Annotated in this window: 53 protein-coding genes, 3 pseudogenes and 1 riboswitch (2 of these 57 cut by a window edge); of the genes and pseudogenes, 44 read left to right on the top strand and 12 right to left on the bottom strand. The window is 38.6% G+C overall.

What is annotated here, in order from left to right; translation table 11 throughout:
- Positions 1–812, top strand: the 3' portion of a protein-coding gene (locus P20495_RS14200; RefSeq protein WP_008134928.1) for a glycosyltransferase. 274 nt of this gene lie to the left of the window's left edge; only the last 812 of its 1,086 coding nucleotides appear in the window; its start codon lies off the left edge, out of view; the stop codon is at positions 810–812.
- Between the two features lie 11 nt (positions 813–823).
- Here the strand turns inward: P20495_RS14200 and P20495_RS14205 are convergent, their stop codons facing one another.
- Positions 824–1,552 (bottom strand): 3-deoxy-D-manno-octulosonic acid kinase, encoded by a 729-nt coding sequence (locus P20495_RS14205; RefSeq protein WP_008134925.1) that lies wholly within the window; start codon positions 1,550–1,552, stop codon positions 824–826.
- 122 nt (positions 1,553–1,674) lie between these two features.
- Between P20495_RS14205 and P20495_RS14210 the strand changes: the two genes are divergently transcribed.
- The 6 genes from P20495_RS14210 (at position 1,675) to glpG (ending at position 7,192) form a co-directional block, all read left to right on the top strand.
- On the top strand, positions 1,675–2,733 hold the full coding sequence (locus P20495_RS14210; RefSeq protein WP_008134923.1) for a glycosyltransferase family 9 protein: 1,059 nt from the start codon (positions 1,675–1,677) through the stop codon (positions 2,731–2,733).
- Complete coding sequence (gene gmhB, locus P20495_RS14215) at positions 2,733–3,296, top strand: D-glycero-beta-D-manno-heptose 1,7-bisphosphate 7-phosphatase (RefSeq protein WP_008134921.1); 564 nt, start codon at positions 2,733–2,735, stop codon at positions 3,294–3,296. The genes P20495_RS14210 and gmhB overlap by 1 nt, the downstream gene beginning before the upstream one ends.
- A gap of 159 nt (positions 3,297–3,455) precedes the next feature.
- Positions 3,456–4,649, top strand: coding sequence for a glycine C-acetyltransferase (locus tag P20495_RS14220; protein ID WP_007378943.1), 1,194 nt, complete (start codon positions 3,456–3,458; stop codon positions 4,647–4,649).
- A gap of 50 nt (positions 4,650–4,699) precedes the next feature.
- Complete coding sequence (gene tdh / locus P20495_RS14225) at positions 4,700–5,725, top strand: L-threonine 3-dehydrogenase (protein WP_007378944.1); 1,026 nt, start codon at positions 4,700–4,702, stop codon at positions 5,723–5,725.
- Between the two features lie 334 nt (positions 5,726–6,059).
- Positions 6,060–6,377 carry a thiosulfate sulfurtransferase GlpE gene (glpE, locus tag P20495_RS14230; RefSeq protein ID WP_007378945.1) on the top strand — a complete coding sequence of 106 codons (318 nt, stop codon included), beginning with the start codon at positions 6,060–6,062 and terminating at the stop codon, positions 6,375–6,377.
- The gene (gene glpG / locus P20495_RS14235; RefSeq protein ID WP_007378946.1) at positions 6,374–7,192 is read left to right on the top strand and encodes a rhomboid family intramembrane serine protease GlpG; all 819 of its coding nucleotides are present in this window, start codon (positions 6,374–6,376) and stop codon (positions 7,190–7,192) included. Before glpE ends, glpG begins: the two co-directional genes overlap by 4 nt.
- A 3-nt stretch (positions 7,193–7,195) precedes the next feature.
- Here the strand turns inward: glpG and P20495_RS14240 are convergent, their stop codons facing one another.
- Positions 7,196–7,594, bottom strand: a complete 399-nt coding sequence (locus P20495_RS14240) for a flagellar basal body-associated protein FliL (RefSeq protein ID WP_008134918.1) — start codon at positions 7,592–7,594, stop codon at positions 7,196–7,198.
- 221 nt (positions 7,595–7,815) lie between these two features.
- On the opposite strand from P20495_RS14240, the gene P20495_RS22775 reads away from it, so the two are divergent.
- The 11 genes from P20495_RS22775 to ubiA all read left to right on the top strand — a co-directional run bounded on the left by P20495_RS22775 (position 7,816) and on the right by ubiA (position 24,210).
- Positions 7,816–8,238 carry an IS5 family transposase gene (locus tag P20495_RS22775; protein WP_050548462.1) on the top strand — a complete coding sequence of 141 codons (423 nt, stop codon included), beginning with the start codon at positions 7,816–7,818 and terminating at the stop codon, positions 8,236–8,238.
- A gap of 993 nt (positions 8,239–9,231) precedes the next feature.
- Positions 9,232–12,909: a PKD domain-containing protein gene (locus P20495_RS14245; protein ID WP_008134916.1), complete on the top strand. Its 3,678-nt coding sequence runs from the start codon at positions 9,232–9,234 to the stop codon at positions 12,907–12,909.
- 37 nt (positions 12,910–12,946) lie between these two features.
- A complete protein-coding gene (locus P20495_RS14250) occupies positions 12,947–14,872 on the top strand; it encodes a Hint domain-containing protein (RefSeq protein ID WP_242401466.1) in 1,926 nt (641 codons plus the stop codon).
- A gap of 56 nt (positions 14,873–14,928) precedes the next feature.
- A complete protein-coding gene (locus P20495_RS14255; protein ID WP_008134912.1) occupies positions 14,929–16,176 on the top strand; it encodes a hypothetical protein in 1,248 nt (415 codons plus the stop codon).
- Positions 16,177–16,199: 23 nt separating this feature from the next.
- Positions 16,200–17,027, top strand: a complete 828-nt coding sequence (locus P20495_RS14260; protein WP_242401465.1) for a GEVED domain-containing protein — start codon at positions 16,200–16,202, stop codon at positions 17,025–17,027.
- An 11-nt stretch (positions 17,028–17,038) separates the two neighbouring features.
- The gene (locus tag P20495_RS14265; RefSeq protein ID WP_008134907.1) at positions 17,039–18,547 is read left to right on the top strand and encodes a hypothetical protein; all 1,509 of its coding nucleotides are present in this window, start codon (positions 17,039–17,041) and stop codon (positions 18,545–18,547) included.
- Between the two features lie 124 nt (positions 18,548–18,671).
- Positions 18,672–19,808 (top strand): hypothetical protein, encoded by a 1,137-nt coding sequence (locus P20495_RS14270; protein ID WP_008134906.1) that lies wholly within the window; start codon positions 18,672–18,674, stop codon positions 19,806–19,808.
- 295 nt (positions 19,809–20,103) lie between these two features.
- Positions 20,104–22,272 carry a PKD domain-containing protein gene (locus P20495_RS14275; RefSeq protein WP_008134904.1) on the top strand — a complete coding sequence of 723 codons (2,169 nt, stop codon included), beginning with the start codon at positions 20,104–20,106 and terminating at the stop codon, positions 22,270–22,272.
- Positions 22,273–22,513: 241 nt separating this feature from the next.
- Positions 22,514–22,714 carry a transposase gene (locus tag P20495_RS22770; RefSeq protein WP_083829645.1) on the top strand — a complete coding sequence of 67 codons (201 nt, stop codon included), beginning with the start codon at positions 22,514–22,516 and terminating at the stop codon, positions 22,712–22,714.
- 69 nt (positions 22,715–22,783) lie between these two features.
- Positions 22,784–23,335 (top strand): chorismate lyase, encoded by a 552-nt coding sequence (locus P20495_RS14280; RefSeq protein WP_008134897.1) that lies wholly within the window; start codon positions 22,784–22,786, stop codon positions 23,333–23,335.
- Positions 23,332–24,210, top strand: coding sequence for a 4-hydroxybenzoate octaprenyltransferase (gene ubiA, locus P20495_RS14285; RefSeq protein WP_008134895.1), 879 nt, complete (start codon positions 23,332–23,334; stop codon positions 24,208–24,210). The genes P20495_RS14280 and ubiA overlap by 4 nt, the downstream gene beginning before the upstream one ends.
- Before the next feature lie 12 nt (positions 24,211–24,222).
- Here the strand turns inward: ubiA and P20495_RS14290 are convergent, their stop codons facing one another.
- The 3 genes from P20495_RS14290 to P20495_RS14300 form a co-directional block, all read right to left on the bottom strand.
- Positions 24,223–24,843, bottom strand: coding sequence for a 2OG-Fe(II) oxygenase (locus tag P20495_RS14290; protein WP_007377865.1), 621 nt, complete (start codon positions 24,841–24,843; stop codon positions 24,223–24,225).
- A gap of 94 nt (positions 24,844–24,937) precedes the next feature.
- Positions 24,938–25,822, bottom strand: coding sequence for a LysR family transcriptional regulator (locus tag P20495_RS14295; protein ID WP_007377864.1), 885 nt, complete (start codon positions 25,820–25,822; stop codon positions 24,938–24,940).
- 385 nt (positions 25,823–26,207) lie between these two features.
- A complete protein-coding gene (locus P20495_RS14300; RefSeq protein WP_007377863.1) occupies positions 26,208–26,630 on the bottom strand; it encodes a DUF2721 domain-containing protein in 423 nt (140 codons plus the stop codon).
- 84 nt (positions 26,631–26,714) lie between these two features.
- Here P20495_RS14300 and P20495_RS14305 point away from each other — a divergent pair, with 84 nt between their 5' ends.
- Genes P20495_RS14305 through tsaD form a run of 3 tightly spaced genes read left to right on the top strand, consistent with a single transcriptional unit; the run spans position 26,715 to position 28,705 of the window.
- Entirely contained in the window at positions 26,715–27,068 is a 354-nt protein-coding gene (locus P20495_RS14305) for a DUF2007 domain-containing protein (protein WP_008134890.1), read from the top strand.
- Positions 27,061–27,651: a YjaG family protein gene (locus P20495_RS14310; RefSeq protein ID WP_008134889.1), complete on the top strand. Its 591-nt coding sequence runs from the start codon at positions 27,061–27,063 to the stop codon at positions 27,649–27,651. The genes P20495_RS14305 and P20495_RS14310 overlap by 8 nt, the downstream gene beginning before the upstream one ends.
- A gap of 40 nt (positions 27,652–27,691) precedes the next feature.
- Positions 27,692–28,705 (top strand): tRNA (adenosine(37)-N6)-threonylcarbamoyltransferase complex transferase subunit TsaD, encoded by a 1,014-nt coding sequence (gene tsaD, locus P20495_RS14315; protein ID WP_007377860.1) that lies wholly within the window; start codon positions 27,692–27,694, stop codon positions 28,703–28,705.
- A 20-nt stretch (positions 28,706–28,725) separates the two neighbouring features.
- Here the strand turns inward: tsaD and plsY are convergent, their stop codons facing one another.
- The gene (gene plsY / locus P20495_RS14320; RefSeq protein WP_008134886.1) at positions 28,726–29,328 is read right to left on the bottom strand and encodes a glycerol-3-phosphate 1-O-acyltransferase PlsY; all 603 of its coding nucleotides are present in this window, start codon (positions 29,326–29,328) and stop codon (positions 28,726–28,728) included.
- A gap of 247 nt (positions 29,329–29,575) precedes the next feature.
- Here plsY and folB point away from each other — a divergent pair, with 247 nt between their 5' ends.
- The 8 genes and pseudogenes from folB (at position 29,576) to P20495_RS14355 (ending at position 35,742) form a co-directional block, all read left to right on the top strand.
- Positions 29,576–29,935, top strand: a complete 360-nt coding sequence (folB, locus tag P20495_RS14325; RefSeq protein WP_008134884.1) for a dihydroneopterin aldolase — start codon at positions 29,576–29,578, stop codon at positions 29,933–29,935.
- Positions 29,936–30,423: pseudogene (gene folK / locus P20495_RS20325) on the top strand (2-amino-4-hydroxy-6-hydroxymethyldihydropteridine diphosphokinase).
- A complete protein-coding gene (locus P20495_RS14330) occupies positions 30,420–31,220 on the top strand; it encodes an undecaprenyl-diphosphate phosphatase (RefSeq protein ID WP_007377856.1) in 801 nt (266 codons plus the stop codon). Before folK ends, P20495_RS14330 begins: the two are co-directional and overlap by 4 nt.
- Before the next feature lie 179 nt (positions 31,221–31,399).
- On the top strand, positions 31,400–32,755 hold the full coding sequence (mpl, locus tag P20495_RS14335) for a UDP-N-acetylmuramate:L-alanyl-gamma-D-glutamyl-meso-diaminopimelate ligase (RefSeq protein WP_008134879.1): 1,356 nt from the start codon (positions 31,400–31,402) through the stop codon (positions 32,753–32,755).
- A 1-nt stretch (position 32,756) separates the two neighbouring features.
- Entirely contained in the window at positions 32,757–33,377 is a 621-nt protein-coding gene (locus P20495_RS14340) for a flavin prenyltransferase UbiX (protein ID WP_002961027.1), read from the top strand.
- Positions 33,377–34,306 (top strand): ABC transporter ATP-binding protein, encoded by a 930-nt coding sequence (locus P20495_RS14345; protein WP_008134875.1) that lies wholly within the window; start codon positions 33,377–33,379, stop codon positions 34,304–34,306. The genes P20495_RS14340 and P20495_RS14345 overlap by 1 nt, the downstream gene beginning before the upstream one ends.
- Positions 34,307–35,074: an ABC transporter permease gene (locus P20495_RS14350; RefSeq protein WP_007377852.1), complete on the top strand. Its 768-nt coding sequence runs from the start codon at positions 34,307–34,309 to the stop codon at positions 35,072–35,074.
- A complete protein-coding gene (locus P20495_RS14355; protein ID WP_008134874.1) occupies positions 35,074–35,742 on the top strand; it encodes a tRNA (guanosine(46)-N(7))-methyltransferase TrmB in 669 nt (222 codons plus the stop codon). The genes P20495_RS14350 and P20495_RS14355 overlap by 1 nt, the downstream gene beginning before the upstream one ends.
- Positions 35,743–35,755: 13 nt before the next feature.
- On the opposite strand, the gene P20495_RS14360 is transcribed toward P20495_RS14355, so the two are convergent.
- The gene (locus P20495_RS14360; protein ID WP_033015345.1) at positions 35,756–37,639 is read right to left on the bottom strand and encodes a GGDEF domain-containing protein; all 1,884 of its coding nucleotides are present in this window, start codon (positions 37,637–37,639) and stop codon (positions 35,756–35,758) included.
- A 272-nt stretch (positions 37,640–37,911) separates the two neighbouring features.
- Here P20495_RS14360 and panP point away from each other — a divergent pair.
- A pseudogene (panP, locus tag P20495_RS20320) lies at positions 37,912–39,536 on the top strand (pyridoxal-dependent aspartate 1-decarboxylase PanP).
- A 281-nt stretch (positions 39,537–39,817) separates the two neighbouring features.
- Here panP and argE read toward each other — a convergent pair.
- Positions 39,818–40,972 carry an acetylornithine deacetylase gene (gene argE, locus P20495_RS14365; RefSeq protein WP_008134870.1) on the bottom strand — a complete coding sequence of 385 codons (1,155 nt, stop codon included), beginning with the start codon at positions 40,970–40,972 and terminating at the stop codon, positions 39,818–39,820.
- Between the two features lie 221 nt (positions 40,973–41,193).
- On the opposite strand from argE, the gene argC reads away from it, so the two are divergent.
- The 10 genes and pseudogenes from argC (at position 41,194) to P20495_RS14410 (ending at position 50,052) form a co-directional block, all read left to right on the top strand.
- Positions 41,194–42,204 (top strand): N-acetyl-gamma-glutamyl-phosphate reductase, encoded by a 1,011-nt coding sequence (gene argC, locus P20495_RS14370; protein WP_008134869.1) that lies wholly within the window; start codon positions 41,194–41,196, stop codon positions 42,202–42,204.
- Positions 42,205–42,972, top strand: a complete 768-nt coding sequence (gene argB / locus P20495_RS14375) for an acetylglutamate kinase (RefSeq protein ID WP_008134868.1) — start codon at positions 42,205–42,207, stop codon at positions 42,970–42,972. It begins immediately after the preceding gene.
- A gap of 7 nt (positions 42,973–42,979) precedes the next feature.
- Positions 42,980–43,912 (top strand): ornithine carbamoyltransferase, encoded by a 933-nt coding sequence (locus P20495_RS14380; RefSeq protein WP_007377845.1) that lies wholly within the window; start codon positions 42,980–42,982, stop codon positions 43,910–43,912.
- Positions 43,909–45,111, top strand: coding sequence for an argininosuccinate synthase (locus tag P20495_RS14385; RefSeq protein ID WP_008134867.1), 1,203 nt, complete (start codon positions 43,909–43,911; stop codon positions 45,109–45,111). The genes P20495_RS14380 and P20495_RS14385 overlap by 4 nt, the downstream gene beginning before the upstream one ends.
- 48 nt (positions 45,112–45,159) lie before the next feature.
- Positions 45,160–47,024, top strand: a pseudogene (gene argH / locus P20495_RS14390) (argininosuccinate lyase).
- A gap of 230 nt (positions 47,025–47,254) precedes the next feature.
- A complete protein-coding gene (locus P20495_RS14400; protein ID WP_007377842.1) occupies positions 47,255–47,455 on the top strand; it encodes a hypothetical protein in 201 nt (66 codons plus the stop codon).
- Positions 47,456–47,471: 16 nt separating this feature from the next.
- Positions 47,472–48,005 (top strand): hypothetical protein, encoded by a 534-nt coding sequence (locus P20495_RS22440; RefSeq protein ID WP_033015339.1) that lies wholly within the window; start codon positions 47,472–47,474, stop codon positions 48,003–48,005.
- 497 nt (positions 48,006–48,502) lie between these two features.
- Complete coding sequence (locus P20495_RS20305; RefSeq protein ID WP_050484154.1) at positions 48,503–49,012, top strand: hypothetical protein; 510 nt, start codon at positions 48,503–48,505, stop codon at positions 49,010–49,012.
- Positions 49,005–49,532: a hypothetical protein gene (locus P20495_RS14405; RefSeq protein WP_008134861.1), complete on the top strand. Its 528-nt coding sequence runs from the start codon at positions 49,005–49,007 to the stop codon at positions 49,530–49,532. Before P20495_RS20305 ends, P20495_RS14405 begins: the two co-directional genes overlap by 8 nt.
- A 1-nt stretch (position 49,533) precedes the next feature.
- Positions 49,534–50,052 carry a hypothetical protein gene (locus P20495_RS14410; RefSeq protein WP_008134859.1) on the top strand — a complete coding sequence of 173 codons (519 nt, stop codon included), beginning with the start codon at positions 49,534–49,536 and terminating at the stop codon, positions 50,050–50,052.
- Between the two features lie 33 nt (positions 50,053–50,085).
- Here the strand turns inward: P20495_RS14410 and coaD are convergent, their stop codons facing one another.
- Entirely contained in the window at positions 50,086–50,577 is a 492-nt protein-coding gene (coaD, locus tag P20495_RS14415; protein WP_007377838.1) for a pantetheine-phosphate adenylyltransferase, read from the bottom strand.
- A 194-nt stretch (positions 50,578–50,771) separates the two neighbouring features.
- Between coaD and P20495_RS14420 the strand changes: the two genes are divergently transcribed.
- On the top strand, positions 50,772–51,425 hold the full coding sequence (locus P20495_RS14420; protein WP_008134856.1) for a TetR/AcrR family transcriptional regulator: 654 nt from the start codon (positions 50,772–50,774) through the stop codon (positions 51,423–51,425).
- A 97-nt stretch (positions 51,426–51,522) separates the two neighbouring features.
- Positions 51,523–52,980 (top strand): tRNA uracil 4-sulfurtransferase ThiI, encoded by a 1,458-nt coding sequence (gene thiI, locus P20495_RS14425; RefSeq protein ID WP_008134855.1) that lies wholly within the window; start codon positions 51,523–51,525, stop codon positions 52,978–52,980.
- A 25-nt stretch (positions 52,981–53,005) separates the two neighbouring features.
- Here thiI and P20495_RS14430 read toward each other — a convergent pair whose 3' ends face one another.
- Complete coding sequence (locus P20495_RS14430; RefSeq protein ID WP_008134853.1) at positions 53,006–53,908, bottom strand: ketopantoate reductase family protein; 903 nt, start codon at positions 53,906–53,908, stop codon at positions 53,006–53,008.
- Complete coding sequence (locus tag P20495_RS14435) at positions 53,901–54,254, bottom strand: VanZ family protein (protein ID WP_007377834.1); 354 nt, start codon at positions 54,252–54,254, stop codon at positions 53,901–53,903. Before P20495_RS14435 ends, P20495_RS14430 begins: the two co-directional genes overlap by 8 nt.
- A 151-nt stretch (positions 54,255–54,405) precedes the next feature.
- On the opposite strand from P20495_RS14435, the gene P20495_RS14440 reads away from it, so the two are divergent.
- A complete protein-coding gene (locus P20495_RS14440) occupies positions 54,406–54,888 on the top strand; it encodes a YajQ family cyclic di-GMP-binding protein (RefSeq protein WP_007377833.1) in 483 nt (160 codons plus the stop codon).
- Between the two features lie 164 nt (positions 54,889–55,052).
- Positions 55,053–55,236, top strand: a riboswitch (cobalamin riboswitch).
- Positions 55,237–55,272: 36 nt separating this feature from the next.
- On the top strand, positions 55,273–57,099 hold the full coding sequence (locus P20495_RS14445; RefSeq protein WP_008134850.1) for a TonB-dependent receptor domain-containing protein: 1,827 nt from the start codon (positions 55,273–55,275) through the stop codon (positions 57,097–57,099).
- Positions 57,100–57,176: 77 nt separating this feature from the next.
- Here P20495_RS14445 and msrA read toward each other — a convergent pair whose 3' ends face one another.
- Positions 57,177–57,671, bottom strand: partial view of a peptide-methionine (S)-S-oxide reductase MsrA gene (msrA, locus tag P20495_RS14450; RefSeq protein WP_008134848.1) — the 3' portion only. Its footprint extends 42 nt past the window's final position; the window shows 495 of its 537 coding nt (coding positions 43–537); its start codon lies beyond the right edge, outside the window; it ends in the stop codon at positions 57,177–57,179.

The following is a 57,671-nucleotide window of genomic DNA, read 5'->3' as shown; positions in this document are numbered from 1 at the left end:
TAGTGCTTTCTAATCTTGATAGAAGTAATAACTTGCTCGCGCTTAGTAATATCAAAAATGTTCACTTTGTTATTCATAACTCCGTCAATGCAGAACTTGCCCGTCAAAAAAAGTTAGGTCCATTTTCATATTTATACCTTAAAAAAAGTAAGCAAAACTTAAATGGTAAATCACTTATTTGCGTATCAAAGGGTGTTGAAAAAGAAATAACACAAGGGGATTTAATTAACCCAAGTGCAATCGCGACTATTTATAACCCGTTCGATTTTGAAAAAATAAACCAACAAGCAAATGAGAAAAATAACGACATCCCAAATGAGCCTTACTTAATTCATGTAGGAAGGCTGGCCAAACAAAAACGCCACGATATATTATTTGCAGCATTTGCAAAGCTTGATAAAAAATACAAGTTAGTCCTTTTATGTAATAAACCTGCAAAAGCGTTAAAGCTTGCACAGCAATATGGCATAGATAAACAGTTAGTAGTGCCTGGATTTCAACAAAACCCGTACAACTGGATTCAGCATGCCAAAGCTTTGGTTTTGAGCTCTGATTTTGAAGGGCTGCCAACGGTATTAATTGAGGCTTTAGCAGTGGCTACTCCGGTAGTTAGTACTAATTGTACATTTGGACCAAGCGAGATATTAACAGGCGAGCTGAGTAAATATTTAGTACCCGTTCAACAAAGTGAGGCATTAGCCAATGCCGTTAAGCAGGTGCTAGCAGATAAGCCAAATGTAGAAAACGCAGATATTTTAAAACAAGTACAGGCAGAGCAGGTTGCTCTGCAGTATTTAGCATTGGCTAATTAACTTATATTAGGTTAACTGATATTGGCGAGCGCTTTGAGGTAGTTGCTGTGCAGAGTTTGCCAGTCACTCGCTTGCCAATTGAATGGCTTGTTTCGACCTTGTTCCTTTAAAAATGAGCGCTCAAGGCGTGCCATATTACTTTGTTGCCACTGTGGGTTAGGCGCTCTTATTTCACCTCTATCAAAGTCGATAATATACACATCACCAGTATCATTAAATAAAATGTTATTAATGTTTAAATCGGCGTGATACACACCTTTTGAATGAAATAGCGCGATTGTTTTAGCAATGCGCTCCAACTCATCTTCAGTCAATGGGCGTTCGATTAATATATCGAGTACACTTTTAGCGCCTTTAACAGCCTCGGTAATAATATCACCACGGTAAATTAATCCGCTGTGGGTTACTTTAGCTGCAACAGGGGTTGGTACGTTTAAACCAAGCTCTATAAGTTTACTCATTAAACTAAACTCTTTATACACACGGGTTTGTTCAAGCCCTAGGTATAAATATTGATCGCTTAGTAATTTACCGACTAAACCGCCACGCCAATAATGCCTCAGCACGGCTGTTAATTCGTCTTGTTTAAAAAACCATGCTGTTGCTCTGCCTTTTTTAGCGCCCACAATTTTATTTTGTTGTTGCCAATAATTTGCATCAAACCAATCGAGGGTAATTTGGCTTGTGTATTTAGGGTGGCTTAATACAGTGTGGTTGCCTTGCACGTGTTGTTTAAACATAGCTCTGTGTAATTGCTAAATAATGTGTCTATATTAGCGCGTTTTAAAGCGCAGGATAAGTGCTTGCAATAGCGTGATTATAATTTAAGATCGGCTTTTGTATTTAATACCTAAGGGAATGTGTGACTCAAGCTCCTAATTATTCATCTATTTGTATATTAAGACTCTCAGCCATTGGTGACGTATGTCATGGTGTGAGTGCTGTACAAGCTATTCAAAAAGCACACCCTAATGCAAAAATTACGTGGGTTATTGGCAAAGCAGAAGCCATGCTACTTGCCGACTTACCGGGTGTTGAGCTGGTGGTATTTGATAAAAAGCAAGGCAAAGCAGCGCTGAAAAGCTTAAAGCAACGCTTCAAAAACCAAAAATTTGATGTGTTACTTAACATGCAAGTTGCATTAAGGGCTGGGTTTGTAGCGCGCTGTATTCCTGCAAAAGTAAAAATAGGGTTCGATTGGGCACGTTCAAAAGAATTACATAGCTTATTTATTAATAAACGAATAGACTCACAAGCCCAGGCGCATGTGCTTGAAGGCTTTAAAGGTTTTGCAAAAGCCATTGGTGTAGCTGATTATAAACCGAGTTGGGACATGCCATATACCGAGCAAGACCAAGCGGTTGCAGATGAGTTATTAACATCAGAATACCGAACTAATAAACTATTAGTAATATCGCCCGCAGCTAGTAAAGCGCAGCGTAATTGGCTCGCTGAACGTTATGCCACATTGGCTGATTATGCAAGCGAGCAAGGCTTTAAGGTGGTATTGACGGGTGGCCCAACAGAGCTTGAAATTAACCTAGCAAATAGCATTATTGAGCATAGCAACACGCCTATTTTAAATTTAGTAGGTAAAACAAAACTCAAAGAGTTGTTGTGCGTGTTAAAGCGTGGCAGCTTAGTGCTTGCGCCCGATACGGGTCCTGCGCATATGGCAGTAACAGTTGGTACGCCGGTTATTGGTTTATATGCACATTCAAATCCAGCACGCACAGGTCCTTATTTATATCAAGACTACGTGGTAGAGGTTTATCATAAAAATTTGTTTAAGCAAACAGGTAAAACGGCTGAGCAAGTACCGTGGGGTACACGCGTAAAAGGCGATGATTTAATGAGCCAAATTACAGTTGATGATGTAAAAGCGATGTTTGACCATGTTGTACAAAAAGAGTCTTTGTAATGAATGCACAACAAAAAAATAAAGCGCTTTTTTTAGACCGAGATGGCGTGGTAAATGTTGATCATGGTTATGTGTATCAAAGCGATAAATTTGAATTTATTGACGGTGTTTTTAGCTCTTGTAAAACATTTTACGATGCAGGCTATAAAATCATAATCGTCACTAATCAATCTGGAATTGGTCGAGGTTATTATACCGAAGCTGATTTTTTAGCACTGACCGACTGGATGAAAGACCAGTTTAGTGCCCACAGCATTGAAGTTACCGATGTGTATTTTTGCCCGCATCACCCTAAAAAAGCGCACCCTGAATATTTGAAAGAGTGCAGTTGCAGAAAGCCTGCGCCAGGTATGTTATTACAAGGCATACAAGAGCATAACATCGACCCTGCTTGCAGTATTATGGTGGGCGATAAACTCAGTGATATGCAGGCTGCGAAAAAAGCGGGCATCACTACCCGTGTTTTAGTGCGTTCAGGGCAAAGCTTTGACGAAAGCGCTAAGCAAGAAGCTGATTTAATTATCGATTCTATAAGTAGTTTACCTGCACTTTTAAACACATAAATAAACAGCCTGTAAACTGGCAGGAATTCCTTCCAACTTAGGGCGTTTGCGACGAACTGCAAACCGTGCATTTTACCCATTAAACTTTTACAATACCCCGCATAATAAACAGCCGCGAAAGTGCGGTTGTTTACCCGTTCAAATAGATGGAGAACCTAGATGAGAGCATCTGCTTTTTTTAGCCAGTTACAACAGCAAATTGAAGACGTAAAAACCGAAGGTTTGTATAAAAACGAACGTATTATTAAGTCCCAGCAGCAAGCTCAAATTGAAGTTGCATCAGGTAAAGTAATCAACTTTTGTGCTAATAACTACTTAGGTTTAGCTAATAGCCCAGAGTTAATTGAAGCGGCGCAAAATGGTTTAAATAATCATGGTTTTGGTGTGGCTTCAGTACGTTTTATTTGTGGCACGCAAGATATCCATAAAACACTAGAGCAAAAAATCAGTGCGTTTTTAGAAACAGAGGATACTATTTTATATTCTTCATGTTTTGACGCAAATACAGGTTTGTTTGAAACTATTTTAGGCGCAGAAGACGCTATTATTTCTGATTCATTAAATCATGCATCAATTATCGACGGTGTACGTTTATGTAAAGCTAAGCGTTTTCGTTATGCAAATAACGACATGGCTGATCTTGAGAAGCAACTTATTGCAGCAGATGAAGCCGGTGCTAAAACTAAACTAATTGCTACCGATGGCGTGTTTTCTATGGACGGCGTTATTTGTAATTTAGAAGCTGTGTGCGACTTAGCCGATAAATATGATGCGCTTGTAATGGTAGATGACTCTCACGCAGTTGGCTTTGTTGGCGAAAACGGTAAGGGTACACCTGAGTACTGTAATGTATTAGACCGTGTAGATATTATTACCGGTACATTAGGCAAAGCGCTAGGCGGCGCATCAGGCGGTTATACATCGGGTAAAAAAGAAATTGTTGAATGGTTACGCCAACGTTCACGACCTTATTTGTTCTCAAACTCATTAGCGCCTTCAATTGTTACAGCATCAATTAAAGTACTTGAAATGCTTGAAAATGGCGGCGAGCTTCGCGCTAAACTTTGGTCAAATGCTAAATATTTCCGTGAGCAAATGGAAGCTGCTGGTTTTACGTGTGCAGGTAAAGATCATGCAATTATCCCTGTAATGCTAGGAGATGCCAAAGTAGCCTCGTTAATGGCTGATAAGCTACTTGCTGAGGGCATTTACGTAACCGGTTTTTCATTCCCTGTAGTACCAAAAGGGCAAGCGCGTATTCGTACACAAATTTCAGCGGCGCATAGTATTGAGCAACTCGATATTGCTATCGATGCATTTACCCGTATTGGTAAAGAAATGGGCGTTATTTAATTTTATTTTAAACCGAAGCCTCGCTTCGGTTTTTTAGTTGAGTGTGGATTATGAAAGCATTATCTAAATTAAAAGCAGAACCGGGCATTTGGATGACAGATGCACCAAAGCCAGAAGTGGGTCACAACGACTTACTGATTAAAATTCGCAAAACAGCTATTTGTGGTACCGACGTACATATTTACAAGTGGGACGAGTGGGCAAGTAAAACCATTCCAACGCCTATGGTTGTTGGTCACGAGTATGTTGGTGAAGTCGTTGATATGGGCCAGGAAGTTCGTGGCTTTAAAGTAGGTGACCGCGTATCGGGTGAAGGTCATATTACGTGTGGGCATTGTCGTAACTGTCGTGCTGGGCGTGTACATTTATGCCGAAATACAACAGGCGTAGGTGTAAACCGTGAAGGTGCATTTGCCGAATATTTAGTTATTCCTGCATTTAACGCATTTAAAATTCCAGATAACATTTCTGACGAACTGGCTTCTATTTTCGACCCATTTGGTAACGCAGTTCATACCGCACTATCGTTTGACTTAGTTGGCGAAGATGTACTTATTACTGGTGCAGGCCCAATTGGTATTATGGCAGCAGCCGTTGCAAAACATGTTGGTGCTCGCCACGTTGTAATTACCGACGTAAACGAATACCGCCTAGATTTAGCACGTAAAATGGGGGCTTCACGCGCTGTAAACGTTGCCAATGAAAAGCTTGAAGATGTAATAAAAGACTTAGGTATGACAGAGGGTTTTGATATTGGCCTTGAAATGTCAGGTGTGCCAAGCGCGTTTAATTCAATGCTTAATAATATGAACCACGGCGGTAAAATTGCCATGCTAGGTATTCCACCATCTGATATGGCAGTTGACTGGAACCAAGTTATTTTTAAAGGTTTAGTGATTAAAGGTATTTACGGTCGCGAAATGTTCGAAACGTGGTACAAAATGGCAAGCTTGATTCAATCTGGTCTTGATTTAAACCCAATCATTACACATCAATATTCTGTGGATGACTTCCAAGCTGGCTTTGATATGATGATTTCAGGTCAGTCAGGTAAAGTGATTTTAAACTGGGATTAGTTCCTCACTAAATTACAAGAAGGGCGGCTCTAGGGCCTGTTGACCTTTCAGGATTAAAATTTGTTCAATTTAGGGGCTATTTAATCGCGGCGCGAGGTTTGTGACCTAGTGGGCTAAGTAAAAACCGAGCAACAAAGAGTAAATTGCCCCTAGGCAGAACCCTTCGGGCAGCGTATGTTTGGCATTTGTGCTACGTTATCGCCTATTTATGGGGAATAACCACACTACATAGGCTCAGCCTTGCCTAAATACCAAACATACTGCTGCAAATTTAACCTCGAAAGATAAACAGGCCCTAGCCGCCTTTTTTATACTATTAATTAAAGAGACTTCAATGGCATTTAAACATATTTCTATAGCGCAAACGTTAGAGCTTTTAGATAAAGAAGACGTGGTAATTGCAGATATTCGCGATCCTAATTCGTATCAAGCCGGTCGCATTCCAGGCTCAGAAGCACTTTCTAACGGTAATATCGCACAATTTATGATGGAAAAAGAATTCGATCAGCCAATTATTATTGTCTGCTATCACGGTATGAGCTCTCAAGGCGCAGCTAGCTACTTAGTTGAGCAAGGTTTTGAAGACGTTTACAGTATGGATGGCGGCTTTACAGCTTGGGAAGCGGCTTATATCGAGAAAGTTGAGCGATGATAGAACTTGGCAGTTTAAATAACCCGCGCGCCGCACAGGGCTTTATAGATTATTTAAAAAGCCAAGGCCTAGATGCAAAGATACACTCAGCAGATGGCAGTAATGTCATTATTAGTGTGCTTGAGGAGGACTTTCATCAAGTTCAGCCGCTATGGGCTGAATTTACACAAAACCCTAATCATGAACGCTATCAACAAGCGTCTTGGGATGTAGGTAGCACTCAATCGCCGCTTAAATATCAAGGGCAATCACTTAATTTAATGGCGCGATTTAAAGCGCTAAGCTGGCTTAATCAAACAGTTAGCATATTGAGTATTGTTATTTATGTTGCTTTTTTATTAGGTGGATTTAATGAAATTTATACCGCTCTGCAATTTAACCCATCACAACCACTTAGTTGGCTAACCCCCGCACTCGTTCACTTTAGCGCCATGCATATAGTGTTTAATTTAATTTGGTGGATGTCGCTTGGTGATAATATCGAAAAGCAATGCGGAAAACTAAGCTTAATAGGTTTGTTTTTAGTGACTGCACTGATTAGTAATTGGGCACAATATTTAATGGTTGGTCCTAATTTTGGTGGGCTAAGCGGCGTGGTGTATGGATTGCTCGGTTTTTGTTGGATACACAGCTTTTTAAACCCTAACAAGCCAGCGCTAGTCAGTACGGCTATTGTTGGCTTTATGTTGATTTGGTTAGTGCTTGGGTTTGCTGATGTATTGTTTGTAGGTATGGCTAATTGGGCGCATTTAGGTGGGTTAGTTAGCGGTATGGCTTTTGCCTACACCGCCAAAATATTTAACGCAAAACGTTAAACACTAATGATATAAATATTTAGTGAACAAGACTTCACGGATGATCTCTTGTCCTGTTTCTTCTTTTAACAGGCTCTTAAGTTTTTCTACACACTTTGCGCGTATTTCTTCACGACCAGTGAGAGATTTTACTTTTTCTTCTGGCTCTTTAGATAAAATCTCTACTAAAGCGTCACGCAGTAATGGTGTGTGGTGTTCGACTACGGTAATATCTGAAGTATCATTAAGCATTAAATCGACAGTGACACGCACATAGCCCATTTTTTTACTTGATGCACCTATATAATTAGTGATTATATCTGGCTCAAAGCCAAAATAACCGACGGTTGATTCCGCACGTGCCGTAAAGCTTATTACGCTTACCAAGAATGTAAAAAGACCTGCGTATACTATTTTTTTCATATTTTAAGCGTTTCCTAAAACCTGTTGTAAATAGTTTATACTTAATAATAGGTAATAAACAGCGCCAAACAATTATTTATATTAGGGTATGTTGATTTTTGCGGTATGAAAAATAAATAGCATGAAGGAAAGGCATAATTGAACTCGCTAAAAAACGATACACCGAATCCTCATACCAAGATTAATGTTTATAGGCGTCATGGAATATCTTATCAAAAGTAATGTGCTTAAGCGGTCGAATTTATAATCAGCTTGATCATAGAAAAACGCTTGAAAGCAAATTATATAATATGTGCACAGGTATTCTATGGCGAGATCTGACTTCTTATTTTAGTGCATGGAGTGCCATATGGAGTCGGTTTAGCTTATGGTCTAAAAAAGATATTTTGAACGAATTGTTTCGCATATTATCTCGCGATACTTGTATGGATCAGGTCTTTATTTATGGCAGTATTGTTATGGCTCAGCAGTATAATTGCGGTGTAAGAATCGCAGAGAATGAATCAATCGGAAAAGTCGAGGTGGGTCTACAAAAAATTCACCTTGCAGTAGATAGCAGAGAGTTACCTGTTTACTATGAATTATCCTGTGTAAATATGCAGATACCTTCCATGCAGAGTCACTCGAAGCTAACTTCCCAGTAAACAGTGCAATACCAATCTGCTTATATATGGGGTCTATTTAACGTTAAGAAAATTACGCTAGAACTAGGCAAAAATTTTTGTATCTAGTTGTTCTAAATAAAAAATTTTTAACGACGTTATAGTGCAATTTAATTCGTTAAATTGATCAAAGATTTATGCAGGTTGGTATAAAGGCTACGATAGTGAAAAACTGAGAGCGTTCGTTTGTAATAACAGCGCTACACCTTTTATTCCACGCAAGTGTAACAGCTTGGTTGGTAATGAAAAGATTGACTGGTGCACGTAAAAATATAGGCACTTGGTTGGCAATGCATTTGATCGAATTAAGCAATATAGAGAAATAGCTACAAGGTATGCCTTTGCTGTGCTTACTTATATGGGTTGTTATGTACTACAAAGATAAACCGTATGTTGGTTTTTAGGTAAAGCTGCATGTGGTTATTCCCCATAAATAGGCGATAAAATAGTATAAATGCCAAATATATGCCGCCTGAAGGGTTTCGTCTGGGTTAAGTAAACCTTAATCCTGAAAGATTAAATGGCTCTAGTCTTTTTACCAGAGTAATTATTTTACAATCATCCAATCTAGAAAGACGTTTATTACTCATTTTACTTCCTCAATATTGCGTCAATGATCCCAATACAAAAATGGCTAGCTAACGCTTCAGTTTTCAAATTCACTGTAAATTACAAAATGATGACTGTGCTTCGCATCGTACAGACCTTTTCACATCTTTATTAGTTCTCAAATAATTTAGATTTATTCAACAATAATAATAGGTTAAATAAACAGAACAAAAAAAATGAAATTAATCTCTAATTTTGTTTGTGAACCTTGTGTTAAATTTTTATTTATTTTATGTTATTAACTTGTTTTAAATTAGTTACTGGGCTAGGGTTTTATTCTTAACAGCACTTATTCGCTCGACTGTTTTAATTATTGAGTCATTGCGTTCAAGTGGAAAGGTATCTTCAAATACTTATGGAGTTAATATGAAAGGATTAAAGTCTCTTTGCGTTTTAGCATTAGCGATAAGTACGCATTGCCATGCAACAGAACGTGTATCTTTATTCAACGACACGCAAAAAATTGCGCCTTCTTTACAAAAAAAACAATCCATATTTAGTAATGCTTCAGATCAAAACTATCTACTCGCGCTAAAAGTATTTGCAGCGCAATACTCAGGTCACACGCTTACATTTCACCAAAGCCAAATTAGTCAAACCAAGCAAAGCCATACAATTACCCAAAAGTACCAAAATATTCCTATTTGGAATCAAGACCTTGTTGTACTGACTGACGAGAGTGGTGTCGTTGAACAAGTTTATGGCGATCTCATTGTTAATGTTGCTAAAGATATATCAACTCTAACTCCCGCGTCAGAAGAACAGCTAAGCGTAGCTCTAGATTCAATAATTTATCAGTTTAATAATGAACGCCCCAGAGTGTATAGACGTAAATCAGCAGAGGAAGTCATTTATATAGATACTCAAGGAAAAGCACGGCACGCTGCTAAAATTGCCTTTTTCACCGATTTCGAGTCAGGGCCCTTTAAACCACAAAGAATTATCTCTTTTATAGACTTAACGACAAACGAACTCATCAGCCAATCCGATGTATTACAGCGGATCGTTTATGAGGGAGGAAGCGGCCCATCAGGCAATGACAAGGTTTCACGTCCAGATTATAAGCAAGTAGATTATGTTTCTTATCCACCAAAGACTTTTGTTGTTGCAATGGAAACTGACAATCAGCAAACCACCTGTTTATTCGATGCAAAAAACGTTGAGACTAGAAACTATAATCACGGCACAGCGCAAGTTAATAACCCTTATAGCTACAACTGCTCAGATTCAACTCGTAACAATTATAAAGAATATCACGGTGCTCGCTCTGCCTTGAATGATGCCCATCATCATGGACAAACAGCGAATTTAATGTTTGAAGCTTACCTTGGGCATAAGCCTTACTTTAATAAAAAGATAACTCAAAATGTCCATTATGGTCTTAATATGGATCAGGCATTTTACGAAAACGGCGAGGTATATTTTGGTGATGGTGACTACCTCTTCTATCCTATGGTTTCCTTAGATGTAGTTGCGCATGAAATCGCTCATGGTTTTACTGAGGAATTTGGCTCAAATACGCCAAAGTCAATGCTGACAGGACAGGCTCGTGCTATTAATGAAGCGTTTTCTGATATGGCGGGTGAAGCAGCTAAATATTTTTACTTGGGAACCAATGATTGGAAAAGCAATCACGAAACATTTCGCCTCGATGATGCACTGCGTTATTTCAAAACACCTACACTCGATGGAAATTCAATTGATCATGTTGATGACTATGATGACTCAGTAACTTCTCATCATGGCGCAGGGGTATTTAACAAAGCTTTTTACTACCTCACTACAACTGATTTAGATAATGAATCCTCACCTTGGAATACAAAATATTCCTTTATCCTGTTTGCTAACGCAAATAAAAACTGCTGGACCAGCAATAGTAATTATCTTACTGGCGCAGATTGTGTAATGCGACAAACCCACACGGTACGTGATCAGTTGACTCAAGATGGGATTAAAAAGCAAGATGGTAGCCAATGGCAAATCATTGAATTACAAAACCATGTACGTAAGGCGTTTGCGCAAGTAGGTATTGGCCTGAAAGTTGACCATGGGCTCGAAAGCGAACTTGGTTATGACCGCCAATTTTTGGCCTTTGATTTTAAAAATTTGACCCGTAAAGATGGTCAGCAAGTTACGGCTGCCAACAGCGAGGGCTGGCAATGGCAGTGGAATTTTGGTGATGGCAGTTTGCAAAGTAGCGTCTTTGAGCCTAAACATAACTTTGCTATTGCAGGCGAATACAACATTGAACTTACGGCTATCGACCCTTCTGGTCAATCAGATACTTTCATGTTGCCTATTGACGTTTTTGACGACTATTGTCTAGCGCAAGGCATTAATCATAGTAAGTATTACTTATCGTCAGTTTCGTTAAATAACTACAAAAATGACTCTACTTCAAGCAATTACAGTGACTACTCATATAATATCGTCGACGTGGAGGACGGTAAAGCACTCAATGTAACGCTAACCGCAGCACCACATCCAGATACTCAAGACAAAACAAAGAACTTTTATGTCTGGTTAGACAAAGACAATGATGGTTTATTCCACAAGACTGAAGAGCTCGTGCTCTATGGAAGCACTAAGACGCAATTGACTGGCGAGATATCATTGAGTGGCGAGTTAAACCAAACTTACCGCATTCGTACTATGGTGTCATTTGGTTTAGTAAAATCAGCGTGTGGGGATATGTCTTGGGGTGAAGTTGAAGATTACACCGTTAAACTAATCGAAAACAATGACCCTGCTGATTTGAGAGTTACCGCTAATCAAGGCGTTAATCAAATGAGTTTTGATAACAGCACGGTAGATGCGCGTGTTAAGCGTTGGCAGTGGAAATTTGGCGACGGCACCACTAGTAGCGAAAAATCTCCTGTTTATAGATATGCGCAGTCTGGAAACTATGAGGTAGAACTAAAAGCGTATGATAGATTCAGCAAAGAGATAGGAAGTTGGAACAAACAAGTTCAGTTTGATACGACAATCACAGCAAAATTTACACCACAAAGATCTGGTAACACTATTTCTGTAAATACAGATCAAAGTATTATGCCCCAAAACAGTACGATACAGTGGCAATTTGGTGATGGCGATAACTCTTCGGTTAGAGATACTCAGCACACCTACCAAGCCGATGGTGAGTACACTATTACACTCACAATTGAACATGTCGATGGTACGCAATCGGCCAGTGAAACGGTAAAAATTGGCGAGAGCAATTTTACTCCTGAAGTGAGCTATACGGTAAACGAACAAGCAGATGGTACGTTTAAGGTAAGCTTTAATAACACTACCACAAAACCTGAAAATGCAGCTTGGGATCCCGATGTTACTCTAGTTTGGGATTTTGGAGACGGCACAACACTTACACAAAACAGTAATTTTGGCCAAGACACAGAGCATACATATCAAGTCGCTGGAACCTATACCGCTAGCTTAACTATTAGTTACGACAAACCTTTGTGGGATGATTGGGGAAGCCGAGCTACTGGCACCAAAAATATGCTGCTAGTGCTTAAATCAGAACAATCTGTTGAATATTGCACGGCGGTGGATCTCACAGACTATGAACACATTAGTAAAGTGACTTTCAATCAAGATGGTCCGTTTAGTAATGCGCAGCAATCTGGCGTCGTTAACCCGAATAATCCAATCAAACTATATGCCACACAGAGTAATACCTATCGTATTGAAGCCGGTTATGCAGGCAGTGAAACATTCGCTGAGAATTACCATGTCTGGATTGATTTAAATAGTGATGGCCAATTTGGTAATGGTGACTGGAGAAACGACAAATCAGAGCTTTTAATAATGGACTTCGACCAGACTAACCAAGACTACGGTAAAGGTTATGTTGAAGGGGAATTTAGCATTTTAAGCAATAAGTTGTCACAGCCTATCACGACGACTCGTATGAGAATTTTGCAGTATTACGGATTTAGCAGAGTAAATAGTATTAATCCTTGCTCTGACTATAGCAGTGCCGCAACCTCGGGGAGCGGAGAAATTGAAGACTACCTTGTCGAAATCTATAAAAATTAAGGAAAATAACATGAAAAAACTAAATAAAAAGGTGCTCATGCCGCTTGCAATCGCTTTAGCAATCAGTAACGCGGTAGCTGCTAGCAACTATATTAATGAACAACAAGTTACCACCGCGTCAAAACAGAAGTCTGGGCCTGCAGCAACGAAGGGCACAGCGGTAACACAGCCGGATCAATTTGGGATCCGCAAGCTAGATATGTCAAATCCACAGCACTATCAATTGGCAAAGTCACGATTGATAAAAGCAAATCGTATTGAGAGTGATTATCCGCAACTACATAAAACGCTAGATGTAGCTAAAGGACAGCATTTATCAGCAAAAATGAACATGACAACGTCTGAATTGCCACCGGTTAGTGAAGCTGAAGTCGATATCATCAAAGAAGCGCATTTCTTCTTGGATATGAACTTAGCCATTTCATCAGATACAAACGAGCCATATATTATTGTACGTGCAAAAAGCTCACGTTTTGGCGGTACAAAAGCGACTTACATCGACTTATTATTAGAAGATGCAAACGGCAATCAGCTTGCTCCTTTGGGCTCTACATTTAATGTGTTGTATGGCAAAGACACGCTTGCAACTTCGACTATTTCACTGAAATCATTGAAGGCAAACTTCCCAAATTTAGATACCATTTATGCCAGTTCATATGTGGAACTTGAGCAAGAAGATGGCACCATCAGTACAACGATGAAGTATACTGAATACCCCTTCTCATGGGAGCATTTTGAAGCACTTTATGGCTCAGCTTCACCAGCTGCAAAGGGCGACGCTCCGGTATCTGCACTTAACGTTGGGATCAGTTCATCATTGGACACACGTCCAAAATACAATGCAACTGCACCTATCGATAAAAACAATGATGCTGTTATTAAAATCTGTCTAAACCGTAGTCATGCAGACTGTGACTACGCAGCAGATCAAATTGGAGATCCTAACGAGATTACGGATGTAAACATCCCATTCAACGGTGAATTACGCATTCCTCACGAGATCACTGATATTTATCCAACTATAGGTGATTTACCAAACGGTATAGATGAGCCAACAAATATTTATTTACAAGAAGGTATCTATGGTGGCGCGACAAAGCAAAGCTACAAAGGACTCGAAAATGCAGTTAAACAATTTTCTGACTATTTAGAATTTGAAGTTGATAGTGCAAACCAAGAGTCGATCATCCGCTGGAACATCCCGCGTTCAGAAGGTCGTTTTGGCAATGCCAAACTTTTCTCGAATATCGCCCAAGCAAACTGGTATATGACATTTGCTGTTAAAGGTTATCCGTACTTTAAAAAGGGACGTGGTGGCGCGAATGCATTCCAAGTATCGTTAACGTCAGAGACATCAGCGCGTTTTGGTAACTTTTATAGTGAAGTGTTGCCTATGATGAAGCTTGGTTACAGTTGTTTAGCAACCGGCACAATGATCACTATGGCCGATGGCAAGCAACGCGCTATTGAAGATATTGCGAAAGGCGATTTGGTGTTAGGTGCACTAGCTTCGAATACTCAAGTTAAAGAACCTATGCAAGTTATTGATGTGTCAGTAGGAATTGAAGCGATTAAGATGTATCGCATAAAAGGCGCTGATGGCTCTGATATCTTAACAACTGAAACCCACCCAATTTCTACCTCTAATAAAGGTCTTATTTGGGCGAAAGAACTGCAAATAGGTGATCGTATTCTTACGGAAACAGGTTCTGTGCTTGTTACTAATGTGACAAAAGAGAAGTACAAAGACAAAATCTACAATTTGAAACTGGCGCCTACAGAAAATTCGAAATTCGCTGAGTCTCGTAATTTTGCAATGTTTGCAAACGGCATGGCGGTAGGGGATTTGGCTACTCAAGACGAATTGAACTACAAAGATCAGAATATTCGCATGTCAGAAGAAGAGATTCTTCAACGCCTTCCTGAAAAGTGGAAAACTGACTATATCAACAGTTTGGATTAATCAGGCCACTAGGCCTTTCTATTCGAAAGGCCATACTTCTCTGTAAGGAATTAAATATGAAATTTACATATTCTCCATTGGCACGTGCCATGGGGGTAGCGGTTTTTTTTGCCTGTAGTTTTTCAACCGCAGCTGAGCAAATAGGCAATTTTAACTTTGCTACTCAAGCAAGTAACTCTGACTTAGATTCAGTCACGCTAGGTACCGCTTACCACAGTGAAAAAGAAGGTTTTTATGCACTGCAAAGTGTACTTGGTCAAGTAGATGAAACCTATGGTAATACTGAAATGGATTTTGTTGTCGGTGTTGACATGAGTTATAGCCAACTATCGAGTATGCTTGATGGTAACTTAGGAGCGGCCCTTGATGTTCCCGTAATAAAAGTGGGGGTTGGCGCAAGCTACGCAAAACAAAATACTGCAGATAACTACACCGGTACTTACACACTATTTCTCTCCTTAAAGCCAAAAAAACGGCTGTTAGTTGCAGATCCTCAAACAGGGTTTAAACCTACACAAGCCGCGCTTGATTTGGCCAATGCTAATCCAGGAGACAAATTCAATAATATTGGTAATGAGTTCGTGTCAGCGATTGAATATGGATCTCAAGTGATGATCAACCTCAAGTTCCAATATAAAAATGACGAAGACAAAGTAAAATGGGGGGGACAGCTTGGTGTCGATTGGGCTGGTAAAGTCAATGTCAGTGGTAAATTGCAAAAAGTAGACGAAGACGTGAAACGTAATATCAAAATTACGGTTTCAGCATTACAGTTTGGTGGCGACCCGATAGAGCTTTTGAAGGTGATCCCAAATCAACTCGTCAACTGTACGATGGAAAACCCGACACCATGCTTTGATGTTTTTAAAAACAGCATCAATTACATCAAAACCAACTACGTTGCTCAGTTTGATACCTTGGATAAATATAACGTCGGTAGAGTATTGACACAAAGTTACACCGATTCAGGGCCAAGTCTATCTCCTTTAGTACCTGATGATGTGTACCCAGCTAAAAGCATCTTGACTAAATTGGCGCTCAAAAACATGAGTGATGATTGGGTGCAGGCAATTCTCGATAATCGTCGTGCGGATAACGTACTCAATTACTACGCCAGTGAGTTGAATAACTCACATCGAACTGCATTAGAAACCATTCGCGATAATTCACTCTTTAACTCTTTTATTTTGGCGGACGCCGTTGATTTTTGTAAGCGTAATCCAATAGGTAATTATTGCCGTGATAGAGAGCTACAGACTCGTGGCCGCGTTCATCAATATGACCGTAAATGGCTAGAATTATAAGGAATAAGACTATGTTAAAAGTCATGCTAACCAGCACATTAATTACCTCGTTTGCTGCCATAATAGTGCCATCAGTACAAGCGAATACGACTTTATTTGAATCTCGAGATTTACTCACACCACAGCAAGCGTTAGGTCGCTTTCAATGGTTGGAAAAGTGCTATTCAGGATTATTGGTTGAGGTCTCTGATAATATTTTCGACCCCACAACCCCCATTCCAAACGACGAGAAAATAGCGGATCTTAAAAAAGTGATGCTATACGAAAATAATACCCTTAGGGGAGATGCTAAATACCTCACCTTTGGTGACGAAGATAATGCGAATCCTAAGAACTGGTTTGCGGGTAAATTACCAACTACCTCTTGTTTTCAGATCCCGTCTGACTATCGGATCAGTGCTGTTATGGTCACCCCTACAATGCCAAACTACTGTACGACAAAGTCTCGTGAGCGAACCTACGAATTCATCCAATCGGTGAAATTTTCCAATATTGATAACACCAGCAGCAACACCTTTTACAGTAACTATGTTGGCGATACCGCGAAAATATATGCAGATAAAAGCTACCAGTTAACATTAACCCCGGGATTTAGTAGTGCAGAAGCATACCCTGAAACTTGGCATGTGTTTATTGATTGGAACCAAGACGGTGATTTCAATGATACAAAAGAAACCTTGTTTGCTGGTGTTTCTGAGCAAGCAACTCAGGTCGAAATTACCCCACCAACAGGTGCAAAAAAGGGCATGACGAAAATGCGCGTTACCATGGATTACTTGGGTGGCAGCAATGATGCATGTAAAGAAGTAGACTCCGGAGAGGTAGAAGATTACCTCCTTTACGTGAAGTAATAGGTGGCAACATGAACTTATACAAACAGACTATCGCGGCACTTATTGCCTGCACTACACCTTTCGCATTCGCAGATTCAAATTTTGTGAATGAAGCACAGCTAATGCAAAAAGCACTCAATGTGAATACCTTCCAAAGTGAAATACCTGGATTGGTGAACGATCACATTGTGTTGGGTACAGCCTATAACAGCGATCAAAAACGCTTTTTGAATGTTCAAACTGTCGCAGGTGAAACTATTGAAACCCTTGGTAATACTCGTGTGCAATTTGAATTAGTAAATAATGGCAGCTACGACGCAGTTCTTCGTCAGCTAAATGGTAATGTTGATGTAGATGTTGGCTTTCCTGTTATTCGTATTAAAGCGGGTGGTCATTTAGCCAAGGAAATGTCCTCTACTGAGTTTTCGAATACTTATACCTTCCAAGCATCGTTGACACCCAAAAAACGTGTTCTTATGCCAACAGATGCCAATATTGGTTATACATTGACACCTTCAGGTAATACGCTAGCAAATGAGTATCAAAGTAAACTAATGAGCATGGCTGGTGATGCCTTTATTAGTGAGATTGAATACGGTGCTCAGTTACTTATTAACATGAAAATTGAGTACTTAAGTGAGCAGCACAAAAGTGAAATTGGCGGTTATTTAGGCGTTAGCTATGGCGCAGGAAATATTGGTATTAGCGTCGATGGTAAGCTTAATTATATTGACGAAGATCTTAAGAAAAGTGTGCGTATCACCGTCAGAGCATTGCAAAAAGGGGGGGATCCTAAGCAGCTGCTAAGTATAATTCCTAACAATATTATCACTTGTTCACTTGATAACTATGAGCCTTGCTTTACCTTATTTGAGCAAGCGGTGAACTATGCGAAGAACGACTTTGGCAATCAGTTTAATGCACTCTCTGATTATAATGTTGTGCGTTACAAAGCAACTCCTTACGAGATCAGTTCACAGGATTTACGTCGCTTAGACTCCGGTAATAAAGATATTCGCTTTGAAACTACCTACCGTACTTTATGGCTTGAAGATCAATTCAAAAAGTCGGTTAATCATGAGCACCGTGCTCGTGGTGTGCTTGCACAATACGCTAGCTGGATGACTGATGTACAGCGTCAAAAAGCAGAAAGTGTGCAGGAAGCCGCTTACAATAACGCTTGGATTTATGAGCAATATGCCCGAGTTTGTCGCGATAACCCTTACGGGGCAGCATGTTCAGATGCATGGAATGATTACCTCAACACCTGTGGTGGTAGCGGTGTCGGCTGCATACAAAGCTACACGCTTGCTGATCTGAATATACCAGCGGATAACATGAGCCAATATTTCAAATGCGAAAATGCTCGAGAGGCAACCGCGAACTTTGGTATTGAAGAAAACCATGTATCGCTTGGGTTTAGACAATTAGGTTGGGCACCATCATTCGTTGATGCTAATGACCCCGCTGTGGGTGTGATGGCATGGCTACCATGTAAATCAGCCCTTCCAACCTATGGAGCTGCTTTTGAAAATTAGCGAGTAATAAAAAATGCTAAGATTCAATTAGTAAAATTGGGACGTGGTAAGTAATAAACAATCGAATATTGAGTTATTGCTTCCTCGCCCTTTGCCTCTGCAAACCATTTACAGGAATTTATGTATGCACTTAATAACCATATTAATAGTGCTCTGTGGCCTGTTAAGCTTTTACGCAAATGGACATACCTATTACTCTTTAAATACCGAACAAGAACAGCTTGGACACGGGTTTGAGCAGGAATTAGGCATACCGCTTGAACCATGCCTCGATGGTCAGTGGCAATTTCAAGGCGGTAGTATGGGCGATTTGGCTTATCGTGGCGACTTTGACTCAGATACCATGATCAATACCATCACAGGCAGCGTAAAGGCTGGTATCAACTTGGTTATTTTTGGAGGTTCAGCCAAATTTTCCATGCGCAGGAAAGTAACAAAAAATAGAAATTCTGCCGCCTCGGCAGTAGAATTAACCTATGAAAAAGGAAGTTATAACTTTGAAAATAGAACGACTAAAATGGCTATTCAAGGGCTACTAAATACAGATCCAAATCAAGTAAGAAGCCGCTGTGGTGACAGCTTTATCCACAATATCAAACTCGGCTCGCGTATCTATGTAACAGCCAAACTCCATTTTAAAGATCGCGCTAAATACGAATGGTTTCAGACTAAAATCAAAGTGAAGTTTCTTTTTTTTAGTAAGACTTTTACTAAAACTAAAGTATTTCAAGAAGCTACCAAAGATGCTGTATATACTATTCAGGTGAACACCGATGGTGGTATGACGGCAGAACTAGCAGGGCTAAGTAAAAATGGCACTATGCATTGTAAAACCGATAATCTAACTCCTTGTATAACGCATGCCGATAATTTGTTTAGCTATTTATTTGATGGTGGTGACTATGTTGATGATCTTAAAGACGAACATTTAAATATTTTAAAGTATGAAGTCGAAAGTTACGAGGATTCTGGCCATTATGACTTAGCCTATGCTGGTCAAGCTGCAATATCTGAGCGCTATATTGCGCTGTCCGCAAGGCTCAGAAGCTATCAAGATTTAGTTTATGACGAGATAGAGAGGTTGAGTGCGTTTAAAGCGGTATCTGAAGAGCCGCTTGAAATCGAGCAACTAGCAGCGCGTATTACTGCACGTAATACTCAACGTATCGGACTTGAGCAAGCTGGCGAGTATTGTGCAATTTTGCCCGGAACAACTCTTTGCGAAAGCCGTATTGAATCTGCGATAGCGAACGTTGACTAGTTGAACAAATATTTGGAAGAATATCTGCGATACTGCACGGTCTTAACCCGTTGTCTAGCCACATTAGTTAGATTGCTCTTTAACTAATGGGGTTATTTAACCTGAACTTTGGATGAAAAACAGGCTAATTGAAACCTCAAGTTACTTACACACTACAGTCTATAATTTAGCCTAATAAATTGAAAAAATAGCGTATTTGTTCTAGAGTGTAAACTTAATGATAAAAAGCTAAAGTCAACTCATATTTCATTGATTTATAATGTCTTTTTATATGCCCATCGACTAAGGATAGCCAATGACTTTTTTTAAATCACTTTTATTGCCGACAAATCTCATCCAATTAAATCTTATTCGATTTAAACAATTCACCTCTATATTTATTACTTTATTCCTCGTTTCGTGTGGGGGCGGCAGCTCTGGCTCTCCTGAGATAAAACTACCGCCAATTGAAGAACCGCTAAACTCTGTTACTGAAGTACCAACAAATCAAATATTACATGCGTTTTTTCGTGATCAAGATAGTTCTATTGGCAAACTATCTGGCAGCGTAACTATTGTCGCGCCTGAAGTTATTGATAGTGACCCCGCTAGAGTTGAGTCTGTATGGGCTTATTGGGTAGATGAGCAAGGAAATAAACAGGGTGATGCTTGGTTAAAAACTATGAAAAAATCGGTTTACGATCTTAATATTCCAGAGGATACAAGTATACCTGAAAATACCAATGCGTTACTTCTTTTGCCGGTAAACACCATTGGACAGGCCACGAAAGGTACCCTTATTCCCTTTCATGATTTCATCGGTAATGCTGAATTATCGGGGCCTGGTGGAAATAAAGTTCACACTTGGGATTATGGCGTTGGTCGCAAGAAAATTTCAATTCAACGCACAGAAGAGCAAGGTGGATTATGTATTTTTGATAATGGTTTAGTTAGTATTACGCATATGAATAATACTAAGGATGAAGTTGGGGAGAGTTATAATCGTAACGAACTCCCTAACGATATTAATGAGAATGCCTTCCCTCCTTATTCCTTTTTATGTGGTACGCAGCCAACACATTCCGAAGATATGATTTCTGATGAGACTGGAGTTTGGACGTATTCAACGCTAAATGACGCCATGTTTTACGGCACACTAGTTTACAATAGCTTTGTTAAATACCTAGGGGAGCCGCCACTGGAGGACAAAATTAGAATCCGTGTCCACTATGGTCAACAATATGAACAAAGCGCCTTTTGGGATGGCGCATATGCCAACTTTGGTGATGCGTATCCATTATTTTACTCTATGGCTTCACTTGACATCATTGCGCACGAAGTAGGCCATGGAGTTTTAAATAGAATATCTGATTTAAATCGATTCGATCATGAAATTAGTACTGATGCTCGTACCTTGCATGAAGCCTTTGGCGATATCTCAGGTGTAATGGCAAAATACGAGTTTACGGGACATTCAGATAATTGGATTCACGGCCAAGAGAATGGCGGCTTTATTCGTCATCTCGATCAGATAAAAACTGAAAATGGTGCAATTGATAGCTTTCTTGATTATGAAGAGGCTGGTGATAATTTCTATTTACGCATTGGTATGATCACCTACCCATTTTATTTACTATCAAATCAATGGGGAATAGAGCCTACCTATAAAGTGTATTTAAATTCAGCGAAGGTCTGTTGGAGTGCGTTGACCACACTAACTGAAGCTGCTGAATGTATTAAACAGCAAGCAGGTGTAGCTGGCTTATCTGAAGAAGATGTTGTTGAAGCTTTTAAGGTGGTAAAAATAAAACTTTTTGACCAAGGCGTGCTTAGCTATTTTAATGCAGAGAAAATTAAATTACGCACTCAGTTTACCGATGATAGCCGCTCAACGAGTCAAGTAGTTCAATGGTTATGGGATTTTGGAGACGGCCAAACTTCAACAGAAGCAAGCCCCGAGCATATCTTCGCAGAATCTGGAAGCTACCCAGTTAAGTTGACAGTAACTGATCAATCCGATGATCAGGATACCTTTGAACGGCTTATTCAGGTAACAGATGAGTATTGTTCAATAAACTCAGCTCGCGTCGATAAGCACATCACTCATGTTTTAATTGGTGATAACAACATTAATTATAGTTCAACAGCATGGGACTATACCCAAATGCCTATAGAGCTAATAGATCCCAGCAATACTATCATTAATATTCAAGGAGATACTGAAGTAACAGAGCGATCTACCTCATGGAAAGTCTGGATTGACCTCAACGATAATGGAATTTATGGCGATGAGGTTAATGAGCTTGTCGTAGATGAATTTGTCGAAGAGGGGCAACCTTATGGCCTTAATACTATACTCGATTTATCAACGCTGCCAAGGAGCCGTCAGGCTAAATTTATGAGAATTATTGGCGACTATGCCGTTTTTGGTCCTTGTTCTTCGAGTATAGGGGAAGCACTAGATTTACGTGTGAGTTGGCAGTAAATTCGGTTAATACACCCTATTGAGTCGAGCTATTTATACTAGAGCGCGCTGAACTTTGAGGTATGAAAATAAATAGCATGAAAGAAAGGCATAATTGAACTCGCTAGAAAACGATACACCTAATCTTAATACCAAGATTAATGTTCACAGGCGTCATGGATATCTTATCAAAAGTAATGTGCTTAAGTGGTCTAATTTATAATCAGTTTGATCATAGAAAAACGCTTGAAAGCATTATAATTTGTGCACAGATATTCCATGGCGAGATCTGACTTCTTACTTTGGTGCATGGAGTGCCATATGGAGGCGGTTTAACTTATGGACTAAAAAAGATATTTTGAACGAATTGTTTCGCTTATTATCTCGCGCTGCGATTAAATCCTCCCTAAGTCGAACCATTTTCCATCTTGCAAGGTCAACACGCCCTCGTTATTTACGATAATGAATGATCACTTTTTCAAATGCTTTGGCAATGTTATTATCGCGTTGGATTTTATTTAATAGAGTTATCGTGATTACTTTCCCTATTTCGTTATTAGTCAATTGGCAATGCACATCACAAGTAAGTGATTTATCATCCTCTGAACGTGAGTGGCTTTTTGAGCCACATTCCTTAACAGTTAAATTAAAAAGCAGGGCGCAAGTATTTAGCGTAAAAGTGCTCAGTGAAAAAATTTTTGATTTAACACTTGAGCAAAAAGCATTACTTGGCTGCGAAGCCTCAACGGCATTAAACCGAGAAGTACTTTTATTGTGCGATAATATTCCCATGGTATATGCACAAAGCTGGCTGCCAGATAATCAATTATCAAATCAACCAAAAAACCCTCTGCATAATATGGGGGATCGCCCATTAGGCGATGTTATTTTTCAAAATCCAGAGCTCGTGCGCAAAGAGATAGAAGTCGCTCGTTTTGATACAGAGCATCCGATACAGCAATTAGCATCACAACTAAACTTACCAATACAAAAGTTATTAGGCCGACGTAGCGTATTTTCGCTTAAAGATTACAATTTTTTGGTCTGTGAAGTGTTTTTACCTGGAGCGTACCTTTACTCATGAAGCTAGCAACCTTAAAGTCACAGCATCTCCCTTACTACATACAACTTATGCGTGTAGATAAACCAATTGGTACACTATTGTTACTTTGGCCGACCTATTGGGCTTTATGGCTTGCTAATGATGGAATGCCTAGCTTAGTCAACTTTGTTGTATTTACGCTTGGCGTTATTGTTATGCGAAGTGCAGGTTGCGTAATAAATGATTTTGCTGATAGAGAGATAGATGGCTCAGTAAAGCGGACCGCCCAGCGTCCATTGGCTTCGGGGCTGGTTAGCAGTGGTGAAGCACTTAGTTTGTTTTTACTATTAATAGTCATAGCATTTTTTTTAGTGTTGATACTCAGTTTTAATACTATTTTACTTTCTTTTGGGGCGTTGGCATTAGCCTTTTGTTATCCGTTTATGAAGCGCTACACACAGTTACCTCAAGTTGTACTCGGGGCAGCATTTGGCTGGGCAATACCGATGGCTTATATGGCTTCGATAAATGCACTTCCTTTACAGGCTTGGTTATTATTTATTGCTAATATTTGCTGGACGGTAGCCTACGACACAATGTATGCAATGGTAGACAGAGATGATGATTTAAAAATAGGCGTTAAATCGACGGCTATTTTGTTTGGTGAATACGATCGTCACATCATTTTTTTCCTTAATATGACCTTTGTAGTTATAGTGGCTTTTATAGGTTTTATTAATGAACTATCAACTGCATTTGGAGTTGGATTAAGTGTCGCTGCTGGTTTGTTGTTTTATCAGCAAACACTTATCCACAAACGTGAGCGCGGGGCATGTTTTAAAGCATTTTTAAATAATCACTATGTTGGATTAGCTATTTTTATAGGTTTATTGTTTTCGTATCCAATGGCTATTTAGTTTGAGTCATCTTTAGCGAGGCGGATCAATAATGCCGCTGATAGATGCGTTTTTTCTAAACCACCCAGCAATTGAATAACGATTATCTATGGCTGGCAATACCTCATGTACAAAACGCTCACTTTCAAATAAAACCAATGTACCGGCTTGAGGTTTTATTATTATTTCAATTTCTTTGCTTTTGGTTTTGTAGACAACGAGTTCACCACCTTGCGCAGGAGTATTTAGGTAAAGCACACTGGTAAAAACTCTGTTTGAGCGGCCTTTAAAAGCATCAACGTGTTTTTTATAAAAATCACCTTCAGTATATTTTGCATAGTGACATTCATAGTCAAATAAGCCCATGAAAAAAGTACGGTTAAGCGTTGTACGAATACTTTCCATAGTCGCTTGATAAGTTAATTGCGCTTGTGAGGTACCATCAAACCAAAAGGTCTTATCTTTGCGGATAGTATCGTCAATTTGCAAATTATTTAAACGGCCAATACCAGCGAGGCTAAATTGAGGATTTATACGATAACAGTCAGCCATTAAATCAATAATAAGCTCTTCATTTATAGCATTAGGTATAACAGTGTAGCCAAGCTCTTCGATATCATTTAAATAAGTATCGTCGGCTGAAAAGTTAATCATTCAAGTGGGTCATTTTTTGAAGGTGCGACAGTGTAGCTCAAAAGAAGTTAAAAGCTATCACTTTGTGTCGCACTTATCTCAAGACAAAACGAGGTTAGTTGATTGTCGTTGCGGCTTTTTTAATGAGAGATAACAGTTGATCTATATGTTCATTAACAGCTGTCTGTTTGTTTGTTTGTACGACTAACTGTTCGTGGCTTAAACTCTTATTTGTTTTTAGCTGAATTAACTCAGAGTGCTCTGCTACAGCATTCGTATGCTCTATGCTAGCAATAGCAAAGTGGTCTGACTTTTCTAAACCAGCTATGACCTGTTCAATACTACCCACTTTAATGCTTGATGACTTATTTAAAGAGTCAATTGCTTCATTTAGCATTGTTTGAACTTGTTTTGATTGCGAAAAGCAACCATACATCGGGTAGCTATCAAGGTCGTGCTTACTAATGTCATTTTTTTGAGCTAATGGGTGATTTTTAGATACGAATAAAATGAGTTGATCTGGTAAATGTATATCACTGCCAATACTATTAATCGCTTGTGAATATACGCTAATATCAATTTCACCTAGTTGAAGCTTTCGGCTCAGTTCGTGTTCTTCTTGCAGTTGCATTTCTATTTTTACATGTGGGTACTGTGCTAAAAATTGCCCGCAAGAAATAGGTACAACATTACTTGCTTTATTGGTGTAACCAATAATTAATTTCTCACCTGTTTTTCCACTTACGGATTGAAAAATAAGCTTTTTAGTAAGCTCTAGCTCAGATAAAGTGTTTTTTGCGTAATCAAGGAATAGCTCACCTTGCTGAGTTAGCTTTACAGAACGAGTTGAACGTTTAACTAGTTCGTATCCCATTTCATCCTCAAGTGTTTGAATACTTCGCGTAAGTGCGGAGGTGCTGATTTGGGTTTGTTCTGCTGCTTGTCTGAAATGGCGTAGTATGCCGAGTGCTACAAATTGTTCTAATTGTTCAAATCTCACTTTATAGTCCCTTTTTATAAGTAAGTCGCGGATGCCGCGAACATCAATTATATTAATTTTTAGCTAAACAAAATAGTAAAATTTAATATCTAAATGCGTTTGCAAATTTATGACAAATTTTGGTCAGGATATCCCCCTTTTAATATTTATCAAAGAGGTAAATTGTTAAAAAGTATTATCCTTTAGCCTTAAAACTCATGATTTATTACTTACCTAGTATCCTTTTTAGGGATAAGTAAATCATAAAAAAGACTTTGTAATCAATTTTTTATATATTCTAGTAAAGACGAACATTCTAAATTAAGAAAAAAGTATGCCACATAATAGGGTATTGATTAAGCACAATTTACGAATAGTTGAATGAACATTGACACATATCAGCTTTTTATTTAACAAAGTTACGATTAACACGGTTGCTTAATGGTTTGTTTTCTATGCTTTGGAGTTCTATTTCAATAGCATCACATGATATGTGGATTTCAAATAAAGAGGTTAATAACGATAAACTTAAGCAAGTTAAGCTAACACCAAATAAAATAATGCCCGCTGTATTAAATTCAATAAATAGTGCAAACATGGATAAAGTGCATAATAAAAATGATGCCACACCATATACTTGCATAGTTCTAATTAGCTTAATACGCTTTCTCAAGTTTGTTATTTGCGCGACGACAACGGGACGAATTGACTCTCCTTCTCGTGCATTTAGTTCCCGAATTAATTGTGCTAATACTAAAAATCGGTTTGTGTAGGCAAGTAATAACAATGATATTGCAGGAAAAAGTAAACCTGGAGTGGTGAGTGTCATAATGTATCCTTAAGTGGTATTACTAGCTTTAATTTGTACAGCGTAACGCAAGATATTGTATACATAAAATAAACGAGGTGGAAATTGCAAAATACTAATAATACAAACGAAACGGTAGGCTCTTTTCAATGGGTAACAATTTATAATGCCGAAAATACCCTTGAAGCTAATATTCTTAAAGGTTTAATACAAACAAGTGGTATTGAATGCCAAATTAAAGGAGAGATGTTGCAAGGCGCAATGGGAGAAATCCCATTTGATCAAACCCAAGCTAGCGTGCAGGTTTATGCGATAAAAGAGCGCCATGCGCGACAAATATTGGTAAACTATCAACAAGTAAAACAATCCGCTCCAGATTGGGTATGCCCTAACTGTAATGAGCATAATGGATCAACATTTGATTTTTGTTGGTCATGTGAGACATTAAAGAATGACTAAAGCAAATAATTTTCAGCGTATTAGAGAGCTAAACTATTTACAAAAAGCCGTTTTAGCGAGTGCTTTAATTGAGCGAATGCTGCCAAATTACGGTTTATTTAGCGAAGCAACAGGGTTTGGTGACGAAACCTTATTACGAAATTCGCTTAATGTTTGTTGGGAAAAAATATTACTACCTAAAAGTAAAATAGATCTCGAGAAACAAGTTGAAAAAATAGAGCCAAATGTTCCTGAACTTGCTGATTTTGATATGTTTGGTACGTATCCAGCTATTGATGCAGCAACGTCGTTACTTAGCTTAATGCACGGTTTAATGGCGCAAGACGAGCAAGAGTTCATTAGTGTAAGCAAAATATCGCAAGCGACCGTTGCGCGTTTTATTGAATACCAAATGACAGTTGAAGGTGAAATCGCAGATAATACCGCCGTTAGAGAGCATCCATTAATGCAATACGAGATTGAAGTATTGGGTGAGCTAATTGATTTTGTAGAGAATATGGGGCGTATTACCTCCGATAGCGTAAAGGCACTTAAAAAGTTTGCCCTTGAAGATGGCCAAACAAATATTGGTCTTTCGTTATAAAAATAGTTTAGTAATAATTTAAAAAGGCTGGAGAAATACTGTGCGAATTTTAGGCATTGAATCGTCGTGTGATGAAACGGGTATAGCAATATACGATGATGAAAAAGGCTTGTTAGCTCATCAATTATATAGCCAAGTAAAAGTACACGCTGATTATGGCGGTGTAGTGCCGGAGCTTGCATCACGCGATCATGTTCGTAAAACGCTACCGCTTATAGATGCTGCTTTTGCGCAAGCTGGTTGTGGCCCCGAAGATTTAGATGGTATTGCTTATACTGCAGGACCTGGCTTGGTTGGCGCACTACTTGTAGGTACCTCCATTGGCCGCTCTCTAGCATACGGGTGGGATATTCCTGCGGTAGCGGTTCATCACATGGAAGGGCATTTACTTGCCCCTATGCTTGAGGAAAATATCCCTGAGTTTCCGTTTATTGCTTTATTAGTATCTGGCGGTCATACCATGATGGTTAAAGTAGCAGGTATTGGACAATACGAAGTACTAGGTGAGTCGGTTGATGATGCTGCAGGTGAGGCTTTTGATAAAACGGCTAAGTTGCTTGGTCTTGATTACCCCGGTGGTCCGCGCTTAGCTAAAATGGCTGAACAAGGTGTTGCTAAACGCTTTGTATTTCCTCGTCCGATGACTGATAAACCAGGCCTTGATTTTAGTTTTAGTGGTTTAAAAACAGCTGCATCAATCACTATTCGTGAAAATGATGATGACGAACAAACTAAAGCCGATATAGCGCATGCATTTCAAACTGCAGTTATTGATACGCTTGTTATTAAATGTAAGCGAGCACTTAAACAAACCGGTATTAAACGTTTAGTCATTGCAGGCGGAGTAAGTGCAAACACACAGCTTCGTTTACAGCTTGAGCGCGTTATGAAGGGCATGAAAGGCGAGGTTTTTTATCCTCGTACTGAGTTTTGTACCGACAATGGAGCAATGATTGCTTATGCGGGTATGCAGCGTTTAAAAGCAGGGCAATTTGCCACGCTTGATATGAAAACAAAACCGCGTTGGCCAATAGATAGCTTGGAAGCTATTTGATACTCGATATATTAAATGTTTTAATTTTCATCTGTGGGTGTTTTTTTAGTGCCCACTTTTGGTTCATCGCCACTAAATAATCTAATAATATTAGTGCGATGACGAAAAATAATTAAGATCGTAATAAAAGCGACTGGTAATGTATAAAGTGGTTTTATTAGCCAAGTATACAAAGGTGCTAAAGAGACAGTAACCAATGCTGCAAGTGATGAATAACGTGTAACTGCAATAATAACTAACCACGTAAAAATAAGTAAACCCGCCAGCGATAAACCAATAGGTAACAATGACCCAAATGCTGTAGCGACTGCTTTACCGCCTCTGAAACTAAAAAACAGTGGATACATATGTCCTAAACACGCAGCAACTGCAATCAAACCTAACTCAAATGGCTCAAACTTTAAAAAATAAGCGCCCCAGACCGGAATCGTCCCTTTTAAAATATCAAAAATTAACACTAAGCAAGCAGGTAATGCACCTCCCAATCTATAAACATTAGTTGCGCCAGGGTTGTTAGAACCATGGCTTCGAGGATCTGGAAGGGAGAATAGTCGTGACACCAATATGGCCGATGAAATTGACCCGAGTAAATAAGCTAAAACAAATATCAAAATGGCTAACACACGCTTCCTTACTTTTTTATTGTTATACCAACCACATTTAATGCAATTGGTATTGCTTTTGGGCTATTATTGGCGGCAAAATTTATCGTAAAAATTATTATGCTTCTTTCATTACTAGCTAACTTAGCTATTTTGTTATTGTAGAAGGATTTTTTACATATTTAAACACTGATTAAAGCATATACAGCATTAATTTTTTTGATGCTTTATATAACAAGTTCAGTCGTTTTGGTTATTTGGAGTATCAATGGACAAGGTATTTATATCTCAATTGCACGTCGACACCATTATTGGAGTGTACGACTTTGAAAAAGAAAGTAAACAGAGCCTTTATTTTGATATTGAAATGCTGAGTGATATTAAACCCGCAGCTGCGAATGACGATATTAATTTAGCACTTGATTACTCAAAAGTAAGTGAGCGAGTTATTGAGCACTGCACTGCTAAACCAGTTGAATTACTCGAAACATTAGTAGAACAATTAGCGCAAATTATTTTGACTGAATTTAATACTCCACAAGTAACAATTAAAGTAAGTAAACCCGCAGCAGTGGCGCAAGCGCAAACTGTAGGTGTTGAAATTACACGCGCTAAGGTAAGTAAGTAAATGGCGCAGATTTATATCAGCCTTGGGTCAAATATAAATAAAGTACATTACATGCAATCTGCATTAATCGCACTTGAGCGCCACTTTAAAAAATTATTCACTCGTCTGTTTTTGAGAGTGAAGCGGTGGGGTTTGCTGGTAATAATTTTTATAACTCGGTGGTTGCAGCGACAACAAGCATGGCATTGGCTGATGTATGCGCTCTATTAAAGCAAATAGAACGTGATAATGGCCGTACTGCCAGTGACAAAAAATTTAGCCCTCGGACACTGGATTTAGATTTACTGTTTTACGACGATGTAATTTGCCAAAGCCCTGCACAACTGCCCCGTGACGAAATAACTAAAAATGCATTTGTATTACAGCCTCTGAGCGAGGTTGCTCCTGATTTTTATCACCCTGTAGCTAAACAAACAATTGCCCAGTTATGGAGTGCGTATAATAACCCTCAACAAAAATTATGGAAGGTGGAGTTTTCTAACCCATGAGTATTATTGAAATAATTATTTTAGCCCTCATTCAGGGGTTTACTGAGTTTCTACCTATATCGAGTTCAGCGCATTTAATTCTACCATCGCAAGTTTTAGGCTGGGAAGATCAGGGACTTGCATTTGATGTCGCTGTTCACGTTGGGACTTTAATTGCGGTCGTTATTTATTTTCGTAAAGAGGTGGCCGATATACTTACTGGGTGGTTTAAATCATTTGGCGCACAAGGTACTACAGATGATAGTAAGTTAGGCTGGTGGATTATTTTAGGCACTGTTCCAGCGGCTATTTTAGGCTTACTGCTAAAAGACTTAGTTGAATTGTATTTACGCAGTGCATGGGTTATTGCCACAACGACCATTGTATTTGGTTTACTCCTTTGGTACGCCGATGCAAAAGGTAAGCAAATTAAAACTATTTACCAACTTAATTGGAAAACAGCGCTTCTCATCGGTTTTGCACAAGCTGTTGCAATGATCCCGGGAACTTCTCGCTCAGGTATTACCATGACTGCTGGTTTAATGCTTGGAATGAATAAGCAAAGCGCAGCGCGTTTTTCGTTTTTACTGGCAATTCCTATTATTTCTATGATGGGGCTATATTACACAGTAGAGCTTGCGCTAGGCGATCATGTTGTAGATTGGAACACGTTATTACTAGGTGTGGGGTTATCGTTCCTATCAGCTTATGCATGTATATTTATGTTTTTGAAAGTGATAGAGCGAATGGGTATGCTGCCGTTTGTAATATACCGCTTATTACTAGGTGTTGGCTTGATTGTATTTTTGACAATGTAGTTAACCACCGACGAACAAAAAAGCCTTCTAACTTAAGAAGGCTTTTTTGTTATTAAAGTGTTGTTTTTTGGCATGAGTGAAATGCTTACTCGCAATGGTAACTCAGCACTAATTTTGGCATTATAGCGCCATTAAACTTTACATTACTGTAAAGTGGTCACGCGATTTAAGGAAAGTATATGCATATACATATTTTGGGCATTTGTGGCACGTTTATGGGTGGTATTGCAGCCATAGCTAAATCGTTGGGTCATAAAGTAACCGGCTCTGATCAAAACGTTTACCCGCCAATGAGTACGCAACTTGAAGATCTTGGTATTGAATTAACCCAAGGCTATGACGTATCTCAATTAGATCCAAAGCCTGATATGGTGGTTATTGGTAATGCAATGAGCCGTGGTAACCCGTGTGTTGAATATGTCCTTGATAAAGGTCTGCCTTATACTTCAGGTCCTGAATGGCTTAAACATAATTTATTGCAAAACTCATGGGTGCTTGCTGTAGCAGGGACCCATGGAAAAACAACCACAGCGAGTATGTTGGCATGGGTATTAGAATACGCTGGCTTAAAGCCTGGGTTTTTAATTGGCGGCATAGTACAAAACTTTGGTATATCAGCGAAAGTGGGCGAAACGCCATTTTTTGTTATTGAAGCCGATGAATACGACACTGCTTTTTTTGATAAGCGCAGTAAGTTTGTGCATTACCTCCCACGTACGCTTATTTTAAATAACCTTGAATTTGATCATGCTGATATTTTTGAAGATTTAAACGCAATAAAAAAACAATTTCATCACTTAATGCGTACATTACCCCAAAGCGGCAAGGTAATTTGGCCAAAGCAAGACGTAGCGCTTAATGACGTAATAGCACAAGGGCTTTGGAGCGAAAGCGAAACGCTCGGTGTTGATTGGAATTATGAGCTAATAAAAGCCGATGGTAGTGAGTTTAATGTATTACTTAATGGCGAAAAGCAGGGAGTTGTTCGCTGGCAAGCAATAGGCGAGCATAATGTTAAAAATGCGATAATGGCTATAGCTGCTGCGCGCCATGTGGGTATAGCCATTGATCATAGTATTGATGCGTTAGGAGAATTTATTAGCCCTAAAAGGCGTATGGAGCTTAAGGCTGATATAAATAATATTAAAGTGTATGACGACTTTGCGCATCACCCAACGGCAATTAAAACAACGCTTGCGGGCTTGCGCGCAAAAGTAGGCGATGAAAAAATTATCGCTATTTTAGAGCCGCGCTCAAACACCATGAAAATGGGCGTACACCAACATACATTATTAGATTCACTGCGTGATGCTGACGAGGTACTACTTTTTGAACCAGAGAATCTAAATTGGTCGCTAAAAGAACAAGCAGATAAAGCGGGTATGCAGTGCTTTAACAGTACACAAACAATTATTGATGCAGTGCTTGAAAATATTGAGCCTAATCAACACATTTTAATTATGAGCAATGGCGGTTTTAATGGCCTTCATCAACACCTTGTTAATGGTTTAGCTGCTAAATACAGCGGAGAATAACGTGCAATTTAAAGATAGAATTACGCTCGCTTTTAGTGGTGCATCGGGTGCGCCTTATGGGCTTAGGTTACTTGAAGTATTGCTTGAGCAGCAATTTCAAGTTTACGTACTTATCTCAAGTGCTGCGCGAGTGGTGCTTGATACAGAATCAAACATCAAGCTCTCTGGTAATGAAGATAAAGCCACTGAGCAGTTAAGTACGCTGTTTAATGCCAAACCTGAGCAGCTAAAAGTATACGGTAAAGATAACTGGTTTAGCCCTGTGGCTTCGGGCTCAGCTGCACCTAAAAAAATGGTGGTATGTCCGTGTAGTGCCGGATCGGTTTCTGCAATTGCAGTGGGGGCGTCAGATAATTTATTAGAACGCGCCGCTGATGTGGTAATTAAAGAACGCGGACAGCTCATTTTAGTGCCTCGCGAAACACCATTCAACGAAATTCATTTAGAAAACATGCTTAAGTTATCTCGTTTAGGGGTGACAATTATGCCAGCAGCGCCTGGTTTTTATCATAAACCACAAAGTATTGAAGACTTAGTTGATTTTATGGTGGCGAGAATTTTAGATCATTTAAACATTGAACATAACCTAACAAAGCGTTGGGGTTATGGTGAGGGTAAATAATGAATAAGCAAAATATTGCTTTAAATATTGAAGGCCTAACCAAGGTTTATAAAAATGGTGTCGAAGCTGTAAAGGGCGTTGATTTACAAGTTGAAGAGGGCGATTTTTTCGCTTTACTTGGTCCAAACGGAGCAGGTAAATCAACTACTATTGGTGTTATTTCGTCACTTGTTAATAAAACAAAAGGCAAAGTAGAGGTATTCGGTTGTGATATTGATACTGATTTAGAAGCTGCAAAAGCGCATTTAGGACTCGTGCCGCAAGAGTTTAATTTTAGCCAGTTTGAAACGCTTAGCCAAATACTGGTTAACCAAGCCGGTTATTATGGAGTACCACGCGGCGAAGCCCACAAGCGCGCCGATAAATACCTAGCGCAGCTTGGCTTACTTGAGAAAAAAGACAAACAAGCGCGTACGCTTTCAGGCGGTATGAAACGCCGTTTAATGATTGCCCGCGCACTTATGCACGAGCCAAAACTGCTTATACTTGATGAACCAACAGCAGGTGTAGACATAGAACTTCGCCGTTCAATGTGGGATTTTTTACGCCAAATAAATGAGCAAGGCGTAACGATTATTTTAACCACACACTACCTTGAAGAAGCTGAGTTACTGTGTAAAAACATCGCCATAATCGATAATGGCCGAATTGTTGAAAACACCACAATTAAAGCGTTGCTTGCAAAGCTTGATAAAGAAACCTTTATTTTAGATTTAAAAATGCCTGCAAACCCTGTCACGCTTGAAGGCTATAAATTTACCATGACGGACGATCACACTGTTGAAGTTGAAGTCGCTAAATCTCAGGGGTTAAATGCGGTATTTAGTGCATTAACAACTCAAGGTAATACTGTTTTGAGTATGCGAAATAAAGCAAACAGACTAGAAGAGTTATTTGTAGGATTATTAGAGCAAGGGCGGAGCGAATAAATGTTTAAATATGGCGTAGCCTTAAAGAGTTTATGGATTAAAGAGTGCATTCGTTTTTTACGTATTTGGGTGCAAACCCTAGTGCCACCGGCAATTACGATGAGCTTATATTTTGTTATTTTTGGTAACTTGATTGGTTCACGGATTGGCGATATGGGTGGCTTTAGCTACATGGAGTTTATTGTACCTGGTCTTATAATGATGTCGGTTATTACTAATTCCTATTCCAACGTAGCCTCTAGTTTTTACTCAACAAAATTCCAAAAAAGTATTGAAGAGCTTTTAGTTGCACCTGTGCCTAACTACATTATCGTACTTGGCTATATGGGCGGTGGTATGACGCGCGGTATTATGGTGGGCTTTATAGTTACCTGTGTGTCGTTGTTATTTGTTGATATTCAAATTCATAATATTTTTGTAATTATGGCGACCGTTATTTTAACCTCGGCTGTATTTGCTTTAGGTGGTTTAATTAATGCAATTTATGCAAATAGCTTTGACGATATAAGCATTATCCCCACCTTCATACTAACGCCATTAACCTACTTAGGAGGGGTGTTTTATTCTATATCGTTATTGCCTGAATTTTGGCAAAATGTATCACAAATCAATCCTATAATTTACATGGTTAACGCATTTCGTTATGGCTTTTTAGGCGTGTCGGATGTCGATTTAAGCGTGGCGCTTGGGGTTATTTTAGTATTTATAACAGCGTTATTTACATTAGCGCTTACATTAATTAAAAAAGGTGTGGGGCTAAGACACTAATGAGTGATGCAAATTCACGTAGTATTGTATCTAATCAAGCGGGTATTCACGAAAAGCTTGATGAAATAGTAAATACGCACTTAGAGGCTGAGTTTAAAAAACCGATTGCAGCGCATACTCAGGCCGCATTTGATGAAGTAAACGCTAAAGTACAGGCCTTTAATGGCCCGCTTATTTTAGACTCGTGCTGTGGCGTGGGTGAAAGCTCAGCTAACTTAGCTAAGCGCCATCCTGATGCACTTGTCATTGGTATTGATAAGTCATCACACAGATTAGATAAGCACGATGTTGAGTACAAGCAAACCGACAGCGGGCAATATATTTTAGTTCAAGCTGATTTAAATGATTTTTGGCGTTTAGCGGTTGCTGCTAATTGGCAACCTACGCACCATTACTTGTTGTATCCAAATCCATGGCCTAAGTCTAAGCATATTCGTAGACGCTGGCATGGCGCGGCTATTTTTCCATTTATTGTTAAGTTAGGTGGTCAATTAGAAGTGCGCAGCAATTGGGATATTTACGTTAAGGAGTTTGCTAGGGCACTTGAATTAACAGGTAACCCTTGCGATGTAACGCTTTATGAGTCAGACGATGCAATTACGCCTTTTGAACGCAAATATTGGGCCAGTGGCCAGCAAAGCCACCGACTCATTATTAATTTAACCTAATGTGATGACCAATTTAGCTCATTAATTCTTCATTACTTTGAGAATTAACATGTGGCGCTGGGGGAGCAAAATAAATACCTTGCATCAGCGTCACATTCGCTTTTTTCAGTGCGGTCACTATGGTTGCATTTTCTACTGAACCGGCTGTGAGTTGTAAGCCAAGTTGGTTTGCAAAGCTTGCTATGTGTTCAATAAACAAATAGATATCTTTATCGTTAACAATTTGTTTTATTAAGGCCCCATCTAGCTTAATACCATCGACTTCAAGTTTTAGTACGTTAGAAATATTTGAATAACCACTGCCAAAATCATCAATGATTACTTTTACACCCTTTGTTTTAACCATTCCTATGAATGCTTTTACCTCTGAAAAATTAGCTATAGCTTGTGTTTCTAATAATTCTAAGGTGATGTTACTCGGGTGTGGATAACGTTTTAATTCGTCGGCTATAAATTCGCTCAAACTAGGATCAAGCATATCTTGCGCGGTTATATTTAAGCTCCAGCAAATATCTGTTTTTCTAAAGCGGCTAATACATTGTGAGAATATAGTACGAGTTAACAAGCCATCCATTCTTGAACGGGTAACTACATTTAAAAAAGCCTCTGGCTTGAGTATTTCACCACTTGCTGTAACCATGCGCGCTAAACATTCATACTGCACTACGCGTTTAGTGTTTATATCAATAATAGGTTGAAAGTAAGGGACAATACGGTTGTTATCAAATGCTTCACGAACCTCTTTAGCCATTTCTACATTGTATTGATATTGCACTTTTACATCGTGAAGTGCTTTTGAGTAATTAACAACGGTATGGCGACCTTGTTTGGCTTGCAGTGCCGCAATATGGGCATTTTCTAATAACAAAGATTTGTTACCGCTGGCTATACCGGCACACAACGTAATATAAATAAACGGGTCGGTTAATAGTGGGGTATTAAAGTTGTAGGTTTCGATTAAGTCGTTAAACTCATCGTACGGAATTTCTTTTGGTGCAAGTAATACCAGTTTATTGGTCGCTAAGCGATAAATATGACAACGAGCAGAGCAGCGACTTTTAAAATGCATGAGCAAGTTCTTCATTACTTTATCGCCCACCTCAGTGCCATAAAAGCTATTTATGTCTTCAATTTCGTTAATCCAAATAACAGCTAATTGCATATGGTGCGCATTACTTTGCTTTAGGAAGTATTCAAGCGCTATATGGTTTGCAAAGCCCGTACTGGAGTCTGTTGCTAAAGATCGTTTGAGTAAGTAAATATAAATAGTTGCAACAAGTATTGCGATGAAGAAAAAGAAGCTCGCCATAGCGGCCGCTTTTGATACACTTTCTTTAAGTTTTTGGTTTAAATCATAAATGGTGATATCAGCACCTGTTATGTAGGTTTTACCATTAGTGTTATCAACATAAGGGATAAAAATAGTTTTAAAATGTCCCCATTGATCTGCTGATATTTCAAATACAGGCTCTGTCGAATAAAAAGCACTAATGTTCGCCTTAGTGGCTTCAGGGTAAAGATCTAAAAACTGGGTTACTTTGCCATTGCTTTGGTCTTCTTTTGTATAACTCGATGCACTAAAGTAGACTTTGTTATCTTGAAGTACCATCGCGTATACATAAGCAATGTTGAGTGCTTGGGCAAAGTCAGAAAGTTGCTTACTCTTTTTTTGATAATCAGAAAAACTAATCGTTTTTCCCTGATTAACTTTATTTAGGTACGTATCGCCGAGTATATGCTTAACACTGGTGGCTGCGTTAAGTAAGCGCGTATCAACAGAGTGCATTATATCTGCGCGTGTTGTTTGGTAAGTATAATAAACGTAGGTAAGTAAACTGATTAAAAATAGGCTAAAACCCGCCATTAACCAACTTACCCTTACTCTTCCTTTTAGCATGTGCGTCCCTTTTTTGTTATTTTTTTATTATACGCAAAATATATAAATGCCCAATAATTAATTCTTATTTATTGGCAAGGCTTAAATATTAATTAAATTATCACTTTTTTGTCATGTCTTTGTCTGCTTTTATGGCTTTAAGCGAGACATTTTAGTTATATTGCAGTAAAGTTAGCGCAATTAATTAAAAACACTGTTACTTAAAATAACGTCTTAGTTTGGCGTGTTTCATAGACAAACACGTGTTTTAGCTACACACACTAGGTATTGAGATGGATCAAAAGCGTTGTGCCGTCGCCTCTAAAGAAAGCCTTAAGCGTATATTTACTGTACCTGAAGCGCCAGACTCAACTTTAAGCAAAATCGAGCTTGAAATTTCGAGTAATTTAGCAGGTTTCTTAAACGAAAATATTGCGGCAATTGAAAAACCATTACATGAAATAGAAAAAGACTTTCAATCGGCAGTGATCCCAGAAGATCCAACGTTTGTATCTGCTTATGCCCAAGACATTATGGAGCAACTTGTTGCGCATTCGGTGCATACAGCTGCGCCTAGCTTTATTGGTCACATGACCTCTGCTTTGCCGCATTTTTTATTACCACTGTCAAAACTGATGGTAGGGCTAAATCAAAATCTAGTAAAAATAGAAACATCTAAAGCGTTTACGCCTCTTGAACGTCAAGTACTTGGGATGATGCATCATCTAGCTTATGGGCAAGAAGACTCATTTTATTCTAAATGGATGCACAGTGCTAAAACCTCATTAGGTGCATTTTGCTCTGGTGGTACGGTTGCTAATATTACTGCGCTTTGGATTGCGCGAAACCGTTTATTAAAACCGGATGGCGATTTTAGAGGTATAGGCGCACAAGGCTTAATTGCCGGTATGCTGCATTATGGCTATAAAGGTTTAGCGGTATTAATATCAGAACGTGGACATTATTCATTAGGTAAATCGGTTGATTTACTCGGTATTGGTCGCGATAACCTAATTGGTATTAAAACTTGCGAAAATAATAAAGTCGATGTAATAGCGATGCGCGAAAAAGCACGTGAGCTTGAAGCGCAAGGCATTAAAGTAATGGCCATTATTGGGGTGGCGGGTACAACCGAAACCGGGAATATTGACCCACTGGACGAAATGGCCGATTTGGCACAAGATATTAACTGCCATTTTCATGTAGATGCTGCATGGGGAGGAGCGACGCTTTTATCAAACACGCATCGTCCTTTATTAAAAGGAATTGAGCGAGCAGATTCAATTACCATTGATGCACACAAACAAATGTATGTACCCATGGGCGCTGGTTTAGTTTTATTTAAAGATCCTGCTGCAACTGATGCAATAGAGCACCATGCTGAGTATATATTACGTAAAGGTTCAAAAGACTTAGGTAGCCACACGCTTGAAGGTAGTCGCCCAGGTATGGCGATGTTAGTACATGCTTGCTTACGTGTTATTGGTCGTAAAGGCTACGAGATGTTAATCGATCGTAGTATAAAAAAGCACATTATTTTGCTGGTTTAATTAAAGCAGATGAAGATTTCGAACTTATTTCAGAGCCTGAGCTGTGTTTACTAACGTATCGTTATGTACCTAAACAGATTAAGCAGGCAATAAAAGATGCTGATGCAACAACACGTTTAGACATTTTTGCATCACTTAATCGTTTTACTGCGAGTATGCAAAAGCGTCAGCGGGAGTCTGGTCGCTCGTTTGTATCACGTACACGCCTAACGCCATCTAAATACGATAATCAACCTACTGTTGTATTTAGAGTGGTTCTTGCAAACCCACTTACATCAGGCGCTATTTTAAAAGATATTTTAGCCGAGCAAAAAGAACTAGCTAAAACAGATCCTGTATTTAAAAAGTACCTCAGTAAGTATATGTAGCTAATAAGGTGTAATTTAAAACAAGAAGACGCTTAATTGCGTCTTTTTTTTTTTTACTTGGTTACTTAATCAATTTGAGGGATTAAACCTAACGCTAACTTCTTATTTACAACTGTATGAACACTGGAGTAATACCAATCTGCTTAAATATAGGGTCTATTTAACGTTAAGGAAATTACGCTAGAACTAGGCAAAAAATTTTGTATTTAGTTGTTCTAAATAATTATTTTCTGTTGTCATCGATAAGATTTTTTTACCTCAAAATAGGGCACTTAATTAAGTTAATTGATATTAAAACAACTGGCTTTAATAATGTTACTGATAATTTTTTGTGACGGTTTTATTTTTTCCATTGCTAAAAACTCATCAGGCTGATGGGCTTGATTTATTGAGCCCGGCCCCATAACGATTGTTTCACACCCTAATTGCTGAATAAAAGGTGCTTCAGTACAGTAATTAACAGCTATTGCTTTTTGCCCTGCTATTTTTTCAGCTAATATCACTAAAGCACTGTTGGTGTTGCCAGTAAAGGCCGGTATTGGCTCGTGTAAATCAATTACGCTGACCGCATTGGGGTATTGTTGATTTATCTCTTTCGTTGCATCAAGTACTAATGCTTGTAACTCTTTTACACTCAAACCTGGTAATGGGCGCATATCTATATGCATTTCGCAGCAAGCACAAATTCGGTTAGCGTTGTCGCCGCCATGAATATTACCAAAATTTAATGTTGGGTAAGGTATTTCAAAGTGGCTTAATGAATATTTATGCTTTAACTGCTCTTTTAAGATCAATAATTTTGAAGTCACTTTATGCATGATTTCTATGGCGTTGAGACCACGTTCGGGATCAGAGCTATGACCTGAGCGTCCAATTACTCTAATCGCTGTACTCATATGTCCTTTATGTGTAAATACCGGTGTCATATCAGTAGGTTCACCAATTATACATCGCGCAGGTTTTAAATTTGGGTGCTTACATATTTGCTGTGCACCTGCCATTGTGGTTTCTTCGTCGGCAGTGGCGAGTATTAAGATAGGCTGGGTTTGCTGCTTTTCATCAAGTTCACTAATTGCTTGTAATACAAACGCAAAAAAACCTTTCATATCAATGCTACCGAGCCCATATAATTTATTGTCGAGTTCGGTAAGTTTAAACGGATTATGATTCCAGCGACTATCATCAAACGGGACGGTATCGGTGTGGCCCGCGAGCATTAATCCACCATCTCCTTTGCCACGTTTAGCTAATAAATTATAGCGACCTTTACCTCCTTCTAATTCAATGATTTCACATGTAAAGCCAAGTGTTTCGCACCACCTCGCAAGTAGTTCAATTACGCTTTTATTACTCATACACTGACTATCTTCAATTGCACTGATAGACGGAGCTGCAATCAATTGTTGATACATAGAAATAAACGATGGCAAAGGCATAAAAAAATCCAAAATAAGTATTCAATTTAATTGCATAACAATATAAAAGTATTTATGATGAATATCAATTCACTTTTTAAGCATAAATATATTAAAGTAACGTTATGAAAACAATGCGACGATAATCAAAATTCATTAATAAAAGGCTAAATTAGCGCCAAGGCTAGTTTAAGCGAACAAGATAGACAAGTAACAACTAATTTTAAGATAACGAGTAACAAATGAATGTAGTGATTATTGGCGCAAGCGGTTACAGCGGCGCAGAGTTAGCAAGTTTAGTTGCTAAACACCCAAACTTAACTTTAGCGGGTTGTTATGTATCAGAAGGTAGCTTAGATAAAAATAAATTGCTAAGTGATTTATATCCTGAACATCTAGGCTTGCTCGACTTACCATTACTCCCTCTTGGTGAATCAGCTTTTGATGACATTCAAACTAGTGCTGACTATGTGTGCTTATGTACAGACCATAAAGTGAGTGTTGATTTAGCACCGCGTTTTTTAGCAATGGGTAAAAAGGTATTTGATTTATCTGGTGGCTATCGCCTTGCAAGCAATGATGATTACGTTACATATTATGGTTTTGAGCACCAACATCCTGAGCTATTAAATAAAGCTGCTTATGGTTTAGCTGAGTGGAATGGTGAAGCTATTGCCAATGCACAGTTAGTCGCTGTTGCTGGATGCTACCCAACGGCCGCACTAAATGCATTAAAGCCTTTGCAACAAGCCGGTTTATTAAGCGAACAGAGTATTATTATTAATGCGGTATCGGGAGTTACCGGTGCTGGACGTAAAGCAAGTGTTGGCACGCATTTTTGCGAGGTTTCGCTTACTCCCTATGGTTTATTTAATCATCGCCACGGTCCTGAAATTGAGCAACATCTTGGTCACCAAGTCTTATTTACGCCGCACTTAGGCAATTTTCCTCGTGGTATTTTAGAAACTATTTATGTGCAGTTAAAGCCTGAGGTAACAAGTGAGCAAGTAACACAAGCGTATCAGGTACTTGCCGATGAGCCACTTATTCGTTTATTAGGCGATAAAATCCCATCAATAAAAGGTGTAGCTAAGCAACCTTATGTTGATATTGGTTGGCAGCAACAAGGATCGCAATTAATTGTTATTGCAGCAATAGATAATTTATTAAAAGGCGCTGCAGGGCAAGCTTTACAGTGTATTAATCTATCAATGAATTTAGAGCATACCACGGGCTTAAAAGGAGCGTTTTAAATGAGTAAAAAAACGTGGGTTATTAAACTAGGTGGTGCTGTACTTAATACAGAAAACGCGGCTAAAGCATTGTTTGATGTACTTAATGAGCAACAAAATGCTCAGTTTGTAATTGTACACGGTGGCGGTGCACTTGTTGATACTTGGCTAAAAGAAGCTGGTTTTGCCAGTGCTAAGCACCAAGGTTTGCGTATCAGCCCTGCAGAGCAAATGCCTTACATCGTAGGTGCACTAGCAGGTTGTGCCAATAAACAATTAATGACTCAGGCTATTAGTGCAGGGCATAAACCGGTTGGGTTAAGTTTGTATGAAGCGGGTGTTACTGCTACTCAAAAGTTAAAAGCACTTTGTTTAGTAGGTAAATGCACAAGCAACGATGATTCTATTATTAACGATTTACTTAAAATTGGCAGGCTACCGATCGTTAGCTCTATCGGTTTTGATGAGCAAGGCCTTTGGTATAACGTAAATGCTGATGAAGCTGCAGCGGCTATTGCTAGTAATTTAAACGCAGAACTTATTTTTATGACTGATGTAGAAGCGGTGCTTGACGCAAATAAGCATCCCTTACATCAGCTTGACACAAAACACATTGATACTTTAATAGATGAAGGAGTAATTGTGGGCGGGATGGAGGTCAAAGTTAAGACCAGCCTTCACGCTGCCCAACATTTACGACGCGGTGTGTATATTTCCAGCTGGCAAAAGCCAGAAAATTTAACTGACTTGCTTGAAGGCAAGCATGTCGGAACTAAAATTACACCATAGGTTTATTATGTTTAAGAATTTTTTAACCGGTTTAGAATTAGACCAAGAAGGCGCACTTAATTTATTAAAGTTAGCGCAAGACATTAAAGTAAAACCAGAGAAATACAGCCAAGTATTAGCTGGTAAATCGGTTGTAACGTTATTTGAAAAACAAAGTTTACGTACGCGTTTGTCGTTTGATATAGGTATTAATCGTCTTGGTGGTCACGCGGTTTATTTAGATCAGCAAAATGGTGCTATGGGTGCACGCGAATCAATTAAAGATTTCGCTCTTAATATTTCAACATGGGCTGACGGGATTGTAGCGCGTGTTAATCAACACAGTACGCTAACTACATTAGGTGAATATTCATCGGTACCGGTGGTTAATAGTTTGTGTGATTTGTACCACCCGTGCCAAGCACTCGCTGATTTTTTAACGCTTCAAGAAGTACATGGAGATGTAAGTGAGCTTAAAGTAGCTTACTTAGGTGAAGGTAATAACGTAACTCATTCATTGATGTTGTTAGCAGCTACACTAGGTACAGATTTTGTAGCTGTAACACCAAAAGGGTGCTCACCAGATTCACAAATACTTAAAAAAGCAGAGCAGATTGCAGCAATGAACGGTGCATCAGTTATGGTGAGTGATCGCGTTGAAGCTGCTGTTGGCGCAAATGTTGTTTACGCAGATACTTGGGTATCAATGGGTAATACAACACCAATTGAGCAAGTTAAAGCCAAGTATATGCCATATCAGCTAAATCAGGCATTGCTAGATCAAACTGGTGCTACGACGGTATTACACTGCCAACCGGCGCACCGTGAATTTGAAATTACCTCAGAGGTAATGGATGGTCCAGCATCTAAAATTATTCAACAAGCAGAGAATCGTATGCATGCGCAAAATGCTCTGCTAGTTACATTATTAAATCCAAATTTTGTTAAGGAACACCTATGAGTTCAATTAAAAAAGTCGTTTTAGCCTATTCAGGTGGTCTTGATACATCGGCTATTGTGCCATGGTTAAAAGAAAACTACGGCTGTGAAGTTGTTGCGTTTGTAGCAGATGTAGGTCAAGGGGCAGAAGAACTTGAAGGCGTAGAAGCTAAAGCAATTGCCTCTGGTGCATCTGAATGTTATGTAGTTGACTTAAAAGATGAAATGGTAAGTGATTACATTTACCCAACACTTAAAACGGGCTCAATTTATGAAGGCACTTATTTATTAGGTACCTCTATGGCGCGCCCAATTATAGCTAAAGCGCAAGTTGAAATAGCGCGTAAAGTAGGTGCCGATGCACTTTCTCATGGTTGTACTGGTAAAGGTAATGACCAAGTTCGTTTTGAATCATGCTTTGCAGCACTCGCACCTGATTTAAAAGTAATTGCGCCATGGCGTGAGTGGGACTTATCGAGCCGTGAGTCATTACTTGATTACTTGGCGGAGCGTGACATTCCGTGCTCAGCATCAGCGACAAAAATTTACAGCCGTGATGCTAACGCATGGCATATTTCACACGAAGGTGGCGAGCTTGAAGACCCATGGTGTCAACCAACTGAGCAAGTATGGACATGGACTAATTCTCCAGAGCAAGCACCAGATAAATCAGAACTCGTAACTTTAAAAGTTGTTGAAGGCGAAGTGGTTGCTGTAAATGGCGAAGAACTTAAACCATATGACTGTTTAGTTAAATTAAACGATATTGCATCACCTCATGGTGTTGGTCGTGTTGATATTGTAGAAAACCGTTTAGTAGGCATGAAGTCACGCGGTTGCTACGAAACGCCCGGTGGTACAGTTATCATGGCAGCACTTCAAGCCATTGACGAGCTAGTACTTGATAAATCAAGCCGTAAATGGAAAGAAGTGCTGGGTGGTGAATTTTCGCATTTAGTATATGACGGCCGCTGGTTTACACCACTTAAAGATTCTATTTTAGCTGGTGCAGAAGCGCTTTCTAAAGTGGCAACAGGTGAAGTCGTACTTAAATTATATAAAGGTCAAGTAACTGCGGTTCAAAAGCAGTCGCCAAATAGTTTATATAGCGAAGCATTTGCCACATTTGGTGAAGATGATGTGTATGACCAATCACACGCTGAAGGCTTTATTCGTTTATTCTCGCTTTCAAGCAGAATTTCAGCACTCGCTAAAAAGTAAATTATTACGCCCCTGTAAAAGGGGCAATACAGGGTTTGGAGATATTTCATGGCATTATGGGGCGGACGTTTTTCTACGGGTCCAGATGAGGCGTTTAAGCAATTTAACGACTCTCTTCCCTTCGATTATCAGTTAGCAGAGCAAGATATTATCGGCTCTGTGGCATGGGCTGGTGCACTTGAGCAAGTTAATGTGTTATCGAGTGATGAGCACAAAGAACTCGTTGCAGCATTGTATGAGTTACTTGAAGAAGTAAAAGCTGATCCACTCGCTGTAGCTACATCGGGCGCAGAGGATATTCACTCGCATGTTGAAGCTGCATTAATCGAAAAAGTAGGTGATTTAGCTAAAAAATTACATACAGGCCGAAGCCGTAATGATCAAGTCGCAACAGACTTTAGATTATGGTGCCGTGATACCGCTGAGCATATTTTAAAAGCAATTGAGCAACTTAAAGGCGAGTTTGTATCTTTAGCTGAGCGTGAACTTGGTACTATATTGCCCGGTTATACTCATTTACAGCGAGCACAGCCAGTATTATTTAGCCACTGGTGTATGGCTTACGTAGAAATGCTAGAGCGTGATGAAAGTCGCTTGCAAGACGCGAAAGCGCGCATGAATTTTTGCCCACTAGGAAGTGGTGCATTAGCCGGTACTGCTTACCCAATTGATCGTCAAGCACTTGCGCAAGGTTTGGGTTTTACTGGTGCGACTAAAAATAGTCTTGATGGCGTCTCTGATCGCGATTTTGTTGTAGAGTTATTAAGCTGTGCATCGATTTCGATGATTCACTTATCGCGTATGTCAGAAGATTTAATATTTTATAACTCGGGTGAAGCTGGTTTTATAGAGCTTGCAGATAACGTGACATCGGGCTCATCGCTTATGCCACAGAAAAAGAACCCTGATGCATTAGAACTTATCCGTGGTAAAACGGGTCGTGTATTTGGCGCGTTTAGTGCGATGATGATGACCTTAAAAGCACTCCCTCTTGCTTACAACAAAGACATGCAAGAAGATAAAGAAGGTATATTTGACGCTATGCCAACATGGCTTGCGTGTATTCATATGGCACAAGCTTGTATTAAGGGCGTTAAGGTAAGAGGAGATCGTACACTTGCTGCTGCTAAAGGCGGTCATGCTAATGCAACAGAGCTTGCTGATTATCTCGTCGCAAGAGGCGTACCTTTTAGAGAGGGGCACCACATTGTAGGCGTCCTTGTTCAGCTTGCTATTAGCGAAAATAAAACGCTAGAAGAGCTTTCGCTTGAGCAATACAAATCAGTTAATGATGTTTTTGAAGACGATGTATACCCGGTATTAGAAATTGATGCGTGTATAAAAGCGCGCCAAGCTCTTGGCGGCACATCGATTGAGCAAGTAACTGGTGCAATTAAAGAAGCCAAAAAAAACAGCAAATAACGGTTCGTGATGCAAATCTAGATGACGTTGAATCTATAGCTAAGCTCATTCAGCATTGGGCTACAGTTGGCGAAAATCTACCTAGAGCTAAAAGTGACATGGTGCATTCTATAAATGAATTTGCGGTCACTGAAATTAACGGTAAGGTATCGGGCTGTGCCTCGCTGTATATATATGATACAGGTCTTGCTGAAATTCGCTCTTTAGGTATTGATCCTCAAAGCGTTGTTACTGGGCAGGGGCGGCAACTCGTTGAGCATTTATTAATTAAAGCTAAAAAACTGGCGCTGAATAGAGTGATTGTACTAACGCGTGTGCCTGACTTTTTCGAAAAGCAGCGCTTTACCTTTTGCACTAAAGACAGTTTGCCAGAAAAAGTAATGAAAGATTGTGAGCTTTGTCTTCGTAAAGAAAATTGCGATGAAGTTGCTATGGAATTTATTTTAAAGCCAAGTAAAAGTGTGGAGATCCCGTGTAAATACGTGGCTTAAACTCCCTGGATACAAAAAACGTACGGTTATCCCTGTGCGTTTTTTTATATCTAAAACAAACTGGTTTGATCTGTTGCATTTTTTAAAGTGTCAAATAAAGTTGGCATACAGGTTGCTTTATTATAGGTGGGTGGCAAAAATGGCTACCTAGATTAAAACAGGTAACATGTTTACCTATATAATAGCGTGATAAAAGTCGCGCAAACTATAATTTTATAAGGATTAATAACATGCAAATTTCAGCGAATAACCAAGTACAAATGCAAGCATATAATAAAACACAACAATTAAAGCCTGCAATGGAACAAACTGCTAGCCCTAAAACCCTGCAATCTGATACAGTAAGCATTTCTCAAGAGGCTATTGCTGCAGCAAGTAGTGATAGCTTACAACGTGGCGGGGGCAGTGTAATGCCTGTCAGACCAAAGTAATAATTTAAGGTTTTAAATGATTCTAACTGAGCTTTTTGGGTTGTTCTCACTGTCTGCTTTTACGATGTGGGGATTTCTGATGACTTTCTTTTTTAATGTGTTTGTATACTCATTAGATTTAAAAAGAGGTACAACTCTTCTGCTCAGTTCATTTATTATGATGATATCTTATACCTTATCTGACTACTTCTATACATGGCTTTCTATTAAAAACTCAATATACTTGGATTGGGCTTTGTATGATATTTCTACTATTTTAGCGTTAATATGCATATATAAAATAACCGAAAAAACAACACCTTCTTTTTTGTATTTAATTGTTGGATTGTCTATAAATTCGATTTTCTTTTTTTGTATGTATTTAGATATGTATATATTCGGAAATATGGAACGATGGTTTTTTTGGGATGTTTATACATACGCAGTTAATTTAATGGACTTAATTATGATAGTCGCATTAATTGTTGATAGAGACTTCCTAGGTCTTCATAAGTTAAAGAACAAAACCCTCAGTTACTTCAAATCAAACGATACCCACAAATTAACCTAGTTTAATATGTACGTTACTGAAGCCTTAACGGATTATGTAGGAGCTTTCTCCCAAAGGGGTCTTTTTAATGGCTTTCTTATGCTGTTTAGCTATTAATATAAATAAGGAAAGTAAGTCTCCTGTTTATTTATCTGCGCTTATGCTCTGCTCATATATTTTTAGTGGCTACATAGATTTATTAGAAAATTTATATTTAAGCTGGGCACTCTACGATTTCATTACAATTTTAGCTTTGTTAACTTTACAGTGCTTCAAAGTACTCCAACGTTCTGTAGCTTTTCACTTAATCATAATTTCGTTAACAATAAATGCTGTACTCACCCTCGTAATATATTATGACCTATACGTTTTATATAACTATGAGCCTTGGTGGTATTGGAGTGTTTATTCTATTGGCGGAAATATGTTCGATGTTTTAATGATTCTTTCACTAGTATTCAATAAAAATACCATTTTTAAAAGGGGTGCTGCATTGAACTTTAAAAAGTTGAAAAATATTGAATGAACTTTTAATTAGCCCAACAGTTTCTTTGTACATAGGTGCATTTGTACAATGGGGATTCCTTATGGCCTTTTTGTATTCCCTTGCTCATTCGATTAATAAGCCTAATAAAGAAAAAGTGTATTTGTCTTTGGTTATGAGTGTTTCATATTCATTTAGTATATTTACAAATATGAATACGGTAACTTATCTTGATTTTTTATGTTTTGATATTTTAACTATTATAGCTCTTACACTTCTAAGGCGATTTCTAAAAAGGGATGTTGCCTATATATATCTTCTAACTGGTTTGACTATAAATTCAACCCTGCACCTTTTTATGCACTATGATATTTATGTACTAGATAATGTTGATTATTGGTGGCTTTGGAATTTTTATTTAATAGTTATCAATTTAGTCGATCTCACAATGGTAACTATTCTCTTTTTTAACAAAGATTTTTTAGGTTTAGTTAAGTTTACTAAATTTTTAACTGAAAAATTTAACAGGTCACGCCATGCCTGACTTTCTATGGAGGCTGGCTGGTTTATACGACTATATAATTATTTTTATTACATGGTCTTTTGTTATTGCTTTTTTATATAATTTGTCTATTAGCATTAACAAGTATGACAAAAGCTGCACACAGCTTGCATTCATTATGGTGGTATCTTACACCTCAAGTATTTTTATGGATCCCTTTAGCAACACACCTCATTTGACCCTTTTCATATTTGATATCGTAACTATATTTTTTCTGATTATATGGCGGAGCTATTTTAGTAAAAGCCTCCCTATAGCCTTTTATTATCTTTTAGTTGGACTTAGCTTTAACGCATTTGTTTTTTTTGGAATGCACTACGACAGTATTGTTTTAGGAAATTTAGACTACTGGTGGTTTTGGGCCTTGTATGTAATCGGGCAAATAATTTCTGATTTAACAATGCTTTTAGCTCTCCTAATTAATAAAGACTTTTTAGGTTTGGTTGCATTAAAACGTTATTTATTTGGCAGTACAAAAAGCATTCATAAAAAGGTTGAATAGAATGGAGGGTCTATTTTGGCAATTAAATTCAATTAATGAATATTTTGGAATACTTATTACATGGCTTTTTGTTTTTGCTTTTTTGTTCACTCTATCAATTGCTATTAATAAGCAAGATAAAAGCCGAGTTCATCTTTGCTTTATTATGATGGTTTCGTACACATCTAGTTTATTTATGGACATAACTACTGCAGCTCCACATTTAAAGTTGTTTATATTTGATGTACTAACAATTGCCGCTATTCTTATGTGGCGTATTTTTTTAGGACGTAAAATACCGTACGGATTTTATTATCTTATTGTAGGGCTTTGTATCAATACCTCACTGTTTATGGGCATGTATATTGATAATACTCTTTATGGCAATTGGGACTTTTGGTGGCTGTGGATGCTGTATGGTTTCTTTATGCCTGTTATTGATATTACGATGGCACTAATATTAATTATCAATAAAGACTTACTGAAGCTGGTTTGGTTAATTAAAAAATTAAAGACATCATCTATATCAAAGCTAAATTAGCGCATACGAGTTATGCGCTAACGCAGTAAATTACTATTGGGCACCACAGCCCAATTTAGTTTTTAGCGCTTTGACAATTACAGGGTCCACAAACTCGCTTACATCACCATTGTGACGTGCTACTTCTTTAACGAGTGTTGATGAAATAAATGAATTTCGCTCTGCGGGCGTTAAAAATACACTTTCTAAATCGGGGTTTAGGCGACGGTTCATATTTGCGAGCTGAAATTCATAATCGAAATCAGATACAGCCCTAATACCACGAATAAGCACATTAGCATTATGATCGCGCGCAAGGTCAGCCAGCAAGCCTGAAAATCCGATAACTTTAACATTACCTAAATGACTCAAAATGGTATTAGCAAGTTCAACACGTTCTTCTAGGGTAAAGCAGGGTTTTTTACTTGGGTTGTGGGCAACAGCAACTAATACGGTATCAAACATTTTTGCAGCACGATGAATCAAGTCAGTGTGCCCATTGGTAAGCGGATCAAAAGTGCCTGGGTAAATTGCAGTAACGTTCATAATATTCACTATTTATTATTTTAGCGTTAGTTTAACAGTGTTTAGGGCACAAATCAGCTTTGCCCAAATAGATTATTTACTCAGTTCCTAATGATGGTTAAGGAGTAAGTGTGTTTTAATCGATAATATTTGTTTATACTGCGTGGCCTATTTTTAGTGTAATGTAGTGCATAAGATAATTAGAGTATTAGCGTATGAATACCAAGGATAAAATAATACACACCAGTATTTCGTTATTTAACGAGCAAGGTGAGCGTGCAATATCAACCAATCATATAGCGTCGCATTTAGGAATGAGCCCCGGTAATCTTTACTACCATTTTAAAAATAAAGAAGACATTATTCGTCATATATTTGCGTTATATCGCGATCATTTAAGTACGCAATTTAAACCTATCAACAAAAATGACGATGCATTTAACCACTTAACAGCTTATTTAGATTCGTTGTTTGAATTGATGTGGCGCTATCATTTTTTTTACGACAACCTCGGCGATATACTCGCCAGAGACGCTGATTTGAAGCAAGCTTACATTGATTTCCAACTCGAATTATTAGAACAAGTGCGAAAAATTATACTGGGGCTTCGCGACAGTGAAATGATTGCAATTGATGAGCAAGATGTCATTGATTTAGCACATACGCTTAAGTTAACGGTTAGCTTTTGGACGCCTTATATTAAAGCGCGTAGGCCAAGCGGTACCCTTGCTGAGCAAGATATATATCACGGTATTTTAAAAGTACTCACATTGTTTAGAGCGTATAGTACTGATAAAAGTATCGATAAAATGAACCTGCTACGCAAAAAATACACCGAATTAGCACAACACGCGCAAACTGTTGCCTAATTGCTAATCATTGGCTGTTTCCTAGACGCTGAATTTTTTGCTATAATCGCGCGCCAAATGCCTGGGAGCGCGAATTCCCGCAGTCTAAGAGTGAACTATGCTTAAATTTATCGTCAAACTACATCCTGAAATAGCCATTAAAAGCCGTTCAGTCCGTAAACGCTTTACTAAAGTGTTAGAAAATAACATTAAAATTGTATTGCGCCGTGTTGACGAAAAAGTACAAGTTAGAAATAACTGGGATAATATTTCAGTTGTTACAAAGCTTGAAGATGCGCAAGTTCGTTTAGATTTTATCGATAGCCTTAAACGCATACCTGGCATCGTTCAATTTATTGAAGTAACCGAAACACAATTCGAAACTCTTGATGATATTTACCAAAAAACAATAGCGTTAGTTGGGCATACAATTATAGGTAAAACCTTTTGTGTTCGTGCTAAGCGTATAGGTCAACATGACTTTACCTCAACTGATTTAGAGCGTTATGTTGGTGGTGGATTGAATCAACATATTGAAGGCGCAAGCGTTAAACTTAGCCGTCCAGAAGTAACAATACGTTTAGAAGTAAAAGACGACAAAGCTTACATTGTTTCGCAAACGCATTTTGGTATGGCTGGTTTTCCACTACCAACGCAAGAAGACGTGCTTTCTCTTATGTCAGGTGGTTTTGACTCTGGCGTAGCAAGTTATCAAATGATTCGTAAAGGTGCACGTACACACTTTTTATTCTTTAATCTAGGTGGCGCAGCGCACGAAATTGGTGTTAAGCAAGCAAGTTACTACTTATGGAAAAAATACAGCTCTACACATAAAGTTAAATTTGTAACTGTTGATTTTGAACCTGTTGTTGCTGAAATTTTAGAAAACGTTGAAAACAGCCAAATGGGTGTTGTACTTAAACGTATGATGATGCGCGCAGGGAGTGTAGTTGCCGACAAGTTAAACATTCAGGCACTTGTCACTGGTGAAAGTATTGGCCAAGTATCTAGTCAAACATTAGCGAATTTAAGCGTGATTGACCGTGTTACTGAAACGCTTATTTTACGTCCGCTCATTCAACACGATAAGCAAGAAATTATTAATATTGCTCGCCAAATTGGTACGGCTGAAATGGCAGAAACAATGCCTGAATACTGTGGTGTTATTTCTAAAAAGCCAACGGTTAAAGCCAAAATAGACGTTATTCTTGGTGAAGAAGAAAAGTTCGACTTTGATGTACTTGATACCGTTGTAAACAACGCACGTATAATGGATGTGCGTGATATTGACGTTGAAGCCAAACAAGAACTTAAAGAAGCGGAATCGGTTGCTGATTTACCTGTAGGCTCTGTGGTAGTTGATATTCGCTCACCAGAAGAAGAAGAAGCTGCACCGCTAGAAATCGACGGTGTTGAAGTGGTGCATTTACCGTTCTTCCGTCTGGCGACTAAGTTTGGTGATTTACCAAAAGATACCGACTACTATTTATATTGTGACAGAGGCGTAATGAGCCAACTACAGGCACTTATGCTGCACGAACAGGGCTTCGAAACTGTAAAAGTTTATCGCCCGTAAAGTTAAAAGTTTATGTAAGCGTGGTTTATACCACGCTTTTTTTTGCCTGAATTTTGACAAACAACTCATCGTTGTAAGGTGTTTTAATGTTGTGGAGTTTACCTTGTTGGCTAATATAGCCGCATATAGCTGAGATTTCAGTTTCTCTGTTATACGCTAGATCTTGCTGCATTGAGGAGTAATTATTTGCGGTTAACTCCATTATTTTATAAGCGGTATTAAGTGCTTTAATTAATGGAACATTAAGCCCTTGAGCCTTTGCAATATTACATGCTTCAGTGAGTGCATTAAAAATTATTGTATTGTACTTAGGTGCACGTAATTCGCCATTTCTTACATTACTTAAAGCGCTTAATGGGTTAATGGCAATATTTACGAGTAGTTTTTCAAAACGAAGCTGCTGAATGTTATTAGTAAATGTTAGGTTGGGTATTACTTTAAAAATATCAGCTATTGGCGCACTATTTTGAAGTACTAGCTCATTACAGCCACCAATAACGCTTTGTCCTTCACCAGTGTGTTGCACAATATATTGGTTTGATTTAAAGCCCGCTATGCTTGTCGTTAAAAAGTAGAGTGCTTGATGGGTGTTTAGTTGGCTATTTACCTCATCAACATTACCCATTCCGTTATGCGAAAGTACAATAGAGCAATGAATTGGTAAAAATGGCTTTATTTGTGAAAACGCATCAAGTACTTGAAAAGCTTTAACAGTAAATAAAACAACATCAAATTCAGCAGCTTTATTTAGCTGATTTAATGAAATAAATTGAGCGTCAATTTTTTTAGAGGTCCCTTTACCTCGACTATAAAAGCGGGTATTTGTTGGGCTTTTACGAGTTAAAACACTGACATTATGCGATGCGCTTAAAAAGTGGCTAAGTAATAAGCCAATAGCACCATCGCCAACGATTAAAATATTAGCCATATGGGTTCTTTTTTCGAGATGTAAAAATTACTCTAAGTAAAAAGTAGCTTGCAGCACCTGCAAAATCAGCAAAAAAATCACCGAGTGATGCCTGCCTATACGGGAGTGCGTCTTGCATTATTTCTATAGATGCGCCATAGCCTGCCAATAAAAGTATTTGCGCATATAAAGGAAGTTTAAACGCTTTATCCATTATTATGGCTAGTATAAAAAAAATCCCAAAATGAGCGACTTTATCAACATGAGGGAATAAATTTACAACGCCACCTTTTATTTCTTTAGCAAATAAAAGGGTAAAAGCCACAATGCTAATTAAAAAAATTGCTTGGTAAACACGCCTTGTCACGACAAATCCTAAAATCGCTTAAAAAAGAGACCGCAGTATATCAAACTAATTTAGTATCGCACCTGAACAAGATGCAGAAAAATGTAAAGAATTATAATTTTAGCGTTATAATTACCACATAAAATTAAGATTAAATAGTTAGGAGAAACCTATGCCTTCATTTGATATTGTATCTGAAGTAGAAATGAACGAAGCTAAAAATGCGGTTGATAACGCCAACCGTGAGCTAGAGACCCGTTTTGATTTTAGAGGTGTTGATGCATCTATTGAATTAAATGACAAAACAATTAAATTAAAAGCTGAAGCTGATTCTCAAGTTATGCAATTGTTTGATATTTTGGCAAACAAAATCTCTAAGCGTGGTATGGATGTATCAAGCTTAGAGCTTCAAGATATTACTCGTGCAGGTAAAAATGTATTTCGTAACGTTGGCTTAAAGCAAGGTATCGAAAAAGACATGGCTAAAAAAGTAGTTAAGGCCATTAAAGACTCTAAAGTTAAAGTTCAAGCCGCTATTCAAGGCGAAGAAGTACGCGTTACTGGTAAAAAGCGTGACGATCTTCAAGAGGCTATGCAAGTAGTGCGTAGCGCTGAGCTAGGTCAGCCTTTTCAGTTTAAAAACTTTCGCGACTAAAGTACACCAGCTAGAACCTAGCTAACGAGTGTGTAAAATGTATTAAAAAAAGCTAAGCAGCAATGTTTGGCTTTTTTTGTGAGGTTATTTTTCGTATTTATCATAGATGAATCTATCTTTAGCTGTATAGACGTCCATTGACATTTATAAACAAAATACCCACAATAGCGGCATATTTTCAAGGTGCTTGCTAGCCACTTCATGTAATGATTTTTTTAGCAGGATAATCGGGAAGTTGGTGAGTTTTCATGATGACTACAAGCCCAACACTGCCCCCGCAACGGTAAAGTATTGCATGTTTTATATGCTTACTGAGTCCGGAGACCGGCCTTGATGCAATCTTACTTACTTAAATCTTTGCGGTGGGCAAAGGTAGGGGACATCATGTTAAACAAAACAACTCTAGGCGTTGCAATTTCTGCTGCGCTTTCATTTTCTGTGTCTGGTGCAGAGCAATCAATTGAAAAAATAACCGTTACAGCTAATAAGTTTGAGCAATCAATTAACGACGTTTTAGCGAGTGTAAATGTTATTGAACGTGCTGAAATAGAAGCAAGTAACGTACGCGATTTACCTACACTTTTAAGCACGCGAGTGGGCTTTCAGGTTAATCCAAACGGTGGTTTTGGTCAAAATACAGGTGTGTCACTTCGTGGTACGGGCTCTGGCGATACGTTGATTTTAATTGACGGTGTACGTACAGGCTCAGCAACACTAGGTCAAAAAGCATTAAATAATGTCCCTCTAAATAGCATTGAACGCATAGAAATTATTAAAGGCTCTCGCGCGGCTGTTTATGGTTCTGATGCACTCGCTGGTGTTATTAATATTATTACGCGTGAGTCAGATAACTTATCCCTAAGCGCTACATTTGGTTCTGACTCTTATCAAAATTATCAAGTTGCAGGCTCTGTAAAATCAGATGATATAACAACAGCATTTAACGCAGGCTTTGAAAAAACAGATAACTTTGATGTACTGCAAAGCGTAGCACCTGATGAAGATGGCTATGAAAATAAAAACCTTGGTTTTAAAATAAACTACACCGATGCACATTACGGCGACTTTAAGTTATTAGGCCAATACAGTGAAGGTTATGCAGATTACGATAGTAGCTTTAGCCCAGCAGACAGTACGATTGAACGAGATGATTTTAAAAACTATCAACTTTCTGCAGGTTGGAGCAAAAACTACACTAACCAAACGCATAGTCTTGATTTAGCGCTTTCAACAGATGATTCAGATAACACTTATGTTGATTTTTCAGTTGGGCCAACAACAAGTACATTTATAACTAAACGCACACAAATTGATTATAACGGGCAGTACCTGTTATCTAATGAACTTAACATTAGTGGTGGTATTAATTGGTACAACGATGATGTGTCGCATAGTTCGCAACTATTTGTTGAAGACAGCCGCGATGTACTTGCTGTGTTTGTAGGTGCTTACTACGATGCAGATAAAGTATTGGCTAATTTAACTGTTCGCCAAGATGATGATGAGCAATTTGGCGACGAAACAACGTATACAGCCGCTGCAGGTTATCATTTATCTGAAGATGCAACATTTCGTATAAGCCAAAGTACTGGCTTTAAAGCTCCTACATTTAACGATTTGTATTATCCACTTTATGGTAACCCTGATTTACAACCTGAAAAATCAGTAAACCGTGAGTTAGGTTTGAGTGTGGACTTTGATATTGCGCAAGTTGATATTGCAATATTTAGAAACGATATAGAAGATAAGATTGATTACGATGCAAACTTTGCATTGGCTAATATCGATGAAGCACGCTACGAAGGGGTTGAATTTAGCTTATCTCAGCAGTTTTTTGGTTTTGATAGCAACCTCAACTTTGCTTACTTAAGCGCTGAAGACGAAGAAACGGGCGCAGAGTTGCGTAATGTTGCTAAACGTACTTTTAACTGGGAACTTGCAAAACAGTTTGGTGCTTTTGATGCAAGCTTAGACATGCAATACCGTAGCGACCGACAAGGTGTTGTGACTCGCTTAGGCTCTTATACACTTTGGAACTTAGCGGGTAATTATCAAGTAAATGAACATATTGAAGTTTCGCTTCGTGTAGAAAACTTATTTGATAAAGAGTATAACGCTGTTGATTCAAACGCTGATTTTACAACGGGTGAAGTGTATTACTACAACACGCCAGAGCGTCGCTTTTTTGCAGGCGCAAGCTACCAGTTTTAACGGTATTTATTAATATTAAAAAGCCCGACTTATGTCGGGCTTTTTAATGTGTAGCTAAGTTTAACAACTAAAATTAGCTAGTCAGCTAAGAGCTCTTTAAATACGGTTTCAAACTTGTGTAACTTAGGTGCTATTAAAATACTACAGTAACCCTGCTGTGGATTTTCGTTATAGTAATCTTGGTGATAATGCTCTGCTGGGTAATACGTAGTGGCAGGGCTGACTTCTGTCACAATTGGCTCAGCGACATGGCATTGCAGTTGAGCTATCACTTCGTTGGTTTGCTTAAGTTGAGCTTCATCGTGATAGTAAACCACACTTCTATATTGTGTGCCTATATCGTTACCTTGGCGATTCAATTGTGTTGCATCATGCAGTGTGAAAAACATTGCTAAGAGTGTTTCAAAGCTAACTACAGTCGCGTCAAATTCAATTTTAACAACCTCAGCGTGACCGGTTGTGCCTGAGCATACAGAATCATATGTTGGGTTATTTGTTTCACCGCCGGTGTAGCCAGAGCTTACGGTTAGTACGCCATTTACACGTCTAAATGCAGCATCTATACACCAAAA

The sequence above is a fragment of the Pseudoalteromonas sp. BSi20495 genome, assembly GCF_000241185.1.
Classification (GTDB): Bacteria; Pseudomonadota; Gammaproteobacteria; order Enterobacterales; family Alteromonadaceae; genus Pseudoalteromonas; species Pseudoalteromonas fuliginea.
Note: the sequence above shows the minus strand (reverse complement) of the source record. Positions and strands in the feature narration are given on the sequence as shown.

What these genes read in the sequence shown, in the direction of transcription:
- P20495_RS14205 (WP_008134925.1), bottom strand. Translation starts at nt 1,552, where the DNA reads ATGTTTAAACAACACGTGCAAGGCAACCACACTGTATTAAGCCACCCT.
- gmhB (WP_008134921.1), top strand. Translation starts at nt 2,733, where the DNA reads ATGAATGCACAACAAAAAAATAAAGCGCTTTTTTTAGACCGAGATGGC.
- P20495_RS14220 (WP_007378943.1), top strand. Translation starts at nt 3,456, where the DNA reads ATGAGAGCATCTGCTTTTTTTAGCCAGTTACAACAGCAAATTGAAGAC.
- tdh (WP_007378944.1), top strand. Translation starts at nt 4,700, where the DNA reads ATGAAAGCATTATCTAAATTAAAAGCAGAACCGGGCATTTGGATGACA.
- glpE (WP_007378945.1), top strand. Translation starts at nt 6,060, where the DNA reads ATGGCATTTAAACATATTTCTATAGCGCAAACGTTAGAGCTTTTAGAT.
- glpG (WP_007378946.1), top strand. Translation starts at nt 6,374, where the DNA reads ATGATAGAACTTGGCAGTTTAAATAACCCGCGCGCCGCACAGGGCTTT.
- P20495_RS14240 (WP_008134918.1), bottom strand. Translation starts at nt 7,594, where the DNA reads ATGAAAAAAATAGTATACGCAGGTCTTTTTACATTCTTGGTAAGCGTA.
- P20495_RS22775 (WP_050548462.1), top strand. Translation starts at nt 7,816, where the DNA reads ATGTGCTTAAGCGGTCGAATTTATAATCAGCTTGATCATAGAAAAACG.
- P20495_RS14245 (WP_008134916.1), top strand. Translation starts at nt 9,232, where the DNA reads ATGAAAGGATTAAAGTCTCTTTGCGTTTTAGCATTAGCGATAAGTACG.
- P20495_RS14250 (WP_242401466.1), top strand. Translation starts at nt 12,947, where the DNA reads ATGCCGCTTGCAATCGCTTTAGCAATCAGTAACGCGGTAGCTGCTAGC.
- P20495_RS14255 (WP_008134912.1), top strand. Translation starts at nt 14,929, where the DNA reads ATGAAATTTACATATTCTCCATTGGCACGTGCCATGGGGGTAGCGGTT.
- P20495_RS14260 (WP_242401465.1), top strand. Translation starts at nt 16,200, where the DNA reads ATGCTAACCAGCACATTAATTACCTCGTTTGCTGCCATAATAGTGCCA.
- P20495_RS14265 (WP_008134907.1), top strand. Translation starts at nt 17,039, where the DNA reads ATGAACTTATACAAACAGACTATCGCGGCACTTATTGCCTGCACTACA.
- P20495_RS14270 (WP_008134906.1), top strand. Translation starts at nt 18,672, where the DNA reads ATGCACTTAATAACCATATTAATAGTGCTCTGTGGCCTGTTAAGCTTT.
- P20495_RS14275 (WP_008134904.1), top strand. Translation starts at nt 20,104, where the DNA reads ATGACTTTTTTTAAATCACTTTTATTGCCGACAAATCTCATCCAATTA.
- ubiA (WP_008134895.1), top strand. Translation starts at nt 23,332, where the DNA reads ATGAAGCTAGCAACCTTAAAGTCACAGCATCTCCCTTACTACATACAA.
- P20495_RS14290 (WP_007377865.1), bottom strand. Translation starts at nt 24,843, where the DNA reads ATGATTAACTTTTCAGCCGACGATACTTATTTAAATGATATCGAAGAG.
- P20495_RS14300 (WP_007377863.1), bottom strand. Translation starts at nt 26,630, where the DNA reads ATGACACTCACCACTCCAGGTTTACTTTTTCCTGCAATATCATTGTTA.
- P20495_RS14310 (WP_008134889.1), top strand. Translation starts at nt 27,061, where the DNA reads ATGACTAAAGCAAATAATTTTCAGCGTATTAGAGAGCTAAACTATTTA.
- folB (WP_008134884.1), top strand. Translation starts at nt 29,576, where the DNA reads ATGGACAAGGTATTTATATCTCAATTGCACGTCGACACCATTATTGGA.
- P20495_RS14330 (WP_007377856.1), top strand. Translation starts at nt 30,420, where the DNA reads ATGAGTATTATTGAAATAATTATTTTAGCCCTCATTCAGGGGTTTACT.
- mpl (WP_008134879.1), top strand. Translation starts at nt 31,400, where the DNA reads ATGCATATACATATTTTGGGCATTTGTGGCACGTTTATGGGTGGTATT.
- P20495_RS14345 (WP_008134875.1), top strand. Translation starts at nt 33,377, where the DNA reads ATGAATAAGCAAAATATTGCTTTAAATATTGAAGGCCTAACCAAGGTT.
- P20495_RS14350 (WP_007377852.1), top strand. Translation starts at nt 34,307, where the DNA reads ATGTTTAAATATGGCGTAGCCTTAAAGAGTTTATGGATTAAAGAGTGC.
- P20495_RS14355 (WP_008134874.1), top strand. Translation starts at nt 35,074, where the DNA reads ATGAGTGATGCAAATTCACGTAGTATTGTATCTAATCAAGCGGGTATT.
- P20495_RS14360 (WP_033015345.1), bottom strand. Translation starts at nt 37,639, where the DNA reads ATGCTAAAAGGAAGAGTAAGGGTAAGTTGGTTAATGGCGGGTTTTAGC.
- argE (WP_008134870.1), bottom strand. Translation starts at nt 40,972, where the DNA reads ATGCCTTTGCCATCGTTTATTTCTATGTATCAACAATTGATTGCAGCT.
- argC (WP_008134869.1), top strand. Translation starts at nt 41,194, where the DNA reads ATGAATGTAGTGATTATTGGCGCAAGCGGTTACAGCGGCGCAGAGTTA.
- argB (WP_008134868.1), top strand. Translation starts at nt 42,205, where the DNA reads ATGAGTAAAAAAACGTGGGTTATTAAACTAGGTGGTGCTGTACTTAAT.
- P20495_RS14380 (WP_007377845.1), top strand. Translation starts at nt 42,980, where the DNA reads ATGTTTAAGAATTTTTTAACCGGTTTAGAATTAGACCAAGAAGGCGCA.
- P20495_RS14385 (WP_008134867.1), top strand. Translation starts at nt 43,909, where the DNA reads ATGAGTTCAATTAAAAAAGTCGTTTTAGCCTATTCAGGTGGTCTTGAT.
- P20495_RS14400 (WP_007377842.1), top strand. Translation starts at nt 47,255, where the DNA reads ATGCAAATTTCAGCGAATAACCAAGTACAAATGCAAGCATATAATAAA.
- P20495_RS22440 (WP_033015339.1), top strand. Translation starts at nt 47,472, where the DNA reads ATGATTCTAACTGAGCTTTTTGGGTTGTTCTCACTGTCTGCTTTTACG.
- P20495_RS14405 (WP_008134861.1), top strand. Translation starts at nt 49,005, where the DNA reads ATGCCTGACTTTCTATGGAGGCTGGCTGGTTTATACGACTATATAATT.
- P20495_RS14410 (WP_008134859.1), top strand. Translation starts at nt 49,534, where the DNA reads ATGGAGGGTCTATTTTGGCAATTAAATTCAATTAATGAATATTTTGGA.
- coaD (WP_007377838.1), bottom strand. Translation starts at nt 50,577, where the DNA reads ATGAACGTTACTGCAATTTACCCAGGCACTTTTGATCCGCTTACCAAT.
- P20495_RS14420 (WP_008134856.1), top strand. Translation starts at nt 50,772, where the DNA reads ATGAATACCAAGGATAAAATAATACACACCAGTATTTCGTTATTTAAC.
- thiI (WP_008134855.1), top strand. Translation starts at nt 51,523, where the DNA reads ATGCTTAAATTTATCGTCAAACTACATCCTGAAATAGCCATTAAAAGC.
- P20495_RS14430 (WP_008134853.1), bottom strand. Translation starts at nt 53,908, where the DNA reads ATGGCTAATATTTTAATCGTTGGCGATGGTGCTATTGGCTTATTACTT.
- P20495_RS14440 (WP_007377833.1), top strand. Translation starts at nt 54,406, where the DNA reads ATGCCTTCATTTGATATTGTATCTGAAGTAGAAATGAACGAAGCTAAA.
- P20495_RS14445 (WP_008134850.1), top strand. Translation starts at nt 55,273, where the DNA reads ATGTTAAACAAAACAACTCTAGGCGTTGCAATTTCTGCTGCGCTTTCA.